Origin of the sequence: Pontimicrobium aquaticum (assembly GCF_005047595.1) — a bacterium.
Taxonomy (GTDB): Bacteria; Bacteroidota; Bacteroidia; order Flavobacteriales; family Flavobacteriaceae; genus Pontimicrobium; species Pontimicrobium aquaticum.
Genome location: NZ_SUPL01000005.1, coordinates 230687 through 288357 on the forward strand (window position 1 = coordinate 230687; position 57671 = coordinate 288357).

Below are 57671 nucleotides of genomic sequence, written 5' to 3' on the forward strand. Positions count from 1 at the left end.
TTTCAAATAAAGGAAAGTAATACTCGCTTAGTGCCATCAAGCGCTCTAAGTGTTTTCTTCTGTTCTTTAAATAGCCTTTTATAACACTTTCTAACGAAGGGTTGTAAGCAATATTAAAAGGCGTTTTAGCGTCAAGTTCGGCAAGTCGTTTTTTTAAGGTGTCTGTTGGGAGTTCTGGGTAATAAACCTCATTGTATTCAAGCTCGGAAACTGATTTGTAAATAGTATCATACAAACCCGAGCTAAATAGTTCTTCCATCCATTTTTGGTCAAACTCTGCTGCAATATCTAGGTCTTTAAACTCTTTTTTTATAAGCGAATCATGAACCGGTTTTATCTCCTTTATAACTTGAGATTTTCCATCTATAATTGTATCTATTATTGTCGCTTTTTGAGATGAGTTAACAGCAGTGCTATCTTTAGTTTGACTAAAGGAAAACTGAATGATAAAAAATGCTATTAATACTCTTAAAACCATTTGTAAATATTATGATATAACAGAACGCTTGAAATGCTAAAATCGTATTTTTTGATTACAATTGAAAATTTATCGGATTCTAGTTTATTATGGCTGCAATTCCTGGTAAAGTCTTACCCTCAAGGCTTTCTAACATGGCACCACCACCAGTACTCACGTAGCTTACTTTCTCTTCAAATCCAAATTGTTTTACTGCTGCTACAGAATCTCCTCCTCCAACTAGTGAAAAAGCGCCTTTTTCAGTAGCATTTGCTATGGCATGCCCTAATGCTATAGTGCCTTTAGCAAAGTTAGGCATTTCAAACACGCCAAGTGGTCCGTTCCATAAAATGGTTTTGGAGTTTGAAATGACGTTTGCAAATAATGCTTCTGTATTTGGCCCAACATCTAATCCCATCCAACCGTTAGGAATTTTGTCTATATCGCATGTGTTGGTGTGTGCATTGTTGTTAAAAGCATCTGCAATAATCGCATCAACAGGAAGATGAATAGAAACATTTTTTGATTTGGCTTTTTCTAAAATATCATTGGCAAGCTCTAATTTGTCATCTTCAACTAACGAGTCTCCTATTTGTCCTCCTTGTGCTTTTATAAATGTAAAGGTCATTCCTCCTCCAATAATAAGATGATCTATCTTATCTAGAATGTTATCTATTATAGTGATTTTCGAAGACACCTTTGCACCACCAAGTACAGCTGTAACAGGTTTTTCTCCAGAGGTCATTACTTTTTCTATGCTTTCAATTTCTTTTGCTAATAACTTTCCAAAACATTTACTTTCTGGGAAAAACTTAGCTACTACGGTCGTTGATGCATGCGCTCTGTGCGCTGTTCCAAACGCATCATTTACATATACATCTCCTAATTTTGCCAGCTGTTTTGCAAAGGCTTCATCTCCTTGTTTTTCTTCTTCATGGAAACGAAGGTTCTCTAACAATAATATTTGTCCTGCCTGTAAATTTGTTGCTGCCGTTTGGGCATCTCCCCCAATGCAGTTGTTAGCAAATTTTACTTCAACACCAATAATTTCTTCTACTTTTTTAACAATGTGTCTTAACGAAAACTCATCTTGTACACCTTTTGGTCTTCCTAAATGCGACATTAATATGCAACTTCCACCATCCTCTAAAATTTTTATTATCGTAGATTTTGCAGATATAATTCGTGTAGCATCAGTTACTTCAAATTTTTCATTTAAAGGCACATTAAAGTCAACTCTAATTAGCGCTTTTTTGTTTTCAAAGTTAATATCATCAACTGTTTTCATAGTGTATTGGTTGTTTTAATCTAAAAAGCAAAATTAGTTAGCAATATTAATCCTTTTAAGGTTTTTATAATATTATTTTATTAGTTTTTTAGTTTAATCATATTTAAATTGACGCCTAAAATACTAAAACATAAGTTATATTTGCGATATGCTTTTTTGTGATATAATAGGTCAAGAACATCTTAAAAAACACTTAACTAATAGTGTTGATAATGGAAGGATTCCTCATGCACAATTATTTGTTGGAAAAGAGGGTGTTGGTACCTTGCCAATGGCGATAGCCTACGCACAATATATTTTATGCCATAATACTGATAGCGAAAACTCATCTGGTGATAACGCTTGTAATTTAAAGTTTAATAATCTTTCTCATCCTGATTTACATTTTGCATATCCTGTCGCCAATAATGATACAGTAAAAAGACATCCTGTTTCCAAACTGTTTTTAGAGGATTGGCGAAACTTATTAAAAGAACAATCTTATTGCAACTTATTTGATTGGTATAGGCAATTAGGGATAGACAATAAACAAGGGCAAATTGGTGTTGATGAAGCGCATGAAATTGTAAAATCTCTTACGTTAAAATCTTACGAAGGAGGTTATAAAGTTATGTTGATTTGGATGGCTGAAAAAATGAATATTGCTTGTGCTAATAAACTTTTAAAACTAATTGAAGAGCCTCCAAATAAAACCATCTTTATTTTAATTACCGAAGATGAAGAGCAAATAATTTCAACCATAAAATCTCGTTGCCAAATATTAAGGTTTCCTCCTCTTGCCGAAAACGATATTAAAGACGCGCTTATAAAAAAATATAGTATTGATGAGGCTGTTGCAACAAAAATTGCTCATCAATCTAATGGTAATTTTAATAAAGCTTGTGACTTGGTGTATCACGATAGTGAAGACATACAGTTTGAAGAGTGGTTTATATTTTGGATTAGAAGTGCTTTTAAGGCTAAAGGAAATAAATCTGCCATTCACGATTTAATGTCGTGGAGTGAGGAAGTTGCCAAAACTGGTCGTGAAACACAAAAACAATTTTTACAATTTTGTTTAGACTTTTTCAGACAAGCACTGTTATATAATTATCAAGCAAAGGATTTGGTATTTATGGAGCCTAAATCTGATAATTTTAAGCTTGAAAAATTTGCGCCATTTGTTCATGGAAATAACATTATGGACATTAGTGAAGAATTGCAAGATGCTATTTACCATATAGAACGTAATGGGAATTCTAAAATTATACTAACCGATTTGTCAATCAAATTAACACGATTGCTTCACAAGAAATCTGCTTAAGGTGTCGAACTCCAAAAAATGGTTCATCATAATTAATCCAACTTCTGGAAACGGAAAGGCCAAAACCCTTTGGCCTAAAATCGAAAACCAATTAAATCATGAGAGATTTCAGTATGTATTTCACTTTACAAGTAGTGGATTACATAATGTTGAATTAATACATAACGCTGTAAATCAGGGTTTTAATAAAATTATCTGTATTGGTGGCGATGGTACCATACACAACACAGTTAATGGTATCATGTTACAAACTATAAGCCCTACTTCAAGCATTAATGTTGGTGTAATTCCTATAGGAACTGGAAACGATTGGGTGAAAACCTATAATATTCCAAAAGATTATAAAAAAGCCATTGATACTATTAAAAATGGAACTATTTCTCAACAAGATATTGGTAAAATAGAGTTTTTAGATTCTCAAAAGGAAGCTGTTTTTTTCAATAACTTAGCTGGAGTGGGTTTTGATGGTTATGTAGTTAGTAAAGTAGGTAAATACAAGCATTTTGGTGCTTTGGCCTACCTTATTGGAGCTATTTCAGGATTATTTTCTTTTAAGAATTTTGATGTGGAAGTTGTTGCTAATTCACAAAAAATTAAAACAAAAAGTTTGATGGTTTTAATTGGGCTTTGTAAGTATTCTGGTGGAGGTATGCAATTAACGGAATATACAAACCCAACTGACGGCTTGTTCGATATAAGTATTGCAAAAAACTTCAGCAAGTTAGATATCCTTAAAAATTTGGTGAAACTTTTTAATGGAAGCATCGTGAAGCTTAAAAAAGTTGAAACATTCAAGACAAATACAATTTCTGTTAATTGTAAAAACAAATTGAACATTCCTTTTGTTCAAGCTGATGGCGAGCTAATTGGAACAGGAGGTATTAAGGTACAGATTATACCAAAAGCGTTTTCGTTTTATACAAAATAAAAAAGCCAAACAAAAAGTTTGGCTTTGACTACTTTTAAGAAAATATCTATCTACTTTTTGTTTTTATATGCTTCATTTAACGCGTCTAAAACCGTTTGAGTTAAATCGGACGTCTCTGTTCCATACATAACACTCCCTGCTTCGTTACTTCCTAAGATAAAACTGTAACCATTTGTTTTACCATAATCCTTAACAAATGCTCTTACTTTTTTGATAAGTGAATCGTTTTTAGATTGACTCTCTTGAGCAATTTGTTGTTGCTCAAATTGTAATTGTTGAGAAATAATTTGTTCTTTTTGCTGAAACTCCTGTTGTAACTTTTGAAGATTTGCTTGCGACATTTTTCTTGCTTTCAGTTCAGCATCCTTTATTTCTAATTGAAATGCTTGACTTAGACTATCTCTTTTCTTTTCGTAAGCTGCTATTTTCGTTTTTAGCTTTGCTTCAATATCTTTTTTCTCTTGATAGTCGTTTATCAAAACCGAATTATCCACAAATCCAATTTTTTGAGATTGCTGGCAAGACACAACACTTAAAACCACTAAAGCAATAATTATTATTTTTTTCATTTTATCTATTATTTTTCAATGTCGCAAAAATATAAAAGTAAAACATATAAATTTTTGAAATATGTGGTTATTTATATAATAAATAAAACTTATAATAACTGCCTTATTAATATATTCAATTTATTGATTTTGAATTAAAATAAAGCCTATAAAAGGCTTAAAATTAATTTTAAAAGGAAACACCTATTAGCTCATTAAATTGATTGTTATAAGTCCTTAAAATAAAAAACTACTTGTTTTGTATAACATATATGATTGATGAATACTCATTTGTTCTCTTTGCCTTTAAGTTAGAAAGTAATCCAACCCTAAAAGCATTTAAAATATTCATGCGACCTGTTTTATACTTTTCTGAAAGTAGGCTCACATAATAAGCATCAAACTTCATAGGAAGTATTTTTACAACGGTCATGTTTTCGCTTTCAAAAAGACTTGCAATTGATTTTTGATTGAAATGCCAAAGATGTCTTGGAACATCATAAGCAGCCCAAAACGATTTATAGTGTTTTGCATCAAAACTATGATGATTTGGTACAGCTATTATTAACGTGCCTTTTTCATTAAGTAAGTTTTTAAGAATACTTATTTGCTCCTCCAGGTTTGGTAAATGTTCAAGTACATGCCAAAGCGTAATAACATCAAAACTTTTGGGCTTGAATTTTTCTAGATGCTCAACATTAAAAACAACATTATTGGTTTTTGTTTTAGCAATTTTCCTAGCAGACTCATTAGGTTCAATTCCGGAAACAGTCCAACCATTTTCTTGAGCCTTTTTTAAAAAATCACCAGTCCCACAACCAATGTCTAAAAGATTTTTCTCTTTAGAATTAAAAGAATTAATGAGTTTTAATTTTCGTTTTAAAGAAATACTTCTTACCAAATGGTAAGCTTTTTCAAATAAATTTCTTTTAGAATCTGTATGAGAAATGTAGTCTTCTGTTTTATAATATTCAAAAAGTTTGTCTTCTTCAGGTTGTGGCTGAGTCTCTAAAAATCCATACTTTTTATTTAAAGCTAGTTGAAACGTTTCACCTGAAACCGAGTGATCCTTAACCGTTAAATATGATTTAGTTTCTTTCATTTAAAAAAACGTTCCACGTGGAACATGTGCATTTATCGCCCCATATAAACTAATAATACAGAGATATCATTAGGAGACACACCACTAATTCTTGACGCCTGTGCAACTGATGTTGGCTGAATATTCTTCAGCTTTTCACGTGCCTCAAAACTCATAGATTTAATTTGTGAATAGTCAAAATTTTCTGGGATTTTCACGTACTCTAATCGATGCAATTTATCTGCATTGTTTTTTTCCTTAGCGATATAACCAGAATATTTTACTTGAATTTCAGTTTGCTCAATCACTTCATTGTCTAAATTATTATCAATTATATAATCATTTACTGAAGCAACTTTTCGCATATCATCAATGGTAATATTAGGTCTTGCAAAGATCTTAAACATCTTGTCAGATTGTTTCATTACTGAAGAATCTTTAGACTCAAGAATAGGGTTTATTTCTTCTGGTTTTACACTTGTATCTTTAAAGAACTGTACAAAATTTTCGGCTTTACTATGCTTTTCTTCCATGCGTTTTAAACGCTTATCTGAAGCAATTCCTAAATCAAAGCCTTTAGGAGTTAGTCTTAAATCGGCATTATCTTGTCTTAAAAGTGTTCTGTATTCAGCTCTCGAGGTAAACATTCTATAAGGCTCTTCTGTGCCTTTTGTAATTAAATCGTCAATCAAAACACCTATGTAAGCTTCGTCTCTTTTTAGTGTAAATGGTTCTTTTTCTTGAACTTTTAGACTAGCATTGATCCCAGCCATTAAACCTTGAGATGCTGCCTCTTCATAACCCGTAGTTCCGTTAATCTGACCAGCAAAATACAAGCCATTAACTAGCTTGGTTTCTAAGGTATCTTTTAACTGCGTTGGTGGAAAATAATCATATTCAATAGCGTATCCAGGTCTGAAAAATTTAACGTTTTCAAAACCTGCTACAGAACGTAATGCGTTAAACTGAACATCTTCAGGTAAGGATGTTGAGAAACCGTTTACATAGTATTCAACTGTATTCCAACCTTCTGGTTCTACAAATAACTGATGCTTGTCCTTGTTTGCAAAACGATTTATTTTATCTTCAATAGAGGGACAATACCGAGGACCCAAACTTTTAATTCTACCGTTAAACATTGGTGAGCGATCAAAGCCTTCACGTAACAAATCGTGTACCTCAGGACTGGTGTAAGTCATATGACACGAACGCTGTTTGGCTAATGGTTTTGTAATATCTAAATATGAAAACTTCTCAGGGTTTTCATCACCAGGTTGTACAATCATTTTAGAAAAGTCTAACGAGCGTCCATCAACTCTAGGTGGTGTTCCAGTCTTCATTCTTCCTGAATCAAAACCTAAATCAACCAACTGCTCGGTGATTCCTGTGGCTGCTCTTTCACCAGCTCTTCCGCCACCAAAACTTTTATCACCAATATGAATTAAGCCATTTAAAAAAGTACCATTAGTTAATACAACAGATTTAGCTTTTACTTCTATTCCTAATGATGTTTTAACACCAACTATTTTACCATTACTAACAATTAAGCCAGAGACCATTTCTTGGTAGAAATCAAGGTTTGGTGTTTGCTCTAGCATCAATCTCCAGTCTTCTGCAAAACGCATTCTATCACTTTGCACTCTTGGGCTCCACATTGCAGGTCCTTTAGACTTATTAAGCATTTTAAATTGAATCGCCGAAGTATCACTTACAATACCACTATACCCTCCAAGTGCATCAATTTCACGCACAATTTGACCTTTAGCAATTCCACCCATGGCTGGGTTGCAAGACATTTGGGCAATGTTTTGAAGGTTCATGGTAATTAGCAGCGTCTTGCTTCCCATATTAGCAGCAGCAGCAGCAGCTTCACTACCAGCATGACCACCTCCAACTACTATGACATCGTATGTATCTAAAAATAAACTCATAAGTGTTCCACGTGAAACAATTGTAAAATTAAAGTTTGCAAATATACACTAAAGCATCAGAATTAATTGAGCTTGTTAAGGTAGAAGTCTTCCTTTTGACGCATTTCGATTATGTCTTCTTCATCTTTGTCTTTATAACCACAATAATGAAGAATACCATGAATCATTACTCTGTGTAGTTCGGCTTCAAAATTAACTTCGAGATTTTTAGCATTGTCTTCTACTCTTTCAACTGAGATAAAAATATCACCATGTAGTTCTTTTCCTACTGCATAGTCAAAGCTTATAATATCTGTAAACGTATCGTGTTGTAAAAATTCTACATTTAATTTGTGTAAATACTCGTCATCACAAAACACATAGTTAATATCTCCTTCTTTGAAATGTTCCTCTTTTATAGTATTGGTAATCCATTCACTCAACTTATCTTGGTTTAGTAATTGGAAATCGGTTTCGTAATTAAAACTAATCATTGGTTTTTTTAAAATACTCTTGCACTTTCTGTTTATAAACTTGCTGCAAAGGTAAGGCTTGCCTGTTTAATATTTCAGTAGTATTAAAATATTGTTTTGCTTGTTGCAATTTAGTATTGGTAAGGTTATTAAATTGTTGTTGATTGGTCTTGGACTTTCGCTTATTATCCTCACCTTGTTGAAAAGTGGCGTTTTCTAATTTTAACAACTGATATTGAAGGTTCATCATACGCTGTAAAGTACGATTTGTAAAGCCTCTATTTAATAAATCTTTTTCTATAGACTCCATTTCTTTTAATAAATTGTTTCCTGCGCCTTTGTTTCCTTCTTTACCTAATTTATCTTCTAAGGCTTGACGTAGCTGTTGCTGCTGTTGATAAATTTTAAAGAGTTCTCCATTTAATTCTTCGCTGTTACCTCCTTCACCTTCTTGTTGCTGTCCCTCTCCTTCTTTTTGTTCACCTTCATTGCCTTCTTTACCTTTTTCACCCTCTTTTTTTTGTCCCACTTGTGATTTTTTTAAACCTTCTTCCATCTGTTTGTTGAGCTCTTCTTGACTCATAATAATATCTGGAAGTTGCATATCGCCTCCCTGACCCTGTCCTGGCGAAGGATTCATTTGGTTTTCCATATTGTCGAGAATGTCGCTTAATAAACTTGCTAAACTGTTCGCGGAGGTTACAGCATATTGCTGTGCAGCCACGCCTTGATATAGTCTGTTTTCGGCTAATTGCTCTAAAGATTTATCGATATTAAAAAACACCTCTGTAATTTCTTTATTAATATTTTCGGAAAGTGTTGGTTGACGCAACGATAGTGCAAATAAACTATCGTCAACATGTTCAAAATGTTCTCTTAGATTTTGCTGCTTTATTAAATATTTGGCGTACTCGTTATGATTTACTTGAATGGACTTGAACTTATCCATAACATCTTCTTGATCGAACGAATACAGTACTAAGTTGTCCAGAACTTGACGGAGCATGTCTATGTCTTCAGACATTTGCTCAGCGCTTCCACTCATCATGGATTGCTGCATTTGTTCGCTCATTTGTTTCATTTTTTGAGCAGCCTTTTTTTGATTCTTTTTTGCGTTGTTTTGCTGTTGTTGCTTGTTTTCTTGATCTTGGGTTTGCTCTTTCTTTTCTAGATTTTGGCTAGCTTCTTGCTGCTCTTTTTTGATGTCTTCTTCTTTCTTTTGGTCGTTTGGAACATCAAGTGGCTCGATGAGTTTTTGATTTTCTTTACGTAGCTCTTCTAGCTTTTTTTGAATATCCTCAAATTTCTTGTTTAACTCGTCTTGTCTTTCTTTGGTGTTATTTTTTTCGGATTCTTCCGCTAATTCCTCTTGCTCCTTAGCTAATTCCTCTAATTCTGCACGAATCTTTTCAGATTTCATCGTTACATAATAGCGCTTAGTAAGCTCAAGTAATTGCTGTAAACTTCGTTTTCTGTTCTTGTTTTGTTTAGCAAGTTCTTCTAGTTTTTGAGATAATTCTTCTTTTTGAATTTTCTCTGAAAGCTTTTCAAGCTCTTTAAGTAATTCTTCATCTTGTTTTAGCTGCTCTTGGTTTTCCTCTAAACGCTGTTTTAAACTTTCTTTAAAAGGATCTTCTTTATCTTTTTGAAACTCATCCAAATTTTCTTTGAGTTGCTTGTTGAAGTTTTTCATCAACTCATCTTGTTCTTTTTGGCGTTTAAGAAAATTCTCCAGTTTCTTCTTATCGTTAAAATTAAGTTCAGACTTTTCTTTTTGTGTTTTAGAAAACTCTTTTAATTCTTCATCTTGTTCTTCTAGCTTCTCAAACGAATTGTTTAAATCTTCAATTGTTTCACTTTGTTCTTTTAGTTGTTCTTGTTCAACCTCATCTTTTGTTAGCTTTCTGTAAGAAAATGTATTACTCTTCGTGCTTTTGTAATTGCTTAGCACATCGTTATCAAACACCTCAAAATACAAATCGTAACTAACGCCTTCTTTTAAGTTTAATTGGTTAGGAAACACGCTTACAAACTCGTCAAAGTTAGAGTTTGATACAATTAGCTTCTCAACTTTTTTGTCATCTTCAGCATCACTAGGATAATACACTAATTGCAATTTACTTAAACCATAATCATCACTTACTTGACCATAGAAATACAATGTTTGACTATCGGTAGAGTCTTGTTCCATTTTTACATTAAGCTCAGGATATTGGTCACGAATTACATTTATTGAAAATGCTAAACTCTCATAATCTTTCAAGTTTTTATTGCTAGTTTGAAGGCTATAATCTAATGATTTGTACAAGCGTTTAGATAACTGAAATTCATTATCATTTCCTTGGAAGTTAACTAATGAATCTTGTGTATTTAAAACTACATTGTCTGTAGATTTAGTTTTTAAATTCCACGTCACTTTTGTGCCCTGAGGTACTATAGCATTACCATTGCTTTTTAAAATTTCATCTTGCTTTTTGGTGTAGGCTGGATAATCTAAAACCAAATCAAAACTCAAAAGAGTTGGTGTATTAACCACTTCTAATTTGTAATCTTTTGAAACCACTTCATTGGCTTGTAAATGAAAATTTACCGTTTCCTTTGGCTGTGTGAAAATGTATTCGAAAACACCTGAATTAATTTGTTTAAGATAATAGGTTTCATCGTTATAGCTTATTTGAACATTATCTGGAATAACCTCTCCTTCTGTTTGAACTATAAGTGTAAAATCATTGTTTTCTATAGCTTTTAAACTATCATTTATTACAAAAAACTGAAAAGGTGCTGGTGGTTCGTACGCTGTTTTGTAATTAACCACACGTTCATAGCTATCACTAAACCAATTATACTTTCCGGAGACAAAAGATAACAATATAATGAGCAGCGGAATTGCAGCATACTTTAAATACTTGATGTTGCTTTTAAAGTTAATAGCTAATTTAAACGGAATTGGATGCAGCTCAATCGCTTTTTGTTCTATACTAGCTAACAAAAGTTCAGATTCTTTAGAGTTTTCTTTTAATTGGAGTACATTAACTAACTTATCGTTAACTTCAGGAAAATGATTTCCAATAATCTTAGAAGCCTCTAGATAATCTATTCCTTTTTGAAACTTAAACAACTTTGAAATAGGCTTGACAATAAATTTTACAAACAATGCACCTTCAACAGCTACAAATAACCAAAACAATATAGTCCTTCCTATTGGGCTTAGCCATAAAGTATATTCTATTAACAGGGTTAACAAAAAGTACAATAACCCAATAGCGAAGAATAAAATAGCACCTTTTATAAGTTCATTAGTGTAGTACTTTTTTATAAACGCTTCAAGCTTATTTTGTATGTTGTTAAAATTGCTCAATACCCTATTTTTAATAGTTTCAATTAATAAATCTACAATTTTATTGTTAACTTGTATTATAATTTATTTATAACATTCTGTTAAAGTCGATAACAGACATTTTCAATCGATTTATTGTGGAAAGATGAAAGATTTAAAATACTTAGCCGCATTTACAATTCCTGTTACAGCTTTTATTGGTTTATCACTAAAGGGTTATTGGTCTTTTTTAACGCCTTTTTACTCGTTTGTGCTTATCCCTATTTTTGAACTATTATTACCTCAAGACAATAGTAATTATAATGATAAGGACATTGCTTCAAAAAAACGAAATAAGCTTTTTGATTGGTTACTCTATCTTAATCTTCCTATAACTTATGGGTTATTGGTAATTGCATTAATAACCGTTACAAATAATCAACTACAAACATTTGAATTTATTGGGTTAATGCTTTCTGTTGGAATGGTTTTAGGAACTAACGGAATTAATGTAGGCCACGAATTAGGTCATAGACAAAAAACCAACGAGCGGTTTATTGGTAAAGCATTGTTGCTTCCGTCGTTGTATATGCATTTTTACATAGAACACAATTATGGTCATCATCTACATGCTGCCACAAAGGAAGATCCTGCAACCGCAAGATATAACCAAACAGTATATTCGTTTTGGATTACCTCAACAATCAGACAATATATAAGCGCATGGAAGATTCAATTAAAACTTCTTAAAAACCAGAATACTTCGTTTTTATCTTTTAAAAATGATATGTTTTGGTATCTCATACTGCAAAGTTTATACTTGTTTGTGGCGTTTCTACTTTTTGGAAAATTAGGATTATTATTTTCTATTGGTGCTGCAATAACAGGGTTTTTATTACTAGAAACTGTTAACTATATAGAGCATTATGGCTTATTAAGAAAGAAAGCAGCATCTGGCAGATACGAACGTGTAAAAGAAGTACATTCATGGAACTCCAATCATGTTGTTGGGAGAATTGTGTTGTATGAACTTACAAGACATAGCGATCATCATTTTAAATCCTCAAAAAAATATCAAATTTTGGAGTGTCACGACACAAGTCCACAAATGCCTTATGGCTACCCAACATCTATGGTATTAGCGTTAATACCTCCTTTGTGGTTTAATATAATGAATAAGCGTGTTCCACGTGAAATGATTAGTTTTTAAGAAAAAAAAGTATAGACCGCTTCGATATTAGAATAAAGAGAAGCTCATTTTTCTAACAAATCTTTCTTTTAAAAGTCTTTTGTCTATCTTCTTTTATCTTTTGTCTTATCCATCTATCTTTGCAGCAAATTTTAAAGCATGAACAATAACGTACGCGTGCGCTTTGCGCCTAGTCCAACAGGACCATTACATATTGGAGGCGTAAGAACAGCCCTTTTCAATTATTTATTTGCAAAAAAACACAACGGAACGTTTGTGTTACGTATTGAAGATACCGATCAAAATAGATATGTTGAAGGTGCTGAAGACTACATTATTAACGCTTTAAATTGGTGTGGAATCCCTTTTGATGAAGGTCCTACTTCGGCTACGCTCAGTACAGGCTCCAAAAATGAGCAATTTGGTCCATATAGACAAAGCGAACGCAAGCTTTTATATAAACAGTATGCTGAAGAATTAATTGCAAAAGGCAAAGCCTATTACGCTTTTGATACAGCCGAAGCCTTAGACGCTCATAGAAAAGACCATGAAGCTAAAGGGAAAACATTTATCTATAATTGGCATAACCGATTAAAATTAAGCAATTCTTTATCACTTTCAGAAAATGAAGTCAAGGCAAAAATAGAAGCTGGAGACGATTATGTGATTCGATTTAAATCACCTCAAGATGAAACACTTCACTTAAAAGATATTATTCGTGGTGATATAAAAATAGATACCAATGTGCTTGACGATAAAGTGCTTTTTAAAAGCGATGGTATGCCAACCTATCATTTAGCTAATATTGTAGATGATCATTTAATGGAAATATCTCATGTTATTAGAGGTGAAGAATGGTTGCCTTCTTTAGCATTGCACCAACAATTGTACGATGCATTTGGATGGAATGCTCCTGAATTTGCACATTTACCACTGATTTTAAAACCCACAGGAAAAGGAAAATTAAGTAAGCGTGATGGTGATAAATTAGGGTTTCCTGTATTTCCATTAGAATGGAAAGACCCTAAAACTAGAGAGGTTTCAAGAGGTTATAAAGAAGATGGCTATTTTCCAGAAGCCATGGTAAACTTTTTAGCCTTTTTAGGCTGGAACCCTGGAACTGAGCAAGAAATTTTTAGTTTAAAAGAATTAATCAATGCTTTCGAATTAGAACGTGTCAATAAATCTGGAGCGCGTTTTGACCCTGAAAAAATCAAGTGGTTTAACCATCATTATATGCAAGAACAAGATAATGAAGAGCTTGCAAAGGTGTTTAAGCCAATTGTTGATGCAAAATTAAATGTCATTGCGAGTGAAACGAAGCAATCTGTCGCAATTGATGAGATTACCACGTCGCAAGCTCCTCGTAATGACAGTAATATTGACGAAAACTTTATTGCATTAGTCGTTGGGTTGGTTAAAGAACGTGCCACTTTTATAAGCGACTTTTGGGATTTAACACACTACTTCTTCTCCACGCCTAATAATTATGATGAAAAAGCCTTAAAAAAAGCTTTTAAAGAGGGTTCTGAAGATGTTTTAAGAGATGTAATGGCATTAATTAATGCTATTAATGATTATACAACCGAGAACATTCAAAACACGATTAAAGGTTGGATTACATCAAACGAAATTGGTTTTGGTAAAGTCATGATGCCTTTACGACTAGCATTGGTTGGTGCTTTGCAAGGTCCTGATGTGTTTGATATTATGTTTATGATTGGTAAAAATGAAACCCTTAAACGTATGGAAAATGCCATAGCATTTATAACTAAAAGGTAAACAAAGCTGTAAACATGATGGTTTCTGGATTACCCTTAAAACTAACATCTTCATTAAGATTATCGTTAAGTTTTTCAAACATGTTTAAAAAACCATAAATATATTGAGCTCTTAGTCTCAATGGTCCAAAGCCTGCAGTGGCTCCAATTGCTCCATTAATATTAAATTTAGACATTTCAGTGATATCTGAAGCCGATAAATTGTCATAACCATTAATATAATAACTTTCTTGTTGGCTGTTTTTAAACTCCAAATCGCCATTGTATTGTAATTGTGGACCAACATCAATAGTAAAGTTATTACCAATAATTTTTCCGTGAAACAAAAAACCTAATTGCGCTGCCATAAGCTTATATTCTATTTGCTCGTCACCAGCAACAAGATCAGTCATTCTGCCAGAAATTTCAAAAGTGTTTTCAGAAATTTGCATACCATAACTTACGGTGTACCATCGGTTTGGAATATCGACTGTTGCAGCAAGAGCAACAATAAAACCATTTCCTTTAGTAGTAGTAAAATTATCTGTTTTAATATTAAACAGACTAATGCCTCCACCTATACCAAATCCATTTTTAATATCATAACTTTTATGCTGTGCCTGAGTTATTGTAACAAAAAGCATACTTAGTGCTACTAATAAGGTAAGTTGTTTGTTTTTCATAGGATTTTTCATCGTTCGGAAACAAATATAACTTAATTTAGTAATCAAATATTTTTAACCATTTAATATTCTTGTTATGGAACAATTTGTTTTTATACCTATCGCTTTTTTTGGACTAATAATTTTAATTTCTGCATTTTTTATTGTCAAACAGCAAACCGCTGCTGTTATTGAGCGTTTTGGTAAATTTCAAAGTATACGCCATTCTGGATTGCAATTAAAAATCCCTTTAGTTGATCGCATTGCTGGAAAGTTAAGTTTAAAAATTCAACAACTAGATGTCATTATTGAAACGAAAACTTTAGATGATGTATTTGTGCGCTTAAAAGTTTCTGTACAGTATAAAGTAATACGCGATAAAGTGTATGATGCATTTTATAAGCTAGATTATCCTCACGACCAAATTACAAGTTATGTGTTTGATGTGGTTCGTGCCGAAGTACCTAAAATGAAGCTGGATGATGTGTTTGTAAAAAAAGATGATATCGCTTTGGCTGTAAAAGCCGAATTAAACGACGCAATGTCTGATTATGGTTTCGATATTATTAAAACACTTGTTACTGATATAGACCCTGATGCACAAGTAAAAGCGGCAATGAATAGAATTAATGCATCAGAGCGTGAAAAAATTGCAGCACAGTTTGAAGGTGATGCTGCTCGTATTCTTATAGTGGAAAAAGCAAAAGCTGAAGCTGAAAGCAAGCGTTTACAAGGTCAAGGTATTGCAGATCAACGACGTGAAATTGCTCGTGGTTTGGAAGAATCAGTAGAAGTTCTTAACAAGGTTGGCATCAACTCGCAAGAAGCCTCTGCTTTAATTGTAGTAACACAACACTATGATACACTTCAAGCTATTGGTGGTGAAACAAACAGTAATTTAATCTTGTTGCCTAATTCACCTCAAGCAGGAAGTAATATGTTAAACGATATGGTGGCTAGTTTTACTGCTAGTAACCAAATTGGGGAGGCAATGAAGAATAAAAATGATAAAAAGAAAGATGAATAAAATATATTCTAAACCAATATTGATGCTGTTACTTGTTTGTAGCAGCATTTCTTTTGCTCAAGATAAATCTGAGTTAAAGGCACAAGCGTTAAAAGATGCAAAAGCCACGTCTCACGCAACACTTAAATTTGATTTTGAAACTGTTTTAAAACACACTTATCCTGGTGTTGTGACATTAATGGGTGGAAAAGAAAAAGCTATGGATTTATTAGAATCTACGTTTAATTCTATGGCTCAAGATGGTTTTGTGTTTGAAAAAGCTGAAATAGTTGGTGTTTCTGACATTGTTTACGAACAAGACGAGTATCGTTGCTACATAGAAAGTTACAATCAAATGATAATGAACAACCTAAGAATTAAGTCTAAGGGTTATTTATTGGGTATTTATGATACAAATTTAAAATACTGGTATTTTATTGAGGCTAAACAATTAAAAAACAATGCTTTGATGGATCAGGTATTTCCAAGCTTTAAAACAAGCCTTGTTATTCCTGATAATGAAATGACTCAAGAAAAAATTGAAAACTAAACTTCAATAAAAAACCTCGAAACTAATTGTTTTGAGGTTTTTTTGTGTTTTCTAAATAGCATTAGCTTCAGCAACCAAAATCTCGTTTTTATCTTCTAAGGCTTTTTCTATAAACTCATTAATCGAATCGTTACGTTCTAAACCATTTTTAAGTAGTTCTTTTAACACTACCATTGTGGCAATACGTGTGCCTACTTTTTTTACAGCGGTTCCAAATAACGGTTCTAATTCATCATAAGACACATCTTTAGCTAATTCCTGAATGTCTGCTTTTACTTTTTGTTGCTTTTCTTCAGGTAAATTCGTGTATTTTTTTCCTAATTGCTGAATGACATTAATTGCCTTTCGTTGAGATTGTTGTTGTGTTTTTTGCTGATTTTGAGTACTTTTTTGCTTAGGTTTTTGCTTTTGCTTTACCCAAGAATCTCGTAAACCAACCGTTTTATTGAATACCAAGTTTTCTGGTGTTGAATCGTCATCCACATTAAAATACCCTAAACGCTGAAATTGGAAGCGTTCTCCAACCTTTACGTCAGCTAAACTAGGCTCAACAAAAGCATTGATGATTTTTAAAGAATTAGGATTAATAAACTCCATAAAATCTTTATCTGGATAACTGTCTGGAGCTTCATCCATAAATAGTCTATCATACTCCCTAATTTCTGCTTTAACAGCATGTTTTATTGATACCCAATGAAGTGTGCCTTTTACTTTTTTAGAGGTGTCTTCTGAATACTTACAATGAACTTCAGTAATATTTCCTTCAGAATCTTTAACAACCTTTTCTGCTTTAATGATGTAGGCATTTTTAAGACGTACCTCACCTCCTAGTTTTAATCTAAAGAATTTATTTCCAGCTTCTTCTTTAAAATCTTCTTTTTCGATATAAATCTCCCTAGAAAAAGGAACTTTTCTACTTCCTGCTGAAGTATCCTCTGGGTTGTTTTCAGCTTCAAACCATTCTTCTTTGCTTTCAGGGTAATTGGTAATCACTACTTTTAAAGGATCTAAAACAGCCATTACACGCGGTGCTGTTTTATTTAAATCTTCTCGAATACAAAACTCCAACAACGATACATCAATGACGTTTTCACGTTTAGCTACACCAACTTTTTCTATAAAATTTCTTATAGAATCTGGTGTGTAACCTCTTCGGCGCAAACCTGAGATAGTAGGCATACGAGGGTCGTCCCAACCTGAAACGATACCATCTTCTACTAATTTGAGTAGCTTTCGCTTACTCATAATGGTATAACTAAGGTTTAATCTAGCAAATTCTCGTTGCTTAGGAGTTAAAGGATACTCCTTGGCACTATAATCATATACCTGCTCCTTAAACCAATCGTAAAGCTTTCTATGAGGTTTAAACTCTAAAGAGCATAGTGAGTGTGAAATTTGTTCGATGTAATCACTCTCACCGTGTGTCCAATCATACATTGGATAAATACACCAATCGTTTCCTGTTCTATGGTGATGTGCGTGCATAATACGATACATTATTGGGTCTCGCATCAGCATATTAGGATCTTCCATGTCAATTTTAGCGCGAAGTACATGTGTTCCTGCTGGAAACTCACCGTTTTTCATGCGCTCAAATAACTCTAGGTTTTCTTCTACACTTCTATTTCTGTATGGACTGTTAGTTCCTACTTGTGTTGGCGTTCCTTTTTGTTCAGCAATAGCTTCACTTGGCTGCGAATCGACATAAGCTTTTCCATCTTTTATCATTTGTACCGCCCAATCGTACAGCTGTTGAAAATAATCGGATGAGTATAATTCATTTGCCCATTTGTATCCTAACCAAGTAATATCTCGTTTTATAGCATCAACATATTCCTGTTCTTCTTTGGTAGGATTGGTATCATCAAAACGAAGATTTACAGGTGCATTGTATTTTTCTCCTAAACCAAAACTAATACCAATAGCTTTAGTGTGACCAATGTGTAAATACCCATTTGGCTCTGGTGGAAAACGAAAACGTAAGTTGTTTTTGGGCATTCCATTACGTAAATCTTCCTCTATGATATGCTCAATAAAATTGAGTGATTTTGTTTCTTCAGACATCTTTAAAAATAAAAGACAAAGTTATTAAATATTAGTGTAATATATTTGCTGAAAATATTTTGTTTTGGGAATTATTAAAGTTGAAAATATTAGGGTATTTGCCCATCATGGTTGTTTAACAGAAGAAACTAAAATAGGTAGTGACTATCGAGTAGATTTAAAGGTTAAAGCAGATTTACAAACATCTGCTAAAACTGATAAATTAAGTGACACTATTGATTATGTGTTTTTAAACCGCGTTATTAGGGAGGAAATGAAACAACCTTCACATTTATTAGAAACTGTAGCTAAGCGTATTTTAATGCGTATTTTTAAAGAAGATACATTAGTACAAAAAGCAACCGTCTGGGTGTCTAAAATAAACCCTCCAATTGGTGGTGATGTTGAAATGGTAACGATTAAAATGACCGAAAAACGAAAAAAGTAAGTGTTAATAGTGTGAAAACTTTATTTTTTTTACATTTGCTGTCCAAATAAGGCGTCTTGGCCGAGTGGCTAGGCAGAGGTCTGCAAAACCTTGTACAGCGGTTCGAATCCGCTAGACGCCTCGATAATTAAGAGACATTTAGGTGTCTCTTTTTTTTATGTTCTAATTTTTATAAAAAATTAATTAAATACATACAAAACCTTGTACAGCGTATTATTTAATGTTGGAATGCTAGACGCCTCAAAAACCTTCAAGTTTCCTTGAAGGTTTTTATTACCCTATATCTTCTATTAAATTTTGAGGGTTAAGCTGGTCTTTGGGCAAAAAACCTTTTACAATAAGCACTAAGCCGCAAATAACTAAAATAAGTCCTAGTAGTTTTTTTACTTTTAAAATGCGTTCTGGTGTTAGCTTTTTCTTAAGTTGTTTTGCTAGTAATATTTTAAATATATCGGTAACAAAATAGGCTAATATCATCGTTCCGAAAAATGCCACAAATCTATTAAAATCGTTTTCAAGACTTGGTCCAGTAATAATAATAACGCCTAACCAAAATACTAAAACACCAATGTTTATAAAGTTTAGTAGGAAACCTTTTATAAATAATCCTAGATAATTTGTTTTTGTAAAGACTAATTCACTAGCTTCATTAGTAGAGCGTTTAGGTTTTTTAAGGAAAATAATAATACCATAAACCGTTATTATCATGCCTCCAAACACAAATAAACCAGGTTGATTACTTAGGTTTTCTAATAATTGAAAGCTACTAAAATAAGCTAAACAGATAAAAAACACATCTGCCACAATTACTCCTAAATCAAACACTACAGCTGCCCGAAATCCTTTTGTAGCACTCGTTTCTATTAAGACAAAAAATACAGGACCTATCATAAAGGCTAAGAAAAAACCTAGAGGAATCGCTGCTTGAATGTCTTCTATCATGTAATATGTAATAAAAATGCCGAATAAATATTCAGCATTTTGAAGTTGTAACAAATATAATAAAAGATGCCAAAGGATTTTAATCCATATGCTTAATTCTTCCTCCTAAGGCTTTACTTTTATTTACTTTTTTAGGGTCTCCATACACAAATACATCACCTCCAGCTCGTATTTTAATATCTAATACATCTGTAGCATTAACATCTGCCTCTCCTCCTGCTCTAATTGCTATTTCGGTTGATTCTGTTTTTAGATTTTTTCCTTTGTAAACTCCTCCTGTACTAATTGATATGTCTTGACTTTGAGATTTACCTGAAGTTTGTATTACACCTCCTGTAACAGATTTAATAGTAGCTGTAGTTACTTTTAAATCTACATTAATTTCGCCTCCTTCTTGTGCTCTTAGCTCAATTTCATATTGTTTAATTTTATCGTTAGATCTTATTTTTGCACCTTCGTTTGCATCAATAATATCTACATTAGTGTAGTATAGTTGTACATTAGTATTGTTTCCGTCATAGCTTTCTTCAAGTTTCATTCTAATTTTTAACTTTCCGTTTTTATTAACGATAACGACGTCATTTTTATTTCTTCCACTAATAACAGCTTCATTTTTATTTGACTTTATTAACTCTACTTCTATTAAATCGTAAACTTTAAGTTCGGTGAATTCGCCAATGGATTTTGTAATCTCACTTTGTGAAAAAACGATTGATGTGATTAAAAAACTAAGTGTTGCTAAGATATTTTTCATTGTAATTTAAGTTTTATTTTTATTGAGGGTTCTAAATCAATAACTATACCAATTGGTATTTATTATACTAAACATCTTCTCTTTTTCCTATTAAACTAAAATCGAGATGTTTTTTTACTAAATCGGCTTGTTTTACTTTAACGATGACTTCATCACCTAATTGATACATATTTTTTGTGGCTTGACCAATTAATGCATATTCATCCTGATCAAATTGATAGTAATCATCTTTTATGTCGCGTATTCTTACCATACCTTCACACTTATTCTCAATAATCTCCACATAAATTCCCCAATCTGTGACACCTGAAATTACACCAATAAACTCCTGGTCTTGATGATCTTGCATGAACTTTATTTGCATGTATTTTATAGAATCTCTTTCTGCTTTAGTGGCAAGGTATTCCATATTAGAAGAATGCTGACATTTTTCTTCATACACCTCTTCACTTGCAGATTTTCCTTTATCTAAATAGTGTTGTAATAATCTATGAGCCATTACATCTGGATAACGACGAATTGGTGAGGTAAAGTGACTATAATAATCAAACGCTAGTCCATAATGACCAATATTATGTGTGGTGTATTCGGCTTTACTCATACTTCTAATAGCAAGTGTATCAACTAAGTTTTGTTCCTTTTTTCCATTCACTTCTTTTAATAAATTATTTAAAGAAGCTGTGGTAGATTTCCGGTCTTTAAAGTTTAGTTTATAACCAAATCGTCCAACAATATTTTGTAAAGCAGCAAGTTTTTCATCATTTGGTTCGTCATGGACACGATAAATAAATGTTTTTTTAGGTGATTGTTTACCAATAAATTCAGCTACTTTTTTATTAGCTAATAGCATGAATTCTTCAATAAGCTTGTTAGCATCTTTACTGGTTTTAAAAAATACCCCAACTGGGTTGTTGGTTTCATCTAAATTAAACTTCACCTCTACTTTATCAAACGAAATAGCACCAGCTCCCATACGTTTTTTTCGCATGATTTTTGCTAGTTCATCTAGTTTTAAAGTAGCATCTGCAATAGCTTGATTTGTTTTATACGCTTTACCAGTTAACGAAACTTCTTTAGGTATCTCATTGCTTTTAGATTCTATAATACTCTGTGCTTCTTCATAAGTAAAACGAGCATCACTATAGGTAACTGTACGACCAAACCATTGGTTTTTTATTTCTGCTTTATCATTTAATTCAAACACTGCAGAAAATGTATATTTTTCTTCGTTAGGTCTTAATGAGCATGCGTTATTAGATAAAACTTCAGGAAGCATAGGTACTACTCTATCTACTAAATACACACTTGTAGCGCGTTCGTAAGCTTCATCATCTAGAATAGTGCCTTCTTTTACATAATGTGATACATCAGCAATATGAATGCCTATTTCGTAATTACCATTTTTAAGTACTTGAAATGATAGGGCATCATCAAAATCTTTTGCATCTTTTGGATCAATAGTAAAGGTTAAAACGTCTCGCATATCGCGACGTTTTTTTATTTCATCAGGTTGAATAGAAGTATCTATTTTATTAGCATATTCTTCAACTTCGTGAGGAAATTCATAAGGTAACCCATACTCAGCTAAAATAGAATGTATTTCTGTATTATGTTCTCCAGGTTTACCAAGTACTTTAATCACTTTTCCAATCGGACAATCGGCTTTTGCTGGCCAATCTTCTAATTGAACCATTACTTTATCACCATCTTCAGCTTTAAAAGTTTTATTAAGAGGAACAAAAATATCTACATACATTTTATTACTATCTGCTATTACAAATGCATAGTTTTTATGCTTTTGAATAACACCAACATACTCTGTTTTGTGTCTAGATATTATTTGCGTTATTTCTCCTTCAAGTTTTCCTTTTTTTCTTCGTTTATAAACATATAACTCAACTTCATCTCCATGAAGTGCTTTATTTACATTGTTTGAAGCGATGAAGATATCATCTTCAAAGTCTTCGCATATTACATAACCAGAACCTCGAGCAGAGGCATCAAAAATTCCAGTATGGTATTCAGATGTAACAATAGCTTTAAACTTACCTCTATCTACTTCTTCAATTTCTTGTTTAGCTTTTAAACGATGAAGAGTTTTAATAATTTGGTTTCTGCTACTAGCATCATTAACACCAAGTTTAGCAGCTATTTGTTTGTAATTAAACGTTTTATTTCTATCTACTTTTAATATGGTATGGATACTATCTGTAAGGTTGTGTATTTTTTTTATTTTTTTTTTACTTTTCTTTCTTGTCATTTATTTTGTTATCATATTCTATTCCTTGAAGTTAAGGAATCTATTAATTTTTAAACTTAATTTAAAGTGAAGAAGGTGTATTAAGTTTAGTGCAAAGCTAATACATTAAAATTTAATAGTGTTTAGTTAAGGTTAAATAAATAAAAAAGACTTGCAAATTAATACAAGTCTTTATATTTTTTAATGGCGTAATAAATATAATTATTCGATAATTATTTTTTTTGATGCTTTTCCTTTATTTGTTATAATTTCTACAAAATAAATTCCTTTTGAAAATGATGATACTTTAATATTTTCTTTGTTATCTTCTTTAACTAACTGACCTAAATTATTATAAATATTAGCTTTTATTAATTCTATATTATCTTTTAAATGAATATTAAAATGAGTTTTTGCAGGATTAGGTTCTAAACTAAACTTAGATAATACATAATCATCTAAAGATAATAAAGCACTTAAATCATAAACTCTTACGTGACCTGATTCAGTTCCGTTTTCATTATTAAATAATGCACTTATCGCCACAACACTTCTATTAGAAGAAAGAGATATAAGCTCTCCAAAACCATCTCCTAGCGCTTCTCCATCAATATCACTCCCTATCTGTGTCCAAACTCCTCCTATGTTTTTATAAATACGTGCTTGACCAGAAGGGATATTATCTGGAGCTCCTATAGCAATAATACTTCCATCTGAAGATAAGCTTATACTATCTCCTGATGTATCACCTGGCGCTTCCCCATCTATATCACTCCCTATCTGTGTCCAAACTCCTCCTATATTCTCGTAAACTCTTACATGACCAGAATCTGTTCCGTTTCCATCATTTCCATCTGCACTTATAGCAACAATACTTCCATCTGAAGATAAACTTACACTATATCCTGAAAAATCACCTGCAGTTTCTCCATCTATATCTGAACCTATTTGTGTTTGCCCTAATGTTATTAAAGGAATAGAAAGAAAAATAATAAGTAATTGTTTTTTTATTTTTAATAATTTAAAATTTGTAGGAAATATACTAAAATTATTAAAACTATTTTCTTTAAAAAAAGGTTATCCACATTTAATATTATAATAACTATTTCTTTTTTAAAATTTAAAATAAAAATGATTATTATTATTGCTTGTTAATTACTAGTATAACTTTTTTACATTTTGTTTTGATGTTACGTTATCATCTATTTATTTAATACTAATTAACAACTTATCTATACTATAATGCATTAATTTTAAATAGTATAAACTGTTTAATTAACAATCTTTAATTATAGTTATAAACAGATGATAACTCATAAATTTTTCCTCTTTTTATGTTTGTAAAGCTATTTTGTTGGTTAATAAAAGTACAACTATTAACAACAACTAAATTTGGTTTTTGATGATAGAATATTAAGTAGAAAAATATTCCAATAAATAAAATTATAGTTATTAGAAGTAATGATGAGATATTAACAATTAATTAAAAAGTAACTAACATCTTTAAAACACTTACTATTTATATTTTGTAATTTTATAACCAAGAAGATATACTTTTTAAAACGCATCTTTTTTAAACAATAACTGTCTTAATAAATATCATATAAAAAATAACTAATGAAAATATCTATTGGAAATGATCACGCTGGAACAGACTATAAATTTGCTATAGTTAAGTTATTAGAATCTAAAGGTATAGAGGTAACTAATCATGGAACAGATAGTAGTGATAGTGTAGATTACCCAGATTTTGTACATCCTGTTGCTAACGATGTAGTTAATAAATTGGCTGATTTTGGAATTCTAATTTGTGGTAGTGCTAATGGTGTAGCAATGACAGCTAATAAATATCAAGATATTAGAGCTGGCTTATGTTGGACTAAAGAAATTGTTGAATTAACCAGACAACATAACAATGCTAATGTATTGTGTATTCCAGCAAGATACACTGCAATACCTCAAGCACTACAAATGGTTGACACGTTTTTAAACACAAAGTTTGAAGGAGGAAGACACCAAAACCGCGTGAATAAAATTCCTGCAACATCATGTTAATACCATTCTAAAATTGGTAAAAAATGGGTCACTCGCATTCTCATAAACATTCTCACAATAACGGAAATTTACAAGGTAGAAACTTATTAATTTCTATTTTTTTAAACATTCTAATTACAGCAGCTCAAGTAGTTGGAGGTGTTATTTCTGGTAGTTTAGCACTATTAAGTGATGCGCTTCATAATTTTAGTGATGTTATTTCGCTAGTGGTAAGTTATGTTGCTAATAAACTTGCTAAAAAAAAGGCATCATTACAAAAAACATTTGGTTATAAACGTGCCGAAATTTTAGCAGCGTTTATTAATGCATCAACCTTAATTATTGTAGCGGTTTTATTAATTATTGAGGCTATTAAACGCTTTCAAGATCCACAAGAAATAGAGTCAGGTTTGGTTATTTGGTTGTCAGGAATTGCAATTCTAGGTAATGGTTTTAGTGTGCTTTTACTAAAAAAAGATTCTGAAGCAAATATGAATCTAAAAAGTGCTTATTTACACTTACTCACTGATATGATGGCCAGTGTTGCAGTGCTGATAGGTGGTTTACTAATGAAGTTTTACAATGTGTTTTGGGTAGATAGTGTATTAACTTTTTTAATTGCTATATATTTAATTTGGATGGGTTACGATTTATTAAAATCATCAACTAAGGTGTTGATGTTGTTTACACCAGAAGATATTCCTATTGATAAAATTGTAACAGAAATAAATAATTTAGAAGGTATTAAACACACACATCACATTCATGTGTGGCAATTAAATGAAGAAGAAATACATTTTGAAGCACATATAGATTTTGAGAATAACATACAGCTTTCAGAATTTGATGATATACTTCATAAAATAGAAGAAATTCTATTTCATAAATTTGAAATAAATCATGTAAATATCCAACCAGAATTTGGTAAGTGTGATGATAAAGATATTATTGTTCAAGATTAAAAATTCCTGCGTAGGCAGGAATCTGATAAATATTTAAAAAGCATTTCGACTACGCAAAGTGTTACAAAAATATATGTTAAAGATAGAAACCAAAACCTTTCAAGAACTCACCACAAAAGAATTGTATGATTTACTTCAATTACGTAGTGAAATATTTGTGGTTGAGCAAGATTGTGTGTATCAAGATTTAGATGGAAAAGATGAAAAAGCACTTCATATTATTGGGAAAAAAGATAACAAGATAGTTGCTTATACACGTGTTTTTAAGCCAGGAGATTATTTTAAAGAAGCTAGTATTGGTAGGGTAGTGGTAAGTAAAGAAGAACGCCAACATCAATATGGATATAATATCATGGAAGCCTCAATAAAAGCTATAAAAAATTATTTTAATGAAACCATTATAAAACTATCCGCTCAAACGTATTTAAAAAAATTCTACAATAATTTAGGATTTAAAGAAGTAGGAGAGGAGTACCTCGAAGATGGCATACCTCATATTGCAATGATTAAGGAGAGATAACTATTTATCGTCTTCGTTAATAATTCTGGTTACCAAAATTTCTACACGACGGTCATATTTTGGATCACCTCCTAATGGTTGCTTACGTCTCATACCTTCGTAGCGCATACGTTTTTTACTCACTCCTTTTCTAGACAAATAATAGTATATATAACGTGCTCTAGCCTCAGATAAGTTTCGTTTTTTAGTCTTTCTATCTACAGCATCTAAGGTGTTTTTTGTACAACATACATGACCTTGAATTGTAAAATAAATCTCATTACGCTCTTTTAAGAGTGTCGCAATTTTTTCAAGCGTTTCCATAGATTCAGGTAATATTTCGCTATATCCTGTTTTAAATAAAATGTTATCTAAAACCACTTTATCACCTACTTTCAAGTCGCCTTTTAAAGCACTTTCCATGGTTTCTTCTTCTTTAATTACTTCTGGACGAGGTGGAATATATGCATAAGCTATTATTTCAACCTTTCTATTTAAGCCTCTAATTACATCTGCATCAACAGTATTTATAGTTTTTAAAAGCACCTCTCCTTTTCCATCTACATTACTAATTAAAGTATTGTCTATTTCGTGTTCCGAAAAAATAGATTTTATGGCATTTGCGCGTTGTTGAGATAATTGAAGATTGTAAGAGTCGCTACCAATATCATCACAAAAACCATAAATAGCTATTTTATCGATATCTTGGTTTTGAATATCTTGAATAAAAAGAAGCAATCTATTATTTTCAATATCAGATACTTCGTATTTATCAGTATCAAAATACACTTCGTGCTTTAACTCGGTTTGAGCAAACATAAAGTTTCCTAAAAAGAATAATATGTATAGAATTTTTGTATTCATAAATCTAAAAAACTCTAATCAAATATAATAACTACTAGTTTAAATAACTACTATATTTATTAGCATCGCTTAGTACTTCAACGGCTTTTTTAACTTCACTATTATGGGTTATATAGTACTTATGAAGCCCTTCTCTATAAAAATAACGCTTAATGATTTCATTTTCCAATAAAGAGGATAATTGGCTTTTATTTTCGTCGATTGCTTTGTTTTTGTAAGTTTTCAGGGTCGAAATAAGCTTTAAATAATCGTTTTGAAGGGTTTTATCAATGTTTTCACTTTTAGCAACATCCATTAATTCAATTAGTTGATCTTCTGTTTTTGTTTTAAAATTAAAATTACTAGCCTCTAAATATGCTTTAAATTTTTTAAAGTCTGAATCTGATATTTTGAACGACATTAAATCATCAACAGTATTTTTATAGTAATAATCTGTAGCAAAATTAAAGATGTAATCACCATTAACAATAGCTTTTGTAATGGTAGATGGTTTAGCGTCTTCAATAATAATATCTGGTTGAATGCCGCCACCATCAAACACAGAGCGACCATTTTTGGTTTTAAATTCATTAAAATTTTCTTGTTTCACACGCACAGCGTTTCCTTCGCTATCTCTATTCCAGTAATCTAATGCTTGAATACAACGACCAGAAGGTGTATAATACCTCGAAATAGTTACTTTTATTTGTGTTCCATAAGTTAGTGGTTTAGGTCTTTGCACTAAGCCCTTGCCAAAACTGCGCACACCAACTACCACAGCTCTATCTAGATCCTGTAAAGAACCAGAAACAATTTCACTAGCAGAAGCACTTCCTCCATCAATTAAAACCACTAATGGAATTTCAGTATCAATAGGTTGATTTTGAGTGTAATATGTTTTATTATATTTTTCAACTTTAGATTTTGTGGTTACTACCAGTTGACCTTTATCAACAAATAAATTAACAATATTTACTGCCTCTAGAAGTAATCCACCAGGGTTTCCTCTTAAATCTAATATGATAGATTTAGCTCCATCAGTTTTAAGTTCTTTTAAGGCATTGGCTGTTTCTCTTGAAGCTGTTCTTGTAAATTTTGACAAAGCAATATAACCTGTATTGTCGTTTACCATGCTGTAATAAGGCACAGCGCCAACTTCAACTTCTTGACGTGTTATAGTTGCAGTATTAGTTTTTCCTTGACGTAAAAAAGTAACATTAACTTTAGATCCTGGTGCACCACGTAATAAATCACCAGCGTTTTCCTTAAAACTAGCAACCGTAATATCTTCTACTTTTATAATTTCATCACCAGCTTTTAAACCAGCTTTATCAGCAGGATAGTCTTTGTATGGCTCTACAATTACCAATTTATCTTTTAATGTTTTTACACTAGCACCAATGCCTGTATAATCTCCTGTATTGTTAATACGAGAGGCTTCAACATCTTGTTCATTATAAAAAACCGTATATGGATCAAGCTCTTTAAGCATGCTTTTAATGGCAGTATCCATTAAATCAGCTGGATTAGTTTCATCAACATAATTCATATTTACCTCCTTAAACATGGTGGTAAATATTTCAATTTGCTTAGCAATTTCAAAAAAATTGCTTTTAAAAGCGGTTCCTGTTAAAAGTACACTTAGAGCAATAACTGGTACTAGTATTTTCTTTTTGAGTAAGTTTTTCATAACCTTATTTCTTACAGATATCTTTATGAAATTTGTCTAGTAACAATTTCATTTTTATGTCTATTTGTTTAAATGTTGGTTTTTCATTTCCAATGTACAAAATCATAAACGCACAATGTGTTGAAAAGTTGTTAAAATATAAGGGTTTATTTAACCTATAAGACTCTCTTAACAATCGTTTAATCTTATTTCTGTCAACAGCATTTTTAAAATGGCGCTTACTAACTGATACTCCAGCTTTTATTATAACATTATCTGTAAAAGTTGTTTTTAAATACACTAATCGTAAAGGATATACTGAAACAGAACACCCTTCTTTAAACATTTGCTCTATAAGCTTTTTACTTTTTAATCTTTCTTTTTTAGAATAAGTTGAATCCATAGCCACCATTAAAGGCGGCAAGATACAACACTCTTTTGTGGTATGATAAAAATCATGTTTTAAAATACTAACTAATAGTAATTTAACAGAGCTAAAACTTTAAACTATTATTATGGGAGAATTAAAGGTAACTAAGCTCACAAATAAAGAAGATAAAGCTAATTATATCTTCCATTTGCTTAAAGATATTGAGGCACTCGATTATATGATAACCAATAATTTGGTTGAAAAAACTCCAATTAGAATAGGAGCAGAGCAAGAATTTTGTTTAATCGATAATGAGTTTATGCCAAACGGTAATGCAGTAGAGTTATTGGACATTATAGATGATGAGCATTTTACGACAGAAATTGGCAACTATAATTTAGAAATTAACCTTGACCCTATTGAATTAAAAGATAATTGTTTTTCGCAACTTCACAATCAACTTACCAAGCTTCTAGGAAAAGTAGATGAAATAGCTAATAAAAAGCATACTAAAATTTTACTAACAGGAATATTGCCCACGCTTATGCTTAAGCATATTGGTATAGAAAACATGACACCAATACAAAGGTATTTTGTGTTAAATGAAGCTATTAAAGAGTCTAGGAAACAAGATTTTAACATTCACATTAAAGGTGTAGATGAGGTTAATTTACTTCATGATACAGTCATGCTAGAAGGTTGTAATACAAGTTTTCAAATGCATTTACAAATTAATCCAGACAACTTTATAGATAGCTATAACTGGGCTCAAGCTATTTCTGGACCAATACTAAGTGTTTGTACAAATTCTCCGCTTTTATTTACAAAAGAACTTTGGAGCGAAACAAGAATTGCATTATTTACTCAAAGTGTAGATACTAGAGCTAATTCGTTTTTATTAAACGAAAAGCAATCAAGGGTAAGTTTTGGTAATGATTGGTCCACAGGAAGTGTTGCCGATATTTTTAGAGATAATGTATCAAGATTTAGAAGTTTGGTAACCACTGAATTTGAAAAGGATAGTCTTGAAATGATAGAAAATGGAGATATTCCAAAACTTAAAGCACTTTCACTACACAATGGAACTGTTTACCGCTGGAATAGACCTTGTTATGGTGTTGGAGACGAAAAACCACATTTGCGAATTGAGAATAGATATATTCCGTCTGGACCAACAATACTAGATGAAATAGCCAATATGGTGTTTTGGGTAGGAGTGATGATGGGAAAACCTAAAAAGTATGATAATATTCATGAAAAAATGAACTTTAAAGAGGTAAAAAGTAACTTCTTTAATGCTGCAAGGTATGGTATGAATACACAGTTTCATTGGGATGGTAAAATAATTCCAAGTCATCAATTAATTTTAGATGAGCTTATTCCAATGGCTTATAAAGGGCTTTATAAAATGAACGTTTCACCTAAAGACGCTGAGTATTATTTAAAGATTATTAAAAATAGACTTACTACAAACAACGGTTCACAATGGATGGTAAAAAGCTATAGAAATTTATTAAAAACAAAAAAACGTTTTGAAGCCATTCAAATTTTAACATCAAGTATTTATAGTAAGCAACAAAAGGGATATCCTATTTCTACATGGAATGTAATTAAAGAAAACACAATCAACAAATTACCTTTTAATACGCTGGTCAAACATGTAATGAGTACCGATATTTTTTCGGTAGATGAAAACGATAGCTTAGATTTGGTAATTAATATTATGCAATGGAAAAAGTTCCATCATATGCCTGTGATTAATGATGAAAAACAATTGGTTGGACTACTATCTTGGACAGATATTGAATACTACAATAACAATCCACATAATATCGAAAACACAGTTAAATATTTAATGCAAAAAAACATTATATCTATTGATCAATTTTCAAGTACTACCGAAGCCAAAACACTAATGAAAAAGCACAATATTAATTGTCTTCCTGTTGTTAAAGAAAATAGATTAATAGGAATTGTAACCTCTAATGATATTTAAAAACATAAATGGTGGAAATTTATAATAAAGCATTAAAAACTACTATAAAAGTTAATCGTTTAATTAGGAAAATTAAAGGCAAAGAAAAAGGCGCTACAATGGTCTATTTTGGTGGTATTCATGGTAATGAAACCGCTGGAGTATTTGCACTTAAGCAGGTTTTAGAGTGCATTAATCCTAAACATGTAAAAGGCACTATTTATGGTATTTCAGGAAACTTGAATGCCCTAAAAAGCAATATGCGATTTATAGATCAAGATCTAAATAGGGTTTGGTTAAATGAAAACATAAGTAAGCTTGAAGAAAAAAAATCACTTAGTACCGAAGAAAAAGAACAACAGGAACTATATTCTATTTTAAAAGAAATTCTTAATAATGAAAAAGGGCCTTTTTACTTTATAGACTTACACACAACTTCTAGTAAGACATTACCTTTTATTACAATAAATGACGCACTTATTAACCGTAAGTTTTCAAGTTTATTTCCTGTGCCAATTGTTTTAGGTATAGAAGAATATTTAGATGGTCCATTATTGAGTTATATTAATCAATTAGGGTACGTTTCTTTAGGGTTTGAATCTGGGCAACACGACGAATTAAGTGCGGTAACAAATAATATTGCTTTTATTTACCTTAGTTTAGTGTATGCAGGTGTTTTAGAACAAAATAAAGTGAATGACTTCGAACAACATTACGATACCTTGGTAAAAGCATCCCATAAAAACAAAGAAATTTTTGAAGTAGTTTACCTTCATAGACTTAAAAAAACAGAAGACTTTAAAATGAAGCCAAATTTTAAAAGCTTTCAGAGTGTAAAAAAAGGTGAGCATCTAGCAACCGAGCAAAATGTAAGTATTACATCACCATACACGGCTAAAATTTTTATGCCACTTTATCAAACAAAAGGTAATGAGGGCTTCTTTATTATAAAAAAAATTCATCCTTTCTTCTTAAGGCTTTCAGAAATTATTAGAAAATTAAAAATGGATACCCTTATAACGCTTCTTCCTGGTATAACATGGATGGATAAGGAACAAGGGGTTTTAAAAGTAAATTTAAAGGTAACCAAATATCTGGCAAAACAAATATTCCATTTATTTGGTTATAGAAATAAGCAAAAAAACAACACATACATGTTACTTTTTAACAGAGAGAGAACCTCTAAAAAGAATATGTATAAAAACCTTAAATGGTATAAAAGGGTGTCTTAAACAAAACACCCTTTTATAATATCAAACTATCTTTTAAAGATTTTTAGCCTTTAATTTTTGTTTGTTGTTTTAATTCTCCATCTTCAGATAAAACCAAAGAATTGTTTGAATCGTCAACATCTGCCATTTTTTTAATTGGGTCGATAGTTACCGACTTAATTTTACTTTTATCTGCTTTAATTCCAAAACTAAAACTTTTATTAGCCCAAGACCAATCTGGTAAAACAGTTGTAGATTCTGGTGTTGGTTTTTCACCACGCATCATCTCTAATGGAATGTAATAGTTTTCAGAAGTGCCATCAGTATATTCAATAGTTAAGTCAATAGGCATTGGCATTAAGCCTTTTCTGTCTAGCGTAATAGTTGATCCTTTATCGGTTGCTTCAACCGATGTTACACCATAATCAATAGTATTGGTTGTTTGTCCAAAATCCATTAAATACCAATCTAATTCTAATCCTGAAACTTTTTCAGCAGTGCGAATAATATCATTTGGTGTTGGATGCGAAAATGCATAGTCATCAAAATACTTTTTGATGGTAGCTTTTAAATTATCTTCTCCAATGACATAGCCTAATTGAGCCATAAAAACAGCACCTTTGCTGTAAGCAGATGTACCATAAGCACGGTTAAGGTCGTAACGGTCGGAATGTGTAGTAAGAGGTTGCTCAAAACCCGAATTTGCCAATCTAATATATCCCTTGTAAGCCCCAAGATGAGGGTTTGCACTTGTTCGTCCAGATATTTCACTCATTGCTAAAGCACTAATATAGCTTCCAAATCCTTCGTCCATCCACTCATGTTTACCTTCGTTTGTGGCTAGTAAAAATTGAAACCATGTATGCGCCATTTCGTGTGATGTTACACCAATTAACCCATTTAAGCTTCTTCCGCCAGTAATTAAAGTACACATAGCATACTCCATACCACCATCTCCACCCTGAATAACAGAGTATTGTTTATAAGGATACTTACCAACATTTTCACTAAAAAATTGCATTAATCTTGCTGTTATAGGCTGAAGCTTTTTCCAGTTTTCATTAGTTTCAGGGTTATCTTTCCAAACAAAATGTAGCATTGGACCATCAGGTACTTGTAGTGTATCGTGGTTATATTCTGGATCTGCAGCCCAAGTAAAATCGTGTACCATAGGCGCTTTAAAATGCCAAGTTAATTTTTCACCAGAACCTTTAGGTCCTTTTGTTTTATTTGCATCATAACCATGCCCAATTTCCTCTGGATTTTGTAAGTAACCTGTACCAGCTATTGTGTAATTTCTATCTATACTTATTTTTACATCAAAATCTCCCCAAACACCATGAAACTCTCTTGCTATATACGAATCGGCATGCCAACCTTGAAAGTCGTATTCAGCTAATTTAGGATACCATTGCGCCATTGATAAGGCAACCCCTTCTCTACTGTTTCTACCATTTCTTCTAATTTGTAAAGGTATTTGTGCACTAAAAACCATTTCAAAAGTCGCTTTCTCACCTGGTTTAATAGGTGTTGCTAATTCTACTTCTAAAACAGTATCAACTACATCATATTTAAGAGGTTTGCCATTTTGAGTTAATGAGGCTACTTTAATATAACCTATTTCATTAGGTTTTAGTTTGCTAATTCTACTTTCATAAATAGGGTTTTCTTTAGTGCCAATGTTTGTTACCATTCGTCCGTCAGGATCAGCAATATTTTGCAAACGCATATCCATATTGCTTCCTGGTTGAAAAGCATTTAGGTATAAGTGGTAAAATACACGATCTAAAACATCTGGTGAATTGTTGGTGTAAACCAATTTTTGTTTTCCTTGATATTGATAGGTTTCAACGTCCATATCAATTTCCATGCTATAATCAACATGTTGTTGCCAATAACCTGGATTAGGATTATTTTGTGAGGTTGCTTTAATGCTAACTAAAAAGACAGCGATTAAAAGAATTCTTGAGGATAAAGTTTTCATAAAAGTGTGTAATATTAATTTGATAATTTACTAGCCATGATTAAGGCGTTATAAGCGTTTACAAGTTTAGAAGATTTTGACAGTTCTCCAAATGATTTAACGGAATTTTGAACACCTGGGACAGTAACCTTTGTTTTGAGCTGTAAACCAGAACTCATAATTACTTGTTTTACCTGTGCTGCATTAAGCTTTGGATAGTACGAACGTATTAAAGCAGCAACACCTGAAACTGCTGGTGCAGCAAACGACGTACCATCAATAAAATCGTATTTATTATTTGGTTTAGGAGAGTATATTTGAGATCCAGGAGCAAATACATCTACATTTATCTTTCCATAGTTTGAATATGATGCCACTAAGTTAGAACCATATTTAGAGTTTATTGCACCAACTGATAGGTAAGTATCAATAATTTCTAACCCATTTTTTTGATCATTTGGAAAACTTGGTTTTATATCGATATCTAAACCCTCATTTCCAGCCGAACTAACAAAAAGCACATCGTTTTTTGAAGCATATACCAATGCTTCTTAAACCTTACCACTATGTAATGAATAGTACTTACCAAAACTACCGTTAATGATTTTTGCACCATTATCAACAGCGTATCTTATTGCTAAGGCCAGATCTTTATCGTATTCATCGCCATTTGGCACGACTCGTAAAGCCATAATTTTTACATTATTAGCAACGCCATTCATTCCTTTTCCGTTGTTGCGTTCTGCGGCTATAACTCCTGCTACATGTGTACCATGAAACTCATTCTCTTTATGAGGGTTTACATTATTGTTTCCGTAAGTTGTCTGGGAAAAATCGTTAGGATTATCTCCAGTTTTTCTTCCTTTTAAGCTTTTGTTTAAATTAACTGTTAGCCGTTCGTTAATTTGAGAAAGATCATTATTAATAGCCTCGATAGTTTCTTTAATACTACCAACACCAAATCCATAAGTTTGTTTTATTACAGAAACATCCCTTAGCAGTGCTTGGTCGTTTGTTTTAATAGCAAAAACATCTTCTTTCGTGTATTTTTCTTTTTTTAAATGCTTAGCAACAGCTTTATCTGAAGCCACTATTTGTTGAATTATTTGATCGTATTGAGCTTTTAAACCACTATATTTTTGATATTCCTTATTGTATTCTGTTTGGGCTTCAGCATATCTGGGATGACTCTTGTTGCCACTTGCTAGTATGCGAACATATTCAAATTGTTCATCATAAGTATCACCTAAAAAATTCCATCCATGTATATCATCTACAAAGCCATTATTATCATCGTCTTTATTGTTGTTTGGAATTTCTTTTTTATTTACCCAGATTACATCATCAAGATCTTCATGTTTTGTGTCTATTCCAGTATCAATTACAGCAACAATCACTGTTTGTCCTTTTTTGTTTTTAATTACTTCGTTATAGGCTTTGTTAACACTCATTCCGGGAATAGTGTCTTTTACTAAATCTAAATGAAGCCATGTTTTAGATTCTTCATCGGTTAACTCAGTATGTTTTAGAGGTGTATTGTCAATGTTTTCAATAGGAGTTGATAAAATAGCTGCAGAACCACAGCTAAAAAACAAAGACATTGTTATAACGCCTAAAGCAAATAGGTTAAGTTTTTTATTCATTTATAAATCCTTTAAAGCAAGTTTTTTATTTAAACGCACTCCTTTTTCGGTATGCTTAACAGTTATTATTTCATGATGTGCATCATGCTCTAAAAACAAGTAAAAATTATTATCGGCTGCCATATTTAAAAACAGTTCTTTTTCATCGAGTGTTAAAAGTGGCCTAGTATCGTAACCCATTACAAATGGCAAGGGTAAGTGGCCTACTGTTGGCAACAAATCTGCCATAAAAGCAATGGTTTTATCTTTGTATTTAATAAGTGGAATCATTTGTTTTTCAGTATGCCCATCAGCAAAGAAAATATCAAATCCCAACTCAGAGTTTTTTAGAATTTTTTCTTCTGGAAGTCCAACAAACTTTAGTTGACCACTTTCTTCCATTGGAATAATGTTTTCTTTTAAAAAGGAGGCTTTTTCCCGTTTATTGGGTTTTGTTGCCCACTGCCAATGATTGTCATTACTCCAAAAATAGGCATTTTTAAAAGCAGGTTCATAACCTGTTCTGTCTTTATTCCATTGTATGCTTCCGCCACAGTGATCAAAATGCAAATGGGTCATAAACACATCGGTAATATCATCTCGATGGAAACCATACTTTTTTAAAGATTTATCAATATTATCATTTCCCCACAAATAATAATACCCAAAGAATTTATCACTTTGTTTGTTTCCCATTCCAGTATCAATTAAAATTAATCGATTACCGTCTTCAATCAACAAACAACGTGCCGCAATATCAATCATGTTATTACTGTCGGCAGGATTTGTTCTTTGCCACAAAGATTTTGGCACCACACCAAACATGGCACCTCCATCTAGTTTAAAATTTCCAGCGTTTATAGGATATAATTTCATAGTCTTGCAAAATAATAAAAGCTATTTAAAAACGCTAAACACAATGTAAATAGTTTTCTTTGGAATAGATTATTAAAAAAGACTATTTTAGAAACCATTTTAACGAAAACAAACATATTAACTATAATTATTAATTTTACCTCAAAACTTATAGAATGTTAGAATTAGCAGGAATTATTATTTTAGGAATTTTAGCTCAATGGGTTGCATGGCGTTTTAAAATTCCGGCAATTCTACCATTAATATTAATTGGATTGTTAGTTGGTCCAATTGCTGCAGAGTATTTAAGTGAAGATGGTTCTAAATGGATCGAACCTATTTGGAACGGAGAAAAAGGACTGTTTCCAGGTGAAGGCTTATACTACTTTGTATCGCTGGCCATAAGTATTATTCTTTTTGAAGGTGGATTGACTTTAAAGCGATCTGAAATAAAAAATGTTGGCCCTGTAATTACAAAACTTATTACGCTTGGTTCAGCCATCACGTTTTTTTCTGCAGGGATTTTAGCACATTTCATTTTCGATTTAAGCTGGGAAATTTCGTTTTTATTTTCAGGATTAATTATTGTTACTGGTCCAACGGTTATTACACCAATTTTAAGAAACATACCTCTTAAAAAAGATGTATCAGCCGTTTTGAAGTGGGAAGGTATTCTTATTGACCCCATAGGTGCCTTAGTGGCCGTATTAGTATTTGAGTTTATAAGTGTAGGAGGCGATAGTGGTTTTACTAAAACTGCATTAATGGAGTTTGGAAAAATTATCCTTTTTGGAACAACATTCGGATTCACATTTGCACATGCGTTAGCATTTGCAATAAACAAAAAGTTAATACCTCATTATTTACTTAATGTAGTGTCGCTTTCAACAGTTTTGCTAGTTTTTGTAGAATCTGAAATTTTTGCACACGAATCTGGTCTATTAGCGGTTGTTGTTATGGGAATGGTACTTGGAAACGGAAAACTAGAAAACATAAAAGAACTTCTATATTTTAAAGAATCGCTTAGCGTGCTGTTAATTTCAATACTTTTTATTTTATTGGCTGCTAATATAAATATAGAAGACATGATGCTTTTGTATAACTGGAAAACAGCTATTTTATTTGCATCAGTCGTGTTTTTAGTCAGGCCTTTGGCAGTATTTTTAAGCACCATCAATTCAAATTTAAAGTTTAAAGAGAAACTCTTTATTAGTTGGGTTGGTCCACGAGGTATTGTAGCTGCTGGAATTGCTTCGTTATTTGGCAGTAAACTTATAAAAGAAGGTGTTCAAGGTGCTGAATATATAACACCTTTAGTGTTCATGATAGTGTTGGGAACTGTGCTGTTAAACGCTACTACTGCACGTTTATTTGCTAAATTAGTGGGTGTGTTTCTAACAAAATCTGAAGGAATTCTTATCATAGGAGCATCAAAAATGTCGAGGTTATTAGGACATTATTTAGAAGAAAATGGGCGACATGTAGTACTAATAGATAGCAACCAAAGCAACATTAAAAAAGCAAAAGAAATAGGACTAGAAGCGTTTGATACGAATATTTACTCAGAAACATTAACCGATAATATTGAGTTAAACGATGTTGGTTATTTAATGGCTTTAACTGGAAACTCCGATATTAATAAGTATGCCATAAATAAGTTTGGCAAACAATTTGGTGAAAATGGGTCTTTTAGGCTTGTTACTAAAGAAGAAATGCTTGACGACAAAAACAATCCAAAAGAAGGTTTGTTTAGTCAAACAGATGATTATATATCGCTAAACGAGGTGACCCAAAAATTCCCATCCATTCAAGAAATAGGAATTAAGGATAAAGACCATTACCTAGAGCTTATTGAAATTACAAACAAAAATAAAGATATTATTCCGCTATTTGTAAAAGATAGTTCAGGCGAACTTCATATTATTTCATCTTTTAATAAAGAAACCAGCACCATTAAAAAAGGCAGTAAACTCGTTTATCTAGGAAGATCTTTTGATGTTAATATAATTGAAGCCAATTAGCTTTCCATAATAGGTTTTAAAAACTTATTGTCTAAGATATTAATTCACAATTAGTTTTTTAGAAAGAACAACCTTATCAGTTGTTTGTGTTTTAACAATATAAATCCCTTTAGCGAGAGTTTTAACCGAAAATGAATTTCCTTGACTTTTAATAATACTTCTTCCATTAATATCAAAAATTTCATAATTTGAGATTGATTTGTTGGAAAAAGACACCATGTTATTCGCTGGGTTAGGGTAAAGCAATAGGTTTTTTTCTTTTAATATAATATCATTTGTATTAAGTAAATTACTAGAAATTTCTACACCAGGATTTATTATTATCCCATAATTTGTTAATAGAACAATCGTTGTTTTAACAGGATCTTCTTGAGAAACCCTTAAACCACTGCGAAACCTGGCCATTGTAGCAGCTCTTACTTCAAAAATATCAACATTTGGCGCATCATGAAAAGAAAGATCAATAGCAAAACCCGAGGATAAGCTAAAGCTGCCAGATAAAGGAGCTATTAAACCAAACTGAAAAAAGGTTCCACTCTCCCCAGTCTCTTGTTTCTCTACAACAGCAACACTATTAACCAATCCAGGTATGAATTCTTGAGGCGAAACGCTTTTTATTAAATCCTCTACGCCGTTGTTATCTATATCTAAAGGAAAAGGAGTGTAAGATCCATCTCCACTATTATTTCGAGCGTGTGGAGTATCACCTATTATAGGTACAAACCCAATTCGAGGGGGAATATTGTTTGTGTCTTGAATTAAAACAGGGTCTTTAGAGAAATCAGAAGTTGGGAGTATATCATCAAAATCACCAGACCTATCCAAACTGGGGTTTGTTGCATCCCAATTATCGGACTCTAACCAAGTACTACCTCCCCTTGATGAGCTTCCTCCAGTCGGGTTAGGTTTAGCACCATAACAAGTAACAACACCATCAAGAGTAGTACAATCAAAAAGCACATTCGTAGATAAATCTCTATTCGCGGTAAAAATTTCTATAGGTACTGTACAGGTTCCTGTGGCGGTATTGCATCGGGTTTTATAGACACGGTAATTCCATGACGCATCAAAACCTTTATGTATTAAATTAACAATGCCATTATCAGAATCATATGCAGCTGCTTTCTGTGTTAAAATTCCAGTATAACTAGGTAGGTTATGGGCAAATTCTGAAATATTATTGTCACCATCAACAAACGTCCAGCCATTATTTGTTTCAACAATAAAAAAGTCATTATCATCAAGCACGCTATAAGCAGCATTACCAGGAGATGGCGTTATGGTAGTCGCCGCCGTAAAAACACCACTAAATGTGTCTTGATTAATTTCTAGCATGTGCAGATTTTCCCCTCTAGTAAATCCAATATCAAAAATATCTAAAGCTTTTGTCCTTGTTGCAATCCCACTAATAAAATTTGATGTAGTTACAGTGGGTGCATTTAAATAATTTATATCGAGTTGTGTACAAGTATCTGTGCCAGAGATAAATTTAAAAATCTCACCATTAAAAAGGAAGGAGTTTTTAGCCGCATATATATTATTATCTCTTCCAAAAGTGGCAGCGTTAAATACATTTTCGTCTAGACAATTAGTACCATCATTTCGATAATTAGTCCATGTATTTGTGCTTAACTCTAAAAGAGTAAGCCCAAAGTAAGTATTATTTGGTTTAGAGGTGTTTATTAGCAAATCGCCTGTTGTACTATGTCGAGATATTGAATATACAGGATAATAAAATACGCCATCTACAGGTTCTAACTGTTGATACGTATTCCAAGTGCCAGAATTACTCATGGTGTTTAACCCTTGAAACCCACCAATATAAAGTATGTCTGAAGAATCAACATATAAAGAGTGTAAAACATTATAAATAAGATCTGAATTTGATGATGTGTAATTAACCCAGCTATTGGTTGCTTTTGTAAGTTCATGTAAACCATCGTTCCAACCAGCAAAGTATACTTTGGTTCCTGCTTGATTTTCTATAATATCCTGAGGCCTAATAGCAGTAGCAACTTCGGTATCAAAAACACCAGCATTAAAGATTTGGTAGCCAGTAACGTCAGGTTTAAAAATATAAAGTTGTCCCTGTCTGCCATACCGAACTTTTAATTTAGTAAACTGCGAACCACCTACAGAGCCGACCGTTAAAGCAGAATTATCATAATTATAAACTGTTACTGTTGTGCCATCATAAATAGCGAAACCACCATCTAAAGCTAAAGCAATATCATTATTTGTAGGGTTAACATCTATACCATTTACATTTGCAATGACGGGATTTTGACTGGTAAGATTTAAAAAATCAGTTACCATATCTGTTGATGTGTTATATTGTATATAACCCATATCTGTAGCAACATGCAGTATATTGGCGTTAGAATCGTCTGGAATTATAGCTGAGACTGTGCCTGGTTTATTGTATAAAAACCAGCCGTCTGTTTGTGCATTTGATAAAAGAGTAAAAAATAAAACAATTAAAGAGAGTAATTTTGTTTTCATAGCTTAATATTAATAAGCAACTATGCTAAGCTATGTGAGATTCAAGAGAAAAGAAAGATAGATTATTTTTAAGAGTTGAGCAAATCAACTCTTTTAAACACCTAAACTAAGGACTAAAAACTCATTTAAAGATGTTTTTTTAAATCCTTTCTAGTCATTAAGCTTTAAAACAGCCATAAACGCTTGTTGAGGTATTTCTACATTACCTACTTGACGCATACGTTTTTTACCTTTTTTCTGCTTTTCTAAAAGCTTACGTTTACGTGAAATATCACCACCATAACATTTTGCTGTTACATCCTTACGAAGTGCTTTAACAGTTTCTCTTGAAATTATTTTAGCTCCAATTGCTGCCTGAATAGGAATATCGAACTGTTGGCGAGGAATGAGTTCTTTTAACTTCTCACACATTTTCTTTCCAATATGCTGAGCATTATCAGCATGAATTAAAGCCGAAAGCGCATCAACAGGTTGTGCATTTAATAGAATATCAACACGAACAAGTTTTGATACACGCATTCCTATTGGATGATAATCAAACGAGGCATACCCTTTTGATACTGTTTTTAAACGATCGTAAAAATCAAATACAATTTCAGCTAAAGGCATATCAAACGATAGCTCAACACGCTCAGTAGTTAAATAGGTTTGATTGGTAATTTGCCCACGTTTTTCAATACAAAGCGACATCACGTTACCTACAAAATCTGCTTTGGTAATAATAGTAGCCTTAATATATGGTTCTTCAACACGATCTAATCCTGAAGGATCAGGAAGATCGGAAGGATTGTTTACTATAATAATTTGGTCAGGATATTTTTTGGTAAATGCATGATAGGATACGTTTGGAACCGTTGTAATAACAGTCATGTTAAATTCGCGCTCTAAACGCTCTTGAATAATTTCCATATGTAGCATTCCTAAGAAACCACATCGAAACCCAAAACCTAGAGCTGCAGAACTTTCAGGAGAAAATACTAAAGAAGCATCATTTAACTGCAATTTTTCCATTGAGGTACGAAGCTCTTCGTAATCTTCAGTATCTACTGGGTAAATTCCTGCAAAAACCATTGGTTTTACATCTTCAAATCCGTCAATTACCGAAGTAGTTGGGTTTTTAAAATCTGTAATTGTATCACCAACTTTTACTTCTCTGGCATCTTTAATACCAGTAATTAAGTAACCAACATCACCAGTTTTTATTTCATTTTTTGGATGTTGCTTTAGCTTTAAAGTACCTACTTCATCTGCAAAATAAGATTTTCCTGTAGCGACAAACTTAATATTTTGCCCCTTTTTAATAGTACCATCAATAACTCTAAAATACGTCTCTACACCCCTAAAAGAGTTATATACAGAATCAAAAACCAAAGCACGTAATGGGCTGTCTGGATCTCCACTTGGAGCAGGAATACGCTCAATAACTGCTTCCAATATTTTATCCACACCAAACCCTGTTTTTCCGCTAGCATGGATTACTTCTTCAGGTTTACAACCTAATAAATCAACAATATCGTCAGTAACCTCTTCAGGGTTTGCACTAGGTAAATCTACTTTATTAAGTACAGGAATAATTTCTAAATCGTTTTCTAGAGCAAGGTATAGGTTAGAAATGGTTTGAGCTTGTATGCTTTGGGCAGCATCTACAATAAGCAACGCACCTTCGCAAGCAGCGATAGACCTTGAAACTTCATACGAGAAATCTACGTGACCAGGTGTATCTATAAGGTTCAACACATAAGGCTCACCATTATAAATGTAATCCATTTGTATGGCGTGGGATTTTATGGTAATACCACGTTCTCTTTCAAGATCCATACTGTCTAAAAGTTGATCTTGTTTTTCACGATCTGTTACCGAACCTGTATAGTCCAATAAACGATCGGCTAAAGTGCTTTTTCCGTGATCAATGTGAGCGATAATGCAGAAATTTCTAATCTTTTTCATGTAAGCTTTCTAGGCGATATTTTTACCAGACCGCAAAAGTACACAAAAATATTTTTGTTTGTTAAACTAGCTGATACTTTAAAAATTACGGAAAAGACGTAAATACATTCCAATTTATTGTTTTAAGTTTGTGTTATTAAATTGTCAAGCTATTAAACTGATTATGAAGATTTTTTTTAAAATCATATCTCTTTTAACAGCAACAACTATTTGGTCTCAATCTTATACAGTGTCAGGTAATATAATTGATGAATCAAATCGTCCAGTTGCCTATTCAAATATTTTACTACTTCGCAGCCAAGATTCAACTATAGTTTCTGGAACAACATCTAATGATGATGGTAAGTTTAGTTTTAACGATGTTCTTCCTAACAATTATATTTTAAAAGCAAGCTTCATTGGTTATATAGATAGCTTTTCTGAAATAAATATTTCTCAAAACACCCAAGTGCCATCTATGGTTTTAAAAGAGTCAATCGAGGCGTTGTCTGAGATTGAATTGGTTTACAAGAAACCAACACTGAAACGAGAGGTTGATAGATTAGTGTTTAATGTAGAAAAAACAGCCCTAAGTGAAGGTAATTTAATGGAGGTTTTAAGAAACACACCAAGTGTTATTATAATGGACAACGCCATTACAGTTAAAGGCTCGGAACCAACAGTGTATATTAACGATAGGAAAGTACATATTTCATCAAGTGAAATTGTTGAACTCCTTCAAGGTACTTCGGCATCAAACATTAAATCGGTTGAAGTTATTACAAACCCTCCAGCACGTTATGATGCAGAGAGTGGCGTGGTATTGAATATTGTAATGACCAAAAATGTCATTTCTGGTTATAACGGAAGTGTGTTTAGTAGTGCAACTCAAGGTGTTTTTCCTAGAGCTAATTATGGAATGACCAATTATTTTAAAGGTGAAAACATTAGTTTTTTTGCTAACTATAGCTATGGAAGAGAAAAAATTGATCGCGTAGATAAAGAAACCATCGATTTTTCTAATAATCAGTTTTGGAATACAGATATTGATAGAAATACTTGGTTCGAAACACACAATGCTAATGCAAATTTTGATTGGGACATTACTAAAAGCAGCACTTTTAGTTTAGCCACTAATATGCAGTTTGTACCCTACTCAAAAAGGGTAACTAAAAGTAAAACTGAGATTTTGCCAAATAACCCTAACGATATAGCACATTTTTTCTCCAACAATACCTCAAGAGATATTAAGCATAATATGGGCTTTAATTTAGACTTTATGCATAGGTACGATAATAACGCCAGAATCTCGCTTAACTCACATTATACAAATTACGATTTTAGAAGAAACCAAGATGTGACCACGGATTATTTTCTAGGTAATAGCTCGTTTGATAGTAATAACACATTTAAGACACGTTCGGATCAAGCCACAGAAATTTTTACATCACAAGCAGATTATATGGTGCCTTTAAGCGAGAACTCTACTTTTGAAATAGGAGCAAAATATTCTGATGTTACTACTAATAGCGAGATAAAGCATTACGACATAATTAACAACACACCAGTTAAAGATCTAAGCAAAACGGATGCGTTTGATTATAACGAAAAAGTTTTTGCTGGCTATATAAGCTTTGATAAAAGCTGGGAGAAATGGACGTTAAGCACAGGGCTTAGAGCAGAACAAACCAATATTGAAGCAAAATCTGAATCAGTAATCGGAAATAATAACCAAAATTATTTAGAGTGGTTTCCAACCGCAAACTTAGGGCTTCAAGCGTCTGAAAAACTGAACATCTATGTTAATTATAAACGAAGCATTTCAAGACCTAATTACAGTTATTTAAATCCGTTTAGGTATTATTTAAACGATAACACTTATGTAACTGGAAACCCTGGATTAAAACCATTTTTCACCGACCAATACAAATTAGGATTTTCTATAAACAACATGTTTGTTATAGAAACCTATTATAAAAAGTACAAGAACAATATTTTTGAGTTACCAATTCAAGACAACACCAACAATACACTGGCGCATACGTCGGTAAACATTAATTATACTGAAGAAATAGGGCTTGATTTTGAAGCTTATTTTGATGTAACACAAAAATGGAGTACTTATTTGGGCACATCGTTTTATAAATACCAAGATAATGCCACACTTTTTGGAGACACGTTTTCAAAGGGAAATTGGTCTAACTACACCATTCTTCAAAACGATTTTTCATTCCTAAAAAATAATAGCTTGGTAGCTAATTTTACGCTAACATATATTCATAAGAATGTTCAAGGGTTGCAGGTAATTGATTCGAGACTTCTATCTAATTTTTCAATTAGAAAAACTATTTTTAAAGGCAAAGGAAGTTTATCTTTATTGGTTTCGGATTTGTTTAACCAACAGGATTTTTATTGGACTACAAAGTTTGCCAATCAAAACAGCACAAGCGATGTAAACTTAGATAACAGATACATTAAACTAGGTTTTAGGTATAAATTTGGTAACACTAAGCTGTCAACTAACGAGCGCACTAGCTCAGTGGAAGAACGTGAAAGACTTTCCAATAAACATTAGTGGGCAATAATATGAAATTTGAGGGCAAGATTTATCTCCCAAACAAGAGTATTTTGAACTTAAGTGATTCTCAAAAATGGTATTGGATGGGGATTATTTTATTTCTGATTTTCTGTGTTTTAGCAAATCAAAATCAAGATAATTGGAAAAACGACTTTCTTGATTTACTTTTTAAAGTATGTTGTTTTATATCACTTGGGATATTTATACTTGGTAAGCTTGGAGCAATTGGATCTTCAGAAAAATTAAGTGGAAAATTAGATGGTAAAATCATAATAACAACAGAGTTTATCGAAATTAACTCTGAACGCTATCTCGTTAAAGATATTAAAAAATTGAATTTAATAATCAAAGACTTTTGGGATAAATACGAACATACTGGACCATATTATGTTGGTCCTTGGTATATGGCAGGAATTAACAACAAAATCGAATTCAAGTATATGAATAAAAATATTGCAACTCAATTTAGGATTGACCTAGAAGAGGAGTTCAACATTTTAAAAAATATAAGAGAAGAACTAAAAAAGACTATTGTCAACAATATATAACTAAATAGTTATCAATTAATAGCCATTACCATTTATACCTAAGCACGCTACCGTTTAATCCTGCCACTCAGCAATAAACAAGTTGGTATCGTGGCCACCACCATTATTTCTGTTAGATGAAAAAATCAGCTTTTTTCCATCGTTTGAAAACACAGGAAAGGCATCAAACGTTTCACCATGAGTAATGCGTTTTAGGTTTTTACCATCAATATCAATCATATATAAGTTAAAAGGAAACCCTCTTTCAGCTTCAAAGTTTGACGAGAATAAAATCTTTTCGCCACTTGGGTGAAAAAATGGACTCCAATTAGCATTTCCAAGGTTTGTTAGTTGACGTAAATCACTTCCATCGGCATTACAAATGTATAGCTCCATTTTGGTTGGCATTACTAAACCTTCGGCTAGCAAATCTTTATATTCTTTAATTTCTTCCTCTGTTTTTGGACGCGACGAACGGAAAATTAATTTGGTACCATCTGGTGAGAAAAACGCACCACCATCGTAACCTAACTCGTGAGTCACTTGCTTCACATTTGTACCATCAATGTTCATAGTAAACAATTCTAAGTCGCCAGTTCGCATTGATGTAAACACTATTTTATCGCCTTTTGGAGACACTGTTGCTTCAGCATCATATCCAGGATTATCTGTTAATTGCGCTGTGATATTACCTTCTAAATCCGACACAAAAATATCGTAGCTGTCATAAATAGGCCACACATATTTTCCTTCTCTACGTAAAGGTGCAGGAGGGCACTCGTCGCCACCTAAATGTGTTGAGCCATATACAAAATGCTTGTTGTCTGGTAAAAAATAGGCGCAAGTAGTTCTTCCTAGACCAGTACTTACCATTGGCGGGACAGTATTGTTAAAAGTTTCATCAGCATTCATTAAAAACATTTGATCGCACTCCACACCCCAATTAGTGTTGTTAGACTGAAATACAATTTGCTTATCATCAAAACTCCAATAAGCCTCAGCGTTATCACCTCCAAACGTCACCTGACGCATAGATTTAAAATGCACTTCTTCAGGATAAATTAAAGAATCTACCCATTGTTTAGTTGCACCTGAATCAATATCTGTTGAATTTCCTTTCTTTTCAGATTTATCAGATTTACACGATACAATCAACAACCCTAGAAGTATAATAAGTGCGCTGGTTTTTTTCATAATTTACTATATAAATGGCATTTAATCCCTAATTTTGCGCTAAAATAAGATTTATAATATGAAAAAAATATCGCTATTAGTTCTTTTTTTATCGTTAATAGGGTGTAAAAAAGAATACACACCAGAAAATAAAATTAAAGAAGATGTTACTTTTTTAGCTGATGACAAACTTGAAGGACGAAGTACAGGTACTGATGGAGAGCGTGCAGCAGCTGACTATATTGCCAAACGTTTTAAAGATTTAGGATTAGAAGGAAAAGGCACAAGTGGTTATTTTCAAGATTTTACATTTACTCCTAAAACTGACCCACACTCTGAAGTAAAATATACAACAGTAAATGACGACGGCAGCATTACAGGAAGGAACATTTTGGGTTTCATTGATAATAACGCGTCTCAAACTGTGGTTATAGGTGCGCATTACGATCACCTTGGTTATGGAGGTGAAGGTTCTTTAGATAGATCGGAAGAAAAAGCAATACACAATGGCGCTGATGATAATGCAAGTGGTGTTGCAGTAATGCTGAATTTAGCAGGTAAGCTAAAAGAAACAAATACAAACAACAACTATTTGTTTATGGCATTTTCAGGTGAAGAAATGGGACTTTTAGGCTCTAACTATTTTGTAAAGAACAGTACAATTCCTACCGATTCCATTAACTATATGTTTAATATGGATATGGTTGGCCGTTTGAAAGCCGATAGTACCTTAGCGGTTTATGGAGTTGGAACATCACCTTACTTTAAGCAAGTTATTAGTTCTAGTAATAAAGACTTTAAGATCATTGAAAATGAATCTGGTGTTGGTCCATCAGATCACACATCCTTTTATTTAAGTGACATTCCTGTACTACATTTTTTTACAGGGCAGCATGAAGATTACCACAAGCCAGGAGATGATTCAGAAAAACTGAATTATGACGGAATGAATATGATTTCAGAATACATTTTTGATATTATTACAGATTTAGATGACAATGGTGAGCTTGCTTTTAGAAAGACAAAGAACGAAAGTGAAGAAACACCAAGATTTAAAGTAGGTTTAGGCGTTGTACCAGATTATTTATACGATGGTGAAGGCATGCGAATTGACGGTGTAACCGAGGAAAAACCAGCAATAAAGGCAGGATTACAAAAAGGTGATATTATTGTAAAACTAGGAGATAGTACCATTACAGACATGATGAGCTACATGCGAGCATTATCTGTATTTGAAGCAGGAAATACTACTAAGGTTACTTATAAACGAGGTGGTAAAGAAGCAACCGTTGAAATAAAATTCTAGAAAAATCACCCAAATTGATAAAAATAGGCAACATTGAGTTACCAGATTTTCCATTGCTGTTAGCGCCAATGGAAGATGTTAGCGACCCACCCTTTCGAGCTCTTTGTAAAGAACAAGGAGCTGACTTGGTATATACCGAGTTTGTGTCAAGCGAAGGGCTTATTCGTAATGCGGCAAAGAGTGTTATGAAGCTCGATATTTATGAAAAAGAGCGTCCTGTAGGCATCCAAATTTTTGGAGCAAACCTAGATAGTATGCTGCAAACCATCGATATTGTTGAAAAATCTAATCCAGACATTATAGATATCAATTTTGGCTGTCCAGTAAAAAAGGTGGTAAGTAAGGGTGCTGGCGCAGGAATTTTAAAGGATATATGTTTGATGGAGCAACTCACCGCAGAAATGGTAAAACGCACCAATTTACCTGTAACCGTAAAAACACGATTAGGTTGGGATCACGACTCCATTAAAATTGTTGAGGTTGCTGAAAGACTTCAAGATGTGGGTTGTAAAGCCATAGCAATTCATGGCAGAACAAGAGCTCAAATGTATAAAGGTGAAGCCGATTGGAAACCTATTGCCGAAGTGAAAAATAATCCAAGAATGCACATTCCTGTATTTGGAAATGGTGATGTAGATTCTCCAGAAAAAGCCATGTTAATGCGAGATTCTTATGGTTTAGATGGCTGTATGATTGGTCGTGCAACTATTGGAAACCCATGGTTTTTTAAACAAGTAAAACACTTTTTTGAAACAGGAGAACATTTGCCTCCAGTTTCTTTAGCTGAACGAGTAGAGGCAGCTCGCAGACATTTACAAATGGCAATAGATTGGAAAGGAGAAAAACTAGGTGTTTTTGAAACCAGAAGACATTATACTAATTACTTTAAAGGGATTCCACATTTTAAAGAATACAGAATGAAAATGGTTACAAGTGACTATGCTAAAGATGTGTTTGCAGCGTTTGATGAAGTTGAAGACAAGTTTTCAGACTTTCAATTTGCTTAGAACTCGGTAATCAATTTTTTTGAAATTCTTGAGGAGGCCAATTTAGAAGCCAATACACCCAAAATAGTAATTGTAATAAATACAATAAATATATTTTTCACGTCTATCATTACAGGATAAGGTAAGCTATAGGTAAGCATTACCAACGAAAACTGTTGTTGTAACACAATTATAATATAACCCAAAGCCAAACCTAAACTACCTCCTAAAATACTCATTAAGCTTCCTTGTAAAAAGAAAACTCTTCTAATATCTTTTACAGTAGCCCCAATATTATATAAGGTATTTAGGTTATTTTTCTTATCAAGAATCATCATAATTATAGAGCCAATAACATTAAAAAGCGCAATAATTAATACCAAGGTAAATATTAAATACACAGCAAGATTTTCGGTATTTAACATTTTATAAAGTGCATCATTAAGTTGTGCTCTTGTTTTAATTGTAAACGAGTTACCTATAACTGCTTGCAACCTCTCTTTTACAATATCTATGTTTTTAGGGCTTTTAAGTTGCAACTCTATGGCGCTAATTTGATTTGGACTATAGTTAAGTAAATATTGAACTGTTTCTAAATTAGCATATACAACGGAATGGTCAATGTCTTCATTAACCATAAAGATCCCTGAATTTGCAGCGTTTACAGATTTAAAAATAGAACTTATTGCTGAAGGCTGTCCTTTTCCTGGTTTTGGAACCGAAACTTTAATAGTTTCATCATAATCAAAAACACCAAACGAAAGGTTGTTGGACACACCTGAACCAGCTACAATTTGGTCAGTTCCATATTCAAACCATTGCCCTAAAACAACAATAGAATCTTTAGTGGCTTGTGGATAATTATTATCAACACCTTTTAAATTGACGATAAGATTTTTATTCTTAAAATTTAAAACAGCACGCTCTTCAATTACCTTAGAGTACGATGCGATTCCCTCAAGAGAATTAATTTCTTCTTTAAGATTATCTGTTAATAAAAAAGACTTTCCTTGAGTAGGCACTACCTTTAAATCAGGATCAATAAATGAAGTAAATTGTAAGCTAAAATCCTTTAAACCTGTAAAACCAGATAGCACAATAAACAACGAAGCACTACCAATAATAATGCCTATAGCTGCAATTATTGTAATAAAATTAATGGCATTATTGCTGCTTTTAGAAAACAGATAGCGCTTTGCTATATAAAAAGGAAAACTCAACTATTTTTTCTTTCTTTTTTCTAATAAATCTGGATCCTCTAATGGGTTGTCCAATCCTTTTAAAGAACGATCAATTTGATCAATGTATTCTAAAGAGTCATCAATATAAAAAGCAAGTTGAGGCATGCGTCTTAATTGATGCTTAGTACGTTGTGCCAATTCGTGTTTTATAAGTGCCGCGTTAGAGGTTATTCCTTCTAAAAGCTCCTTACCTTTATTTACAGGAAAAATGCTTAAATACACTTTGGCAATAGAAAGATCGACGGTTACATTAACCTTTGTTACCGAAATAATAACACCTTTCATACCACCTTGCGTTGCTGCATTTTGTAGCACGTCAACCAAATCCCGTTGCAAAACAGAGGCTATTTTTTTTTGTCTGTTACTTTCCATGAGGCAAAAATAATACATTTCGTTTGTTAAAGCTTTAAAACAATGGTCTTTTAAATTAAATTTGCAATATGATGAACAAAATAGAACATATAGGTATTGCAGTAAAGGATCTAAAAGAATCAAATACATTATTTAAAAGGCTTTTTGGAGAACCTCATTATAAAATGGAATATGTAGAAAGTGAAGGTGTAAAAACCTCTTTTTTTAAAGTTGGAGAGAATAAAATTGAGCTTTTAGAGGCAACAAATAAAAATAGCCCTATTGCAAAGTTTATTGAAAAAAAAGGAGAAGGCATTCACCATATTGCTTTTGATGTTGATGACATAGAGAAAGAGATAAAGCGATTAAAAAAAGAGGGTTTTATTGTTTTAAATGAAAAACCTAAGCAAGGAGCAGATAACAAGCTAGTCGCTTTTTTGCACCCAAAATCGACTAATGGTGTGTTAATTGAGCTCTGTCAAGAGCGCGTTAATAACCAATAATTTTCTTGTGGAGTTTTAAAATAAGTAGTAATATTGCAGCCTAATTTGGTCCCATAGCTCAGTTGGTTAGAGCATCTGACTCATAATCAGAGGGTCCTTGGTTCGAGCCCAAGTGGGACCACTTTTAAACATTAGCCTTACAGAAATGTAAGGTTTTTTTGTGCTTAAAATCTACACATTACTTGCATTTACAGTACTACATTCATTTTACTTCATAACACCAAGTCACTACTTGGATTACATAAAAAAGGTAGCAAATTAGGTTGCAGTCCAAATTAAATAGGTTGTAGTTTTCTACAGCAATTAATTCACTAAAATTTAAAGAAATGAACACACATAAACTTAATATACTTTTTGTTATATCATCTAGCAGAACTAGAAAAGACAATAGAGCTTCATTAACTTGTAGATTAACCTATAATAAAACTAGAAAACAATTCTCAACAGGACTTTTCATAAACCCCAACAATTGGAATAGTAAAAAACAGAAAGTTCTAGATGATGCAGAACAATCGGAATACCTAAACACACAACTAAGCCTTATTAAAACCAAAATAAATAGGGTTTTTTTAATGCTACAAGTTAAGGATGAAACCTTTACCGTTATCGATGTTTTTAGGGGCTTTAGAGGTGAGAAAACAGTTAGAGAATACAATACTATAGAATTCTTTGAGCGTTACTTAAAAAGGCTTAAAAAACTTGTGGGAATTGATATTGAGCTAGGAACGTGGAAGAAATTTGAGTATGTGAAAAAACACGTGCAATCCTTTATAAAATGGCAGTATAAATCAAAGGATTATCCACTAAAAGACTTGAAATTACAGTTTTTAAATGATTTGGAGTATTATCTTAAAACAGAGAAGCAATTAGCTCAGATAACCATAAATAAAGTGATACAACGCCTTAGAAAACCTGTTACAATTGCTGTATCAGAAGGTTATTTAGATAAAGACCCGTTTATACTTTATAAAGCCAAATCAGTTAGAACTGAAGTGGTGTTTTTATCTGTAGAGGAATTAGCATCACTAGAGAAGCATGAGTTTACTCAACCAAGATTACAATTTGTAAAAGACTTGTTTATATTCTGTTGCTACACTGGGCTTCCTTACAATGAATTAATGAACTTAAAACATAGTAATATTATAAAGAGCTTTGATGGTAATTTATGGATTAAAATGAAGCGTAAGAAGACGTCAAAAGAGCTATCTATACCACTATTGCCTAAAGCATTAAAAATTCTCGCTAGTTACGATAATGAGGACTATGTTTTTCCAAGAATTAGTAATCAACGCTATAATTCCTATCTAAAGGAAATAGGTGCAATCATAGGCATAGAAAAGAAGCTAACTACACATATGGCTAGAAGAACTTTTGCTAGTACAGTATTGCTTTATAATGATGTTCCAATGGAAATAGTTAGTGAACTTCTAGGGCATTCAAGTATGAAGATTACGCAGGATAGTTATGGTAAGGTGGTGCAGAGGAAAATTAGTCAGGAGATGGGGAGGTTAAAGGGAAGTGGTTAGCTTCCTTTTAGCTTGTTTTTTAACTCAGTTCTTTGTTAGCCTGTAGTTTATTAATATAAACTTTTTATTCATCTTCTAAGCCATTTAAAGCGTCTATAGGTAATATTAATCCATGTCGTTCTGCGACTTCAACCACATCTGCTACTATAGTTACTCCAGCATATTCAGCTACTCGACAAACAAGGCGATAATTATTTTCTTCATATTCCTGTATCTCAAGGTTAGTAATGGGATAGTTGTTTGGAGGTTCGATTGATTGTCCTATTAATAATGGAGCATATATGTTCATTAATAATTGTGCGTCCTCTTGTGAATAAAATTCCATTTAGTTTTATATGTTATTTAATATTGCCTTGATGTTTATATCTTTTCTATATGATACACCATTATCAGAATAAGCTTCAACTCTTATTTGATAAGTTCCTGGTTTTTTTGGAGCAATTATTTTTACATGAAATTCCTCACCTTCTTTTCCACCTCCAACTTTCAAGCCTTTAGCTTTAAAATAACTCATGTTACCAACTCCTTTTTTTGCCTTTTTGTCTTTAAGTTGTTGAACTGAGCCATAGTACATCTTTTTTAATTCAAAATATTTGTCAAAATTGCAATAGATGTTTAAACCAACAGCCATAGGTTTTGAATACCATTGACCTTTATTCAAAACTTTAAAACGGAGCAATGTTACTTGGTTACATATTAAATTATCATCATTTAATAAATCAATTACTATTTTTGGTCGTGCACTATGCTTTAGGGCTACATATGAAATATATAAAGCACAAATAGTTGTAACTATAGTGAAGATTAATGTTAATATTTCTAATGTGTTGTTTTCAGGAATCATTCAAATTACAGCTAACGTATGTTTTTAGTTAACAGTAACTATATATTTCTTACGTGAACACTAATATAATAAATCTTTTATGTTCATTAAGATTCTATATAGTGCTTAAAATTAAGAAAAATAATTTGGCAAGCTGCCAAAGTCAAGTTGTCAACTTTTTTTATCAAAATCAAAGAAATCCTTAACATCAACCCCAATTGCATCAGCTATTTTTCTTAAGGTTAAAGAAGAAACATTTTGACGACCATTTTCTATTGCGGATAGGTTCGACTTCTCCATTTTAATTTCTGCACAAACATCTAATTGGCTTAATTTCTGTTTACGCCTTAATTTGGCAATATTCCTTCCAATAGAGTAAAGATATGTCTTTTCTGAATCTGTCATAATATGAAATGACAAGATGAATATTAATCAGACTCAAAGAGTTATGATATATCATAACTAATAATTACATTTGATAAATACTAAATCTATTATTTAACTTAAAACTTAACAAAATGAAAAATCAAATTTCAAAAGCAATTCTAGGAATCGTAATGTTTACCCTTTTAATAACTGGATGTAGCTCTGATAGCTCTTCAGACAATGATAACAGCATAAACACAAAAATAGAAGGCGTTTGGAAACCCATACAAGCCATATTTGTAGATTCTAGTGGAACAATGACAACAGACAATTACAGCACATGTGAACAAACAGGAAGAACTACATTTTCATCGAATGGAAACTTCACTCAAACAGGTTATTATACAACCACTACATGTGAGTTGGAATGGGATAACTTAGGGAGTTGGCAGATTGTTAATGATGATATCTTGAGGATTACATTAAATGGTCAAGTCGATAATGGTTCAATAGGAGACTATCTAGTTGTTGAACTAACAGCAACTACACTTAAAATAGATGCAGATACTGACCCAAATTCAATAGAATCAGAAATTTATGTTTTTCAAAAGGTAAATTAACATGAAATCAACTGACCTTGCTACTTATTTTGAAACCAAAATGCTCAAGGGTTTACAGCAGTATATCAATGATAAAAACCAATTAGGAGCATCAGTTGACACTATTGGAATAATCATGTGCTTGTTAAATTCACAACAGAAATTGAAAGATGAGATAAAGCGAAGTCAATTTGATGCATCAAAAGAAAGCATTGATGTAGAGTTAAAATCAGCTTATTTAAAAGTTTATAGTGAAGTTTTCAAGCCAGTTGTTGACAACTACAGTTTTAAGTCTTTATTTGTTGGCACAGTACGTTTATACCACAAGGACACAGATGATTCATCACTAGATATTTTTGAAATTAAACCAATTGCAGGTAAAGCTCCAGCAGCATTGTTACTACACCGAGAAGAAGCAGAGGAATCAGGATTTGAACTCGATAAATCTTATTTAATCAATTGTGAAGCACACTACCAATCTAATGATTTAACATGTAGATTTTATTTTGAACCTAAAAAGAAACTGACTGCAAACGAAATCATATCAGCTGTAGATAGGTTAGGCAAAGTCATTATTGTAGATGTCTAGTTTTACTTAGCATTCCAACCTTATATTCCCACAGATAAATAATAGCATCTTCACAAACTACAAGCAGGAAATACTATGGCTAGTTTTTAATCATCTTACTGGCTATAGTCCTGCTTGGCCTTAGTAATAAATTTTTCAAATTTTTATTTTTTATAAATTTTTTCAGACACTTTTTTTATCGAAAGCGTGATGTAACCCACTTCCACAGGCACTCTTATTTAAACATTGGGCATTACCGCCCCTATTGTTTAACTAAAAAATATTTCAAGATGATTGTAGTCAAAAACTATTTAAAAAGGAAAAGTAAAAAAGGAGGAGAATTTTTTGTCCTAGTTCTAAGCGGTGGAATCGAACCTGTACGGAGCGCAGAAGGTCAATTGTATTTTACATCAAGAACCTGTACGGTCGCGGCTAGTTTCGATGAAAATATGTGCAAGGATTTAATTGGGACTAAATTTCCAGGTAGTATAGAAAAAGTCCCTTGTGAGCCATACAGCTACACAATTCCGAATACGGATAAGGTAGTAGAACTTTCATACAAATGGGATTATGTCGATAATCCTGAAGAAGTCATGAGAGAACAGCTCTTAGATTCAGAAGTAGTACACTAAGAACATTGGCTTCTAGGGAAACCTAGAGGCTTTTTTTTATGTATCTGCTCCTAAGATTAATAAAAGAACGAGTATGTCAATAAACCCCTAAAATGTGTGGGTATAACTACAAATATTATACAGCTACATAGTATAATATAGCCCTTTTACGTAAAAACGAATACAATCAATAATTAATTCAATTAACTCAAATGACAGCAAAACAACTATTAAAAACACTTCAATTTAGCTCTCCTAGAATCATTTATATAATCAATTATCAGAATAAATTAAAAGCATTACGGTGTCCTTTTGAAGTAAGAGTAATTAAGCCAGTTAAAGAATTTACCATTGGTCAAGAACTAACTGTAGATAGAATATGGAATACAGAAAAATTAGATACCGTATTTGAGATTAATGGAGAGTTCTACCAGTATCATTATTTTGATTTTATTCTATAAACTTTCTGCCATTTATGTCAGTTATATTAACAGAGGTATTAAAAATGTAGATAAATGGCAGTTTTTTACTTCGTAAGCTTGTAAAAATTAGCACCCAATTCTAAATAATTTAAAAGTGTTCTATTAGATATCACTTTGTTTGTGCTATTAATATTAGTCTTAGTTTTAAGTTTTTTAATATTTAATTCAGGCAATAGGACTGATTTATTTATGATTAGTTTATAATCATTATCTAATGCTTTTGATTTTAAGCCATACTTTTTCGGAATAGAGCTTTCAAAAATATATGCTTTAGAAACTTTACTAGATTTTTCTTTTCTGTCAGATAATGTATCCTTCACTAAAAATATTCCTTTGACAATCCCAACTAATAAATCTTTTGAGAACCGATTTGTATTGCCAATTTTTTTACAAAGATTTAAAGGAAAATTGACAAAATCATGCTCGTAGTTTTTAAATGATTTTAAATTGGCGTTACTGAACAAATGAAGTCTTAAATCTGAATAGTGAAAATATCGTTTTTCAAATAAATAACTATAAACCTCTTTAATAATATTGATGTGAAATACAAGTTCGGTATTAAGCACTTGAAGGATTACATTCTCCTTTAAAATTAAGTCACCCATGGAACTCTTTAAATAATTCAAATCGAAATACTCTTCAACTATTAATGAAGTTTGAACAGCTATTAGATGTTTGTTTT

General features: G+C 32.2%; 50 protein-coding genes, 2 tRNA genes and 1 pseudogene (2 of these 53 running past the window's edge). 25 read left to right on the forward strand and 28 right to left on the reverse strand.

Translation table 11 applies throughout. The features are described 5' to 3' along the window. Window positions 1-478, reverse strand: partial view of a LysM peptidoglycan-binding domain-containing protein gene (locus E5167_RS10775; protein WP_136843926.1) — the 5' portion only. It extends 1076 nt beyond the left edge of the window; 478 of the gene's 1554 nt are visible here — the first part of the coding sequence; its start codon is at window positions 476-478; the stop codon falls past the left edge of the window. A 79-nt stretch (window positions 479-557) separates the two neighbouring features. Continuing rightward, on the reverse strand, window positions 558-1745 hold the full coding sequence (locus E5167_RS10780; RefSeq protein WP_136843928.1) for a phosphoglycerate kinase: 1188 nt from the start codon (window positions 1743-1745) through the stop codon (window positions 558-560). A 148-nt stretch (window positions 1746-1893) separates the two neighbouring features. Here E5167_RS10780 and E5167_RS10785 point away from each other — a divergent pair, with 148 nt between their 5' ends. Together E5167_RS10785 and E5167_RS10790 are read left to right on the forward strand one after the other, a co-directional pair. Beyond that, complete coding sequence (locus E5167_RS10785) at window positions 1894-3048, forward strand: DNA polymerase III subunit (protein WP_136843929.1); 1155 nt, start codon at window positions 1894-1896, stop codon at window positions 3046-3048. Between the two features lies 1 nt (window position 3049). Then, a complete protein-coding gene (locus E5167_RS10790) occupies window positions 3050-3976 on the forward strand; it encodes a diacylglycerol/lipid kinase family protein (RefSeq protein WP_136843931.1) in 927 nt (308 codons plus the stop codon). Window positions 3977-4026: 50 nt separating this feature from the next. Here E5167_RS10790 and E5167_RS10795 read toward each other — a convergent pair whose 3' ends face one another. The 5 genes from E5167_RS10795 to E5167_RS10815 form a co-directional block, all read right to left on the reverse strand. Beyond that, window positions 4027-4545, reverse strand: a complete 519-nt coding sequence (locus tag E5167_RS10795) for an OmpH family outer membrane protein (RefSeq protein ID WP_136843933.1) — start codon at window positions 4543-4545, stop codon at window positions 4027-4029. Between the two features lie 229 nt (window positions 4546-4774). Continuing rightward, window positions 4775-5626: a class I SAM-dependent methyltransferase gene (locus E5167_RS10800; protein ID WP_136843935.1), complete on the reverse strand. Its 852-nt coding sequence runs from the start codon at window positions 5624-5626 to the stop codon at window positions 4775-4777. A 32-nt stretch (window positions 5627-5658) separates the two neighbouring features. After that, window positions 5659-7536: a tRNA uridine-5-carboxymethylaminomethyl(34) synthesis enzyme MnmG gene (gene mnmG / locus E5167_RS10805; protein WP_136843937.1), complete on the reverse strand. Its 1878-nt coding sequence runs from the start codon at window positions 7534-7536 to the stop codon at window positions 5659-5661. A gap of 62 nt (window positions 7537-7598) precedes the next feature. Then, a complete protein-coding gene (gene ybeY, locus E5167_RS10810; protein ID WP_136843939.1) occupies window positions 7599-8009 on the reverse strand; it encodes an rRNA maturation RNase YbeY in 411 nt (136 codons plus the stop codon). Then, window positions 8002-11346 carry a DUF4175 family protein gene (locus E5167_RS10815; RefSeq protein ID WP_136843941.1) on the reverse strand — a complete coding sequence of 1115 codons (3345 nt, stop codon included), beginning with the start codon at window positions 11344-11346 and terminating at the stop codon, window positions 8002-8004. The genes ybeY and E5167_RS10815 overlap by 8 nt, the downstream gene beginning before the upstream one ends. Window positions 11347-11470: 124 nt before the next feature. Between E5167_RS10815 and E5167_RS10820 the strand changes: the two genes are divergently transcribed. Both E5167_RS10820 and gltX read left to right on the forward strand, forming a co-directional pair. Further along, window positions 11471-12514 (forward strand): alkane 1-monooxygenase, encoded by a 1044-nt coding sequence (locus tag E5167_RS10820; RefSeq protein WP_136843943.1) that lies wholly within the window; start codon window positions 11471-11473, stop codon window positions 12512-12514. Window positions 12515-12652: 138 nt separating this feature from the next. Further along, window positions 12653-14275 carry a glutamate--tRNA ligase gene (gltX, locus tag E5167_RS10825; RefSeq protein ID WP_136843945.1) on the forward strand — a complete coding sequence of 541 codons (1623 nt, stop codon included), beginning with the start codon at window positions 12653-12655 and terminating at the stop codon, window positions 14273-14275. Here the strand turns inward: gltX and E5167_RS10830 are convergent. After that, window positions 14265-14936 carry an outer membrane beta-barrel protein gene (locus E5167_RS10830; protein WP_136843947.1) on the reverse strand — a complete coding sequence of 224 codons (672 nt, stop codon included), beginning with the start codon at window positions 14934-14936 and terminating at the stop codon, window positions 14265-14267. The two genes, gltX and E5167_RS10830, sit on opposite strands and share 11 nt — an antisense overlap. Window positions 14937-15012: 76 nt before the next feature. On the opposite strand from E5167_RS10830, the gene E5167_RS10835 reads away from it, so the two are divergent. Together E5167_RS10835 and E5167_RS10840 are read left to right on the forward strand one after the other, a co-directional pair. Then, window positions 15013-15942, forward strand: coding sequence for an SPFH domain-containing protein (locus E5167_RS10835; protein ID WP_136843949.1), 930 nt, complete (start codon window positions 15013-15015; stop codon window positions 15940-15942). Beyond that, the gene (locus tag E5167_RS10840) at window positions 15935-16471 is read left to right on the forward strand and encodes a hypothetical protein (protein ID WP_136843951.1); all 537 of its coding nucleotides are present in this window, start codon (window positions 15935-15937) and stop codon (window positions 16469-16471) included. The genes E5167_RS10835 and E5167_RS10840 overlap by 8 nt, the downstream gene beginning before the upstream one ends. 51 nt (window positions 16472-16522) lie before the next feature. Here the strand turns inward: E5167_RS10840 and E5167_RS10845 are convergent, their stop codons facing one another. Next, the gene (locus tag E5167_RS10845; protein ID WP_136843953.1) at window positions 16523-18535 is read right to left on the reverse strand and encodes a glutamine--tRNA ligase/YqeY domain fusion protein; all 2013 of its coding nucleotides are present in this window, start codon (window positions 18533-18535) and stop codon (window positions 16523-16525) included. Window positions 18536-18599: 64 nt separating this feature from the next. Here E5167_RS10845 and folB point away from each other — a divergent pair, with 64 nt between their 5' ends. Continuing rightward, entirely contained in the window at window positions 18600-18962 is a 363-nt protein-coding gene (gene folB, locus E5167_RS10850) for a dihydroneopterin aldolase (RefSeq protein WP_136843955.1), read from the forward strand. A 50-nt stretch (window positions 18963-19012) separates the two neighbouring features. Then, a tRNA-Cys gene (locus E5167_RS10855) sits at window positions 19013-19083 on the forward strand. A gap of 152 nt (window positions 19084-19235) precedes the next feature. Here the strand turns inward: E5167_RS10855 and E5167_RS10860 are convergent. From E5167_RS10860 to E5167_RS15420, 4 genes are all read right to left on the reverse strand, one after another. Continuing rightward, the gene (locus E5167_RS10860) at window positions 19236-19904 is read right to left on the reverse strand and encodes a LysE family translocator (protein WP_136843956.1); all 669 of its coding nucleotides are present in this window, start codon (window positions 19902-19904) and stop codon (window positions 19236-19238) included. Between the two features lie 79 nt (window positions 19905-19983). Then, window positions 19984-20658: a head GIN domain-containing protein gene (locus E5167_RS10865; RefSeq protein WP_136843958.1), complete on the reverse strand. Its 675-nt coding sequence runs from the start codon at window positions 20656-20658 to the stop codon at window positions 19984-19986. 67 nt (window positions 20659-20725) lie between these two features. Beyond that, on the reverse strand, window positions 20726-22918 hold the full coding sequence (rnr, locus tag E5167_RS10870) for a ribonuclease R (RefSeq protein WP_136843961.1): 2193 nt from the start codon (window positions 22916-22918) through the stop codon (window positions 20726-20728). Between the two features lie 201 nt (window positions 22919-23119). Next, window positions 23120-23443, reverse strand: coding sequence for a T9SS type A sorting domain-containing protein (locus E5167_RS15420; RefSeq protein ID WP_169301417.1), 324 nt, complete (start codon window positions 23441-23443; stop codon window positions 23120-23122). 1071 nt (window positions 23444-24514) lie between these two features. Here E5167_RS15420 and rpiB point away from each other — a divergent pair. From rpiB to E5167_RS10890, 3 genes are all read left to right on the forward strand, one after another. Next, on the forward strand, window positions 24515-24952 hold the full coding sequence (rpiB, locus tag E5167_RS10880) for a ribose 5-phosphate isomerase B (RefSeq protein WP_136843965.1): 438 nt from the start codon (window positions 24515-24517) through the stop codon (window positions 24950-24952). Window positions 24953-24975: 23 nt separating this feature from the next. After that, entirely contained in the window at window positions 24976-25893 is a 918-nt protein-coding gene (locus E5167_RS10885; protein WP_136843967.1) for a cation diffusion facilitator family transporter, read from the forward strand. 73 nt (window positions 25894-25966) lie between these two features. Next, on the forward strand, window positions 25967-26413 hold the full coding sequence (locus E5167_RS10890) for a GNAT family N-acetyltransferase (protein WP_136843969.1): 447 nt from the start codon (window positions 25967-25969) through the stop codon (window positions 26411-26413). Here E5167_RS10890 and E5167_RS10895 read toward each other — a convergent pair whose 3' ends face one another. Genes E5167_RS10895 through rnpA form a run of 3 tightly spaced genes read right to left on the reverse strand, consistent with a single transcriptional unit; the run spans window position 26414 to window position 29307 of the window. After that, window positions 26414-27256: an OmpA family protein gene (locus E5167_RS10895; protein WP_136843971.1), complete on the reverse strand. Its 843-nt coding sequence runs from the start codon at window positions 27254-27256 to the stop codon at window positions 26414-26416. A 34-nt stretch (window positions 27257-27290) separates the two neighbouring features. Beyond that, on the reverse strand, window positions 27291-28925 hold the full coding sequence (locus tag E5167_RS10900) for a S41 family peptidase (protein WP_136843973.1): 1635 nt from the start codon (window positions 28923-28925) through the stop codon (window positions 27291-27293). A 4-nt stretch (window positions 28926-28929) separates the two neighbouring features. Continuing rightward, complete coding sequence (rnpA, locus tag E5167_RS10905) at window positions 28930-29307, reverse strand: ribonuclease P protein component (RefSeq protein ID WP_136843975.1); 378 nt, start codon at window positions 29305-29307, stop codon at window positions 28930-28932. Between the two features lie 112 nt (window positions 29308-29419). On the opposite strand from rnpA, the gene E5167_RS10910 reads away from it, so the two are divergent. Both E5167_RS10910 and E5167_RS10915 read left to right on the forward strand, forming a co-directional pair. Continuing rightward, window positions 29420-31270: a CBS domain-containing protein gene (locus tag E5167_RS10910; RefSeq protein ID WP_136843976.1), complete on the forward strand. Its 1851-nt coding sequence runs from the start codon at window positions 29420-29422 to the stop codon at window positions 31268-31270. Between the two features lie 8 nt (window positions 31271-31278). Next, complete coding sequence (locus tag E5167_RS10915; protein WP_136843978.1) at window positions 31279-32481, forward strand: succinylglutamate desuccinylase/aspartoacylase family protein; 1203 nt, start codon at window positions 31279-31281, stop codon at window positions 32479-32481. 43 nt (window positions 32482-32524) lie between these two features. On the opposite strand, the gene E5167_RS10920 is transcribed toward E5167_RS10915, so the two are convergent. The 3 genes and pseudogenes from E5167_RS10920 to E5167_RS10930 form a co-directional block, all read right to left on the reverse strand. Continuing rightward, complete coding sequence (locus E5167_RS10920; RefSeq protein WP_136843980.1) at window positions 32525-34444, reverse strand: M1 family metallopeptidase; 1920 nt, start codon at window positions 34442-34444, stop codon at window positions 32525-32527. 14 nt (window positions 34445-34458) lie between these two features. Then, window positions 34459-36066: pseudogene (locus E5167_RS10925) on the reverse strand (S8 family peptidase). Then, window positions 36067-36921 carry an MBL fold metallo-hydrolase gene (locus E5167_RS10930; protein WP_136843982.1) on the reverse strand — a complete coding sequence of 285 codons (855 nt, stop codon included), beginning with the start codon at window positions 36919-36921 and terminating at the stop codon, window positions 36067-36069. Between the two features lie 155 nt (window positions 36922-37076). On the opposite strand from E5167_RS10930, the gene E5167_RS10935 reads away from it, so the two are divergent. Continuing rightward, complete coding sequence (locus tag E5167_RS10935; protein WP_136843985.1) at window positions 37077-38921, forward strand: cation:proton antiporter; 1845 nt, start codon at window positions 37077-37079, stop codon at window positions 38919-38921. Between the two features lie 39 nt (window positions 38922-38960). On the opposite strand, the gene E5167_RS10940 is transcribed toward E5167_RS10935, so the two are convergent. Continuing rightward, window positions 38961-41423 (reverse strand): T9SS type A sorting domain-containing protein, encoded by a 2463-nt coding sequence (locus E5167_RS10940; protein WP_136843987.1) that lies wholly within the window; start codon window positions 41421-41423, stop codon window positions 38961-38963. 150 nt (window positions 41424-41573) lie between these two features. After that, window positions 41574-43370, reverse strand: coding sequence for a translation elongation factor 4 (lepA, locus tag E5167_RS10945; protein ID WP_136843989.1), 1797 nt, complete (start codon window positions 43368-43370; stop codon window positions 41574-41576). Window positions 43371-43533: 163 nt separating this feature from the next. Between lepA and E5167_RS10950 the strand changes: the two genes are divergently transcribed. Both E5167_RS10950 and E5167_RS10955 read left to right on the forward strand, forming a co-directional pair. Continuing rightward, window positions 43534-45924 carry an outer membrane beta-barrel family protein gene (locus E5167_RS10950; RefSeq protein WP_136843991.1) on the forward strand — a complete coding sequence of 797 codons (2391 nt, stop codon included), beginning with the start codon at window positions 43534-43536 and terminating at the stop codon, window positions 45922-45924. 53 nt (window positions 45925-45977) lie between these two features. After that, entirely contained in the window at window positions 45978-46475 is a 498-nt protein-coding gene (locus E5167_RS10955) for a hypothetical protein (RefSeq protein ID WP_136843993.1), read from the forward strand. Between the two features lie 54 nt (window positions 46476-46529). On the opposite strand, the gene E5167_RS10960 is transcribed toward E5167_RS10955, so the two are convergent. Beyond that, on the reverse strand, window positions 46530-47648 hold the full coding sequence (locus tag E5167_RS10960; RefSeq protein WP_136843994.1) for a TolB family protein: 1119 nt from the start codon (window positions 47646-47648) through the stop codon (window positions 46530-46532). Window positions 47649-47706: 58 nt separating this feature from the next. Here E5167_RS10960 and E5167_RS10965 point away from each other — a divergent pair, with 58 nt between their 5' ends. Then, window positions 47707-48933 carry a M28 family peptidase gene (locus E5167_RS10965; RefSeq protein ID WP_136843996.1) on the forward strand — a complete coding sequence of 409 codons (1227 nt, stop codon included), beginning with the start codon at window positions 47707-47709 and terminating at the stop codon, window positions 48931-48933. A gap of 14 nt (window positions 48934-48947) precedes the next feature. Then, entirely contained in the window at window positions 48948-49940 is a 993-nt protein-coding gene (gene dusB / locus E5167_RS10970; RefSeq protein WP_136843999.1) for a tRNA dihydrouridine synthase DusB, read from the forward strand. Here the strand turns inward: dusB and E5167_RS10975 are convergent. Together E5167_RS10975 and rbfA are read right to left on the reverse strand one after the other, a co-directional pair. Next, complete coding sequence (locus E5167_RS10975) at window positions 49937-51139, reverse strand: ABC transporter permease (RefSeq protein WP_136844001.1); 1203 nt, start codon at window positions 51137-51139, stop codon at window positions 49937-49939. The two genes, dusB and E5167_RS10975, sit on opposite strands and share 4 nt — an antisense overlap. Then, on the reverse strand, window positions 51140-51532 hold the full coding sequence (gene rbfA, locus E5167_RS10980) for a 30S ribosome-binding factor RbfA (RefSeq protein WP_136844003.1): 393 nt from the start codon (window positions 51530-51532) through the stop codon (window positions 51140-51142). It lies immediately after the preceding gene. A 71-nt stretch (window positions 51533-51603) separates the two neighbouring features. On the opposite strand from rbfA, the gene mce reads away from it, so the two are divergent. The 3 genes from mce (at window position 51604) to E5167_RS10995 (ending at window position 53540) form a co-directional block, all read left to right on the forward strand. Next, a complete protein-coding gene (gene mce / locus E5167_RS10985) occupies window positions 51604-52014 on the forward strand; it encodes a methylmalonyl-CoA epimerase (protein ID WP_136844082.1) in 411 nt (136 codons plus the stop codon). 47 nt (window positions 52015-52061) lie between these two features. Next, window positions 52062-52135: transfer RNA gene (locus E5167_RS10990), tRNA-Ile, on the forward strand. A gap of 205 nt (window positions 52136-52340) precedes the next feature. Next, complete coding sequence (locus E5167_RS10995) at window positions 52341-53540, forward strand: site-specific integrase (protein WP_136844005.1); 1200 nt, start codon at window positions 52341-52343, stop codon at window positions 53538-53540. A gap of 64 nt (window positions 53541-53604) precedes the next feature. Here the strand turns inward: E5167_RS10995 and E5167_RS11000 are convergent, their stop codons facing one another. From E5167_RS11000 to E5167_RS11010, 3 genes are all read right to left on the reverse strand, one after another. Beyond that, window positions 53605-53829: a hypothetical protein gene (locus tag E5167_RS11000; RefSeq protein ID WP_136844007.1), complete on the reverse strand. Its 225-nt coding sequence runs from the start codon at window positions 53827-53829 to the stop codon at window positions 53605-53607. Window positions 53830-53871: 42 nt separating this feature from the next. Beyond that, window positions 53872-54384 (reverse strand): hypothetical protein, encoded by a 513-nt coding sequence (locus E5167_RS11005; RefSeq protein WP_136844009.1) that lies wholly within the window; start codon window positions 54382-54384, stop codon window positions 53872-53874. A 150-nt stretch (window positions 54385-54534) separates the two neighbouring features. Then, window positions 54535-54768 carry a helix-turn-helix domain-containing protein gene (locus E5167_RS11010; protein WP_136844011.1) on the reverse strand — a complete coding sequence of 78 codons (234 nt, stop codon included), beginning with the start codon at window positions 54766-54768 and terminating at the stop codon, window positions 54535-54537. Window positions 54769-54881: 113 nt separating this feature from the next. Between E5167_RS11010 and E5167_RS11015 the strand changes: the two genes are divergently transcribed. The 4 genes from E5167_RS11015 (at window position 54882) to E5167_RS11030 (ending at window position 56968) form a co-directional block, all read left to right on the forward strand. Continuing rightward, window positions 54882-55349, forward strand: a complete 468-nt coding sequence (locus E5167_RS11015; RefSeq protein WP_136844013.1) for a lipocalin family protein — start codon at window positions 54882-54884, stop codon at window positions 55347-55349. Between the two features lies 1 nt (window position 55350). Continuing rightward, window positions 55351-55917 (forward strand): hypothetical protein, encoded by a 567-nt coding sequence (locus E5167_RS11020; RefSeq protein WP_136844015.1) that lies wholly within the window; start codon window positions 55351-55353, stop codon window positions 55915-55917. A gap of 428 nt (window positions 55918-56345) precedes the next feature. Continuing rightward, a complete protein-coding gene (locus E5167_RS15545; protein ID WP_239021989.1) occupies window positions 56346-56528 on the forward strand; it encodes a hypothetical protein in 183 nt (60 codons plus the stop codon). Between the two features lie 191 nt (window positions 56529-56719). Then, window positions 56720-56968, forward strand: a complete 249-nt coding sequence (locus E5167_RS11030; RefSeq protein WP_136844020.1) for a hypothetical protein — start codon at window positions 56720-56722, stop codon at window positions 56966-56968. A 65-nt stretch (window positions 56969-57033) separates the two neighbouring features. On the opposite strand, the gene E5167_RS11035 is transcribed toward E5167_RS11030, so the two are convergent. Then, window positions 57034-57671 carry the end of a DEAD/DEAH box helicase family protein gene (locus E5167_RS11035; RefSeq protein WP_136844022.1) on the reverse strand. It continues 1669 nt past the right edge of the window, so the window shows 638 of its 2307 coding nt (coding positions 1670-2307); its start codon lies off the right edge, out of view; it ends in the stop codon at window positions 57034-57036.

What these genes read in the sequence shown, in the direction of transcription:
- E5167_RS10920 (WP_136843980.1), bottom strand. Translation starts at nt 34,444, where the DNA reads ATGAAAACTTTATCCTCAAGAATTCTTTTAATCGCTGTCTTTTTAGTT.
- E5167_RS10915 (WP_136843978.1), top strand. Translation starts at nt 31,279, where the DNA reads ATGGTGGAAATTTATAATAAAGCATTAAAAACTACTATAAAAGTTAAT.
- E5167_RS10835 (WP_136843949.1), top strand. Translation starts at nt 15,013, where the DNA reads ATGGAACAATTTGTTTTTATACCTATCGCTTTTTTTGGACTAATAATT.
- E5167_RS10785 (WP_136843929.1), top strand. Translation starts at nt 1,894, where the DNA reads ATGCTTTTTTGTGATATAATAGGTCAAGAACATCTTAAAAAACACTTA.
- ybeY (WP_136843939.1), bottom strand. Translation starts at nt 8,009, where the DNA reads ATGATTAGTTTTAATTACGAAACCGATTTCCAATTACTAAACCAAGAT.
- E5167_RS10830 (WP_136843947.1), bottom strand. Translation starts at nt 14,936, where the DNA reads ATGAAAAACAAACAACTTACCTTATTAGTAGCACTAAGTATGCTTTTT.
- E5167_RS10960 (WP_136843994.1), bottom strand. Translation starts at nt 47,648, where the DNA reads ATGAAAAAAACCAGCGCACTTATTATACTTCTAGGGTTGTTGATTGTA.
- E5167_RS11030 (WP_136844020.1), top strand. Translation starts at nt 56,720, where the DNA reads ATGACAGCAAAACAACTATTAAAAACACTTCAATTTAGCTCTCCTAGA.
- E5167_RS11005 (WP_136844009.1), bottom strand. Translation starts at nt 54,384, where the DNA reads ATGATTCCTGAAAACAACACATTAGAAATATTAACATTAATCTTCACT.
- E5167_RS11000 (WP_136844007.1), bottom strand. Translation starts at nt 53,829, where the DNA reads ATGAACATATATGCTCCATTATTAATAGGACAATCAATCGAACCTCCA.
- E5167_RS10900 (WP_136843973.1), bottom strand. Translation starts at nt 28,925, where the DNA reads ATGAAAAACTTACTCAAAAAGAAAATACTAGTACCAGTTATTGCTCTA.
- E5167_RS10820 (WP_136843943.1), top strand. Translation starts at nt 11,471, where the DNA reads ATGAAAGATTTAAAATACTTAGCCGCATTTACAATTCCTGTTACAGCT.
- E5167_RS10940 (WP_136843987.1), bottom strand. Translation starts at nt 41,423, where the DNA reads ATGAAAACAAAATTACTCTCTTTAATTGTTTTATTTTTTACTCTTTTA.
- E5167_RS10800 (WP_136843935.1), bottom strand. Translation starts at nt 5,626, where the DNA reads ATGAAAGAAACTAAATCATATTTAACGGTTAAGGATCACTCGGTTTCA.
- E5167_RS10860 (WP_136843956.1), bottom strand. Translation starts at nt 19,904, where the DNA reads ATGATAGAAGACATTCAAGCAGCGATTCCTCTAGGTTTTTTCTTAGCC.
- rbfA (WP_136844003.1), bottom strand. Translation starts at nt 51,532, where the DNA reads ATGGAAAGTAACAGACAAAAAAAAATAGCCTCTGTTTTGCAACGGGAT.
- E5167_RS10840 (WP_136843951.1), top strand. Translation starts at nt 15,935, where the DNA reads ATGAATAAAATATATTCTAAACCAATATTGATGCTGTTACTTGTTTGT.
- E5167_RS10895 (WP_136843971.1), bottom strand. Translation starts at nt 27,256, where the DNA reads ATGAATACAAAAATTCTATACATATTATTCTTTTTAGGAAACTTTATG.
- E5167_RS10885 (WP_136843967.1), top strand. Translation starts at nt 24,976, where the DNA reads ATGGGTCACTCGCATTCTCATAAACATTCTCACAATAACGGAAATTTA.
- gltX (WP_136843945.1), top strand. Translation starts at nt 12,653, where the DNA reads ATGAACAATAACGTACGCGTGCGCTTTGCGCCTAGTCCAACAGGACCA.
- mce (WP_136844082.1), top strand. Translation starts at nt 51,604, where the DNA reads ATGAACAAAATAGAACATATAGGTATTGCAGTAAAGGATCTAAAAGAA.
- mnmG (WP_136843937.1), bottom strand. Translation starts at nt 7,536, where the DNA reads ATGAGTTTATTTTTAGATACATACGATGTCATAGTAGTTGGAGGTGGT.
- E5167_RS10845 (WP_136843953.1), bottom strand. Translation starts at nt 18,535, where the DNA reads ATGTCTGAAGAAACAAAATCACTCAATTTTATTGAGCATATCATAGAG.
- E5167_RS10935 (WP_136843985.1), top strand. Translation starts at nt 37,077, where the DNA reads ATGTTAGAATTAGCAGGAATTATTATTTTAGGAATTTTAGCTCAATGG.
- rpiB (WP_136843965.1), top strand. Translation starts at nt 24,515, where the DNA reads ATGAAAATATCTATTGGAAATGATCACGCTGGAACAGACTATAAATTT.
- E5167_RS10780 (WP_136843928.1), bottom strand. Translation starts at nt 1,745, where the DNA reads ATGAAAACAGTTGATGATATTAACTTTGAAAACAAAAAAGCGCTAATT.
- rnr (WP_136843961.1), bottom strand. Translation starts at nt 22,918, where the DNA reads ATGACAAGAAAGAAAAGTAAAAAAAAAATAAAAAAAATACACAACCTT.
- E5167_RS10865 (WP_136843958.1), bottom strand. Translation starts at nt 20,658, where the DNA reads ATGAAAAATATCTTAGCAACACTTAGTTTTTTAATCACATCAATCGTT.
- E5167_RS15545 (WP_239021989.1), top strand. Translation starts at nt 56,346, where the DNA reads ATGTGCAAGGATTTAATTGGGACTAAATTTCCAGGTAGTATAGAAAAA.
- E5167_RS10950 (WP_136843991.1), top strand. Translation starts at nt 43,534, where the DNA reads ATGAAGATTTTTTTTAAAATCATATCTCTTTTAACAGCAACAACTATT.
- E5167_RS11020 (WP_136844015.1), top strand. Translation starts at nt 55,351, where the DNA reads ATGAAATCAACTGACCTTGCTACTTATTTTGAAACCAAAATGCTCAAG.
- E5167_RS10795 (WP_136843933.1), bottom strand. Translation starts at nt 4,545, where the DNA reads ATGAAAAAAATAATAATTATTGCTTTAGTGGTTTTAAGTGTTGTGTCT.
- E5167_RS10965 (WP_136843996.1), top strand. Translation starts at nt 47,707, where the DNA reads ATGAAAAAAATATCGCTATTAGTTCTTTTTTTATCGTTAATAGGGTGT.
- rnpA (WP_136843975.1), bottom strand. Translation starts at nt 29,307, where the DNA reads ATGGATTCAACTTATTCTAAAAAAGAAAGATTAAAAAGTAAAAAGCTT.
- lepA (WP_136843989.1), bottom strand. Translation starts at nt 43,370, where the DNA reads ATGAAAAAGATTAGAAATTTCTGCATTATCGCTCACATTGATCACGGA.
- E5167_RS11015 (WP_136844013.1), top strand. Translation starts at nt 54,882, where the DNA reads ATGAAAAATCAAATTTCAAAAGCAATTCTAGGAATCGTAATGTTTACC.
- E5167_RS10890 (WP_136843969.1), top strand. Translation starts at nt 25,967, where the DNA reads ATGTTAAAGATAGAAACCAAAACCTTTCAAGAACTCACCACAAAAGAA.
- E5167_RS11010 (WP_136844011.1), bottom strand. Translation starts at nt 54,768, where the DNA reads ATGACAGATTCAGAAAAGACATATCTTTACTCTATTGGAAGGAATATT.
- E5167_RS10910 (WP_136843976.1), top strand. Translation starts at nt 29,420, where the DNA reads ATGGGAGAATTAAAGGTAACTAAGCTCACAAATAAAGAAGATAAAGCT.
- E5167_RS10930 (WP_136843982.1), bottom strand. Translation starts at nt 36,921, where the DNA reads ATGAAATTATATCCTATAAACGCTGGAAATTTTAAACTAGATGGAGGT.
- E5167_RS10995 (WP_136844005.1), top strand. Translation starts at nt 52,341, where the DNA reads ATGAACACACATAAACTTAATATACTTTTTGTTATATCATCTAGCAGA.